Source organism: Streptomyces sp. NPDC046349 (assembly GCF_055587885.1).
This window is the reverse complement of record NZ_JBVJFK010000017.1, coordinates 109,390-167,060: the sequence shown is the minus strand read 5'-3', so window position 1 is coordinate 167,060 and position 57,671 is coordinate 109,390. Positions and strand designations below refer to the sequence as shown.

At 72.7% G+C, this 57,671-nt stretch carries 45 protein-coding genes and 1 riboswitch (2 of these 46 only partly in view); of the genes, 24 read left to right on the top strand and 21 right to left on the bottom strand.

Going from position 1 to position 57,671, the window contains the following annotated elements; all coding sequences use genetic code 11:
* Window positions 1-1,698, bottom strand: the 5' portion of a protein-coding gene (metE, locus tag ACZ6JS_RS32810) for a 5-methyltetrahydropteroyltriglutamate--homocysteine S-methyltransferase (protein WP_469303421.1). Its footprint begins 645 nt before the window's first position; the window shows 1,698 of its 2,343 coding nt (coding positions 1-1,698); the start codon lies at window positions 1,696-1,698; its stop codon lies off the left edge, out of view.
* A 183-nt stretch (window positions 1,699-1,881) separates the two neighbouring features.
* Window positions 1,882-2,107, bottom strand: a riboswitch (cobalamin riboswitch).
* Window positions 2,108-2,426: 319 nt separating this feature from the next.
* Entirely contained in the window at window positions 2,427-4,085 is a 1,659-nt protein-coding gene (locus ACZ6JS_RS32805) for an FAD-dependent oxidoreductase (RefSeq protein ID WP_469303420.1), read from the bottom strand.
* Between the two features lie 147 nt (window positions 4,086-4,232).
* Between ACZ6JS_RS32805 and ACZ6JS_RS32800 the strand changes: the two genes are divergently transcribed.
* Window positions 4,233-5,423, top strand: a complete 1,191-nt coding sequence (locus ACZ6JS_RS32800) for a SchA/CurD-like domain-containing protein (protein ID WP_469303418.1) — start codon at window positions 4,233-4,235, stop codon at window positions 5,421-5,423.
* Between the two features lie 13 nt (window positions 5,424-5,436).
* A complete protein-coding gene (locus tag ACZ6JS_RS32795; RefSeq protein WP_469303417.1) occupies window positions 5,437-5,694 on the top strand; it encodes an acyl carrier protein in 258 nt (85 codons plus the stop codon).
* Window positions 5,695-5,793: 99 nt separating this feature from the next.
* On the opposite strand, the gene ACZ6JS_RS32790 is transcribed toward ACZ6JS_RS32795, so the two are convergent.
* The gene (locus ACZ6JS_RS32790; protein WP_469303415.1) at window positions 5,794-6,882 is read right to left on the bottom strand and encodes a methyltransferase; all 1,089 of its coding nucleotides are present in this window, start codon (window positions 6,880-6,882) and stop codon (window positions 5,794-5,796) included.
* Between the two features lie 35 nt (window positions 6,883-6,917).
* The gene (locus ACZ6JS_RS32785; RefSeq protein ID WP_469303453.1) at window positions 6,918-7,961 is read right to left on the bottom strand and encodes a right-handed parallel beta-helix repeat-containing protein; all 1,044 of its coding nucleotides are present in this window, start codon (window positions 7,959-7,961) and stop codon (window positions 6,918-6,920) included.
* 325 nt (window positions 7,962-8,286) lie between these two features.
* Here ACZ6JS_RS32785 and ACZ6JS_RS32780 point away from each other — a divergent pair, with 325 nt between their 5' ends.
* The 4 genes from ACZ6JS_RS32780 (at window position 8,287) to ACZ6JS_RS32765 (ending at window position 14,971) form a co-directional block, all read left to right on the top strand.
* Complete coding sequence (locus ACZ6JS_RS32780; RefSeq protein ID WP_469303414.1) at window positions 8,287-8,649, top strand: hypothetical protein; 363 nt, start codon at window positions 8,287-8,289, stop codon at window positions 8,647-8,649.
* Window positions 8,650-8,796: 147 nt separating this feature from the next.
* Window positions 8,797-12,741: an nSTAND1 domain-containing NTPase gene (locus ACZ6JS_RS32775; RefSeq protein ID WP_469303412.1), complete on the top strand. Its 3,945-nt coding sequence runs from the start codon at window positions 8,797-8,799 to the stop codon at window positions 12,739-12,741.
* A 221-nt stretch (window positions 12,742-12,962) separates the two neighbouring features.
* Window positions 12,963-13,514, top strand: a complete 552-nt coding sequence (locus tag ACZ6JS_RS32770; protein WP_469303411.1) for a streptavidin — start codon at window positions 12,963-12,965, stop codon at window positions 13,512-13,514.
* Between the two features lie 218 nt (window positions 13,515-13,732).
* Window positions 13,733-14,971, top strand: coding sequence for a cytochrome P450 (locus ACZ6JS_RS32765; protein WP_469303409.1), 1,239 nt, complete (start codon window positions 13,733-13,735; stop codon window positions 14,969-14,971).
* A 245-nt stretch (window positions 14,972-15,216) separates the two neighbouring features.
* Here the strand turns inward: ACZ6JS_RS32765 and ACZ6JS_RS32760 are convergent, their stop codons facing one another.
* The 4 genes from ACZ6JS_RS32760 to ACZ6JS_RS32745 form a co-directional block, all read right to left on the bottom strand.
* Window positions 15,217-16,380 carry an 8-amino-7-oxononanoate synthase gene (locus tag ACZ6JS_RS32760; RefSeq protein ID WP_469303407.1) on the bottom strand — a complete coding sequence of 388 codons (1,164 nt, stop codon included), beginning with the start codon at window positions 16,378-16,380 and terminating at the stop codon, window positions 15,217-15,219.
* 16 nt (window positions 16,381-16,396) lie between these two features.
* The gene (locus ACZ6JS_RS32755; RefSeq protein ID WP_469303405.1) at window positions 16,397-17,578 is read right to left on the bottom strand and encodes a beta-ketoacyl-[acyl-carrier-protein] synthase family protein; all 1,182 of its coding nucleotides are present in this window, start codon (window positions 17,576-17,578) and stop codon (window positions 16,397-16,399) included.
* A complete protein-coding gene (locus tag ACZ6JS_RS32750) occupies window positions 17,578-17,820 on the bottom strand; it encodes an acyl carrier protein (RefSeq protein ID WP_469303403.1) in 243 nt (80 codons plus the stop codon). Before ACZ6JS_RS32750 ends, ACZ6JS_RS32755 begins: the two co-directional genes overlap by 1 nt.
* 102 nt (window positions 17,821-17,922) lie before the next feature.
* Window positions 17,923-19,149 carry an MFS transporter gene (locus tag ACZ6JS_RS32745; RefSeq protein ID WP_469303401.1) on the bottom strand — a complete coding sequence of 409 codons (1,227 nt, stop codon included), beginning with the start codon at window positions 19,147-19,149 and terminating at the stop codon, window positions 17,923-17,925.
* Window positions 19,150-19,843: 694 nt separating this feature from the next.
* Here ACZ6JS_RS32745 and ACZ6JS_RS32740 point away from each other — a divergent pair.
* From ACZ6JS_RS32740 to ACZ6JS_RS32670, 15 genes are read left to right on the top strand one after another with little or no spacing between them, the layout of a single operon-like run.
* Window positions 19,844-20,062 (top strand): hypothetical protein, encoded by a 219-nt coding sequence (locus tag ACZ6JS_RS32740; protein WP_469303399.1) that lies wholly within the window; start codon window positions 19,844-19,846, stop codon window positions 20,060-20,062.
* Between the two features lie 23 nt (window positions 20,063-20,085).
* Window positions 20,086-22,140, top strand: coding sequence for an aminodeoxychorismate synthase component I (gene pabB / locus ACZ6JS_RS32735; protein ID WP_469303397.1), 2,055 nt, complete (start codon window positions 20,086-20,088; stop codon window positions 22,138-22,140).
* Entirely contained in the window at window positions 22,137-22,625 is a 489-nt protein-coding gene (locus tag ACZ6JS_RS32730) for a GNAT family N-acetyltransferase (RefSeq protein WP_469303396.1), read from the top strand. The genes pabB and ACZ6JS_RS32730 overlap by 4 nt, the downstream gene beginning before the upstream one ends.
* The gene (locus ACZ6JS_RS32725; protein WP_469303394.1) at window positions 22,622-23,560 is read left to right on the top strand and encodes an arginase family protein; all 939 of its coding nucleotides are present in this window, start codon (window positions 22,622-22,624) and stop codon (window positions 23,558-23,560) included. The genes ACZ6JS_RS32730 and ACZ6JS_RS32725 overlap by 4 nt, the downstream gene beginning before the upstream one ends.
* Entirely contained in the window at window positions 23,557-23,883 is a 327-nt protein-coding gene (locus tag ACZ6JS_RS32720; protein ID WP_469303393.1) for a chorismate mutase, read from the top strand. The genes ACZ6JS_RS32725 and ACZ6JS_RS32720 overlap by 4 nt, the downstream gene beginning before the upstream one ends.
* Window positions 23,880-24,467 (top strand): hypothetical protein, encoded by a 588-nt coding sequence (locus ACZ6JS_RS32715; protein ID WP_469303391.1) that lies wholly within the window; start codon window positions 23,880-23,882, stop codon window positions 24,465-24,467. The genes ACZ6JS_RS32720 and ACZ6JS_RS32715 overlap by 4 nt, the downstream gene beginning before the upstream one ends.
* A complete protein-coding gene (locus tag ACZ6JS_RS32710; protein ID WP_469303389.1) occupies window positions 24,464-25,624 on the top strand; it encodes a LeuA family protein in 1,161 nt (386 codons plus the stop codon). Before ACZ6JS_RS32715 ends, ACZ6JS_RS32710 begins: the two co-directional genes overlap by 4 nt.
* Window positions 25,621-26,397, top strand: coding sequence for a class I SAM-dependent methyltransferase (locus tag ACZ6JS_RS32705; protein WP_469303387.1), 777 nt, complete (start codon window positions 25,621-25,623; stop codon window positions 26,395-26,397). Before ACZ6JS_RS32710 ends, ACZ6JS_RS32705 begins: the two co-directional genes overlap by 4 nt.
* Window positions 26,387-27,634: a GNAT family N-acetyltransferase gene (locus ACZ6JS_RS32700; protein ID WP_469303385.1), complete on the top strand. Its 1,248-nt coding sequence runs from the start codon at window positions 26,387-26,389 to the stop codon at window positions 27,632-27,634. The genes ACZ6JS_RS32705 and ACZ6JS_RS32700 overlap by 11 nt, the downstream gene beginning before the upstream one ends.
* On the top strand, window positions 27,631-29,688 hold the full coding sequence (locus tag ACZ6JS_RS32695) for a LeuD/DmdB family oxidoreductase small subunit (RefSeq protein WP_469303383.1): 2,058 nt from the start codon (window positions 27,631-27,633) through the stop codon (window positions 29,686-29,688). Before ACZ6JS_RS32700 ends, ACZ6JS_RS32695 begins: the two co-directional genes overlap by 4 nt.
* Entirely contained in the window at window positions 29,685-30,761 is a 1,077-nt protein-coding gene (locus tag ACZ6JS_RS32690; RefSeq protein ID WP_469303381.1) for an isocitrate/isopropylmalate dehydrogenase family protein, read from the top strand. The genes ACZ6JS_RS32695 and ACZ6JS_RS32690 overlap by 4 nt, the downstream gene beginning before the upstream one ends.
* Window positions 30,758-31,666 carry an aminotransferase class IV gene (locus tag ACZ6JS_RS32685; RefSeq protein WP_469303378.1) on the top strand — a complete coding sequence of 303 codons (909 nt, stop codon included), beginning with the start codon at window positions 30,758-30,760 and terminating at the stop codon, window positions 31,664-31,666. The genes ACZ6JS_RS32690 and ACZ6JS_RS32685 overlap by 4 nt, the downstream gene beginning before the upstream one ends.
* Window positions 31,663-33,024 (top strand): hypothetical protein, encoded by a 1,362-nt coding sequence (locus ACZ6JS_RS32680; protein ID WP_469303376.1) that lies wholly within the window; start codon window positions 31,663-31,665, stop codon window positions 33,022-33,024. The genes ACZ6JS_RS32685 and ACZ6JS_RS32680 overlap by 4 nt, the downstream gene beginning before the upstream one ends.
* Entirely contained in the window at window positions 33,021-34,295 is a 1,275-nt protein-coding gene (locus tag ACZ6JS_RS32675; RefSeq protein ID WP_469303374.1) for an MFS transporter, read from the top strand. Before ACZ6JS_RS32680 ends, ACZ6JS_RS32675 begins: the two co-directional genes overlap by 4 nt.
* Complete coding sequence (locus tag ACZ6JS_RS32670) at window positions 34,292-35,542, top strand: 3-deoxy-7-phosphoheptulonate synthase (protein ID WP_469303372.1); 1,251 nt, start codon at window positions 34,292-34,294, stop codon at window positions 35,540-35,542. Before ACZ6JS_RS32675 ends, ACZ6JS_RS32670 begins: the two co-directional genes overlap by 4 nt.
* Before the next feature lie 15 nt (window positions 35,543-35,557).
* Here the strand turns inward: ACZ6JS_RS32670 and ACZ6JS_RS32665 are convergent, their stop codons facing one another.
* Window positions 35,558-36,259 (bottom strand): 4'-phosphopantetheinyl transferase family protein, encoded by a 702-nt coding sequence (locus tag ACZ6JS_RS32665; RefSeq protein WP_469303370.1) that lies wholly within the window; start codon window positions 36,257-36,259, stop codon window positions 35,558-35,560.
* A 131-nt stretch (window positions 36,260-36,390) separates the two neighbouring features.
* On the opposite strand from ACZ6JS_RS32665, the gene ACZ6JS_RS32660 reads away from it, so the two are divergent.
* Entirely contained in the window at window positions 36,391-37,749 is a 1,359-nt protein-coding gene (locus tag ACZ6JS_RS32660; protein ID WP_469303368.1) for a cytochrome P450, read from the top strand.
* Between the two features lie 54 nt (window positions 37,750-37,803).
* On the opposite strand, the gene ACZ6JS_RS32655 is transcribed toward ACZ6JS_RS32660, so the two are convergent.
* From ACZ6JS_RS32655 to ACZ6JS_RS32600, 12 genes are all read right to left on the bottom strand, one after another.
* Entirely contained in the window at window positions 37,804-39,513 is a 1,710-nt protein-coding gene (locus ACZ6JS_RS32655) for an AMP-binding protein (protein WP_469303366.1), read from the bottom strand.
* Window positions 39,510-44,222 (bottom strand): amino acid adenylation domain-containing protein, encoded by a 4,713-nt coding sequence (locus ACZ6JS_RS32650; protein ID WP_469303364.1) that lies wholly within the window; start codon window positions 44,220-44,222, stop codon window positions 39,510-39,512. The genes ACZ6JS_RS32655 and ACZ6JS_RS32650 overlap by 4 nt, the downstream gene beginning before the upstream one ends.
* A 25-nt stretch (window positions 44,223-44,247) precedes the next feature.
* Window positions 44,248-45,090 carry an SDR family NAD(P)-dependent oxidoreductase gene (locus ACZ6JS_RS32645; RefSeq protein WP_469303363.1) on the bottom strand — a complete coding sequence of 281 codons (843 nt, stop codon included), beginning with the start codon at window positions 45,088-45,090 and terminating at the stop codon, window positions 44,248-44,250.
* A gap of 32 nt (window positions 45,091-45,122) precedes the next feature.
* On the bottom strand, window positions 45,123-46,274 hold the full coding sequence (locus ACZ6JS_RS32640) for an MFS transporter (protein ID WP_469303361.1): 1,152 nt from the start codon (window positions 46,272-46,274) through the stop codon (window positions 45,123-45,125).
* Window positions 46,275-46,500: 226 nt separating this feature from the next.
* Entirely contained in the window at window positions 46,501-47,076 is a 576-nt protein-coding gene (locus tag ACZ6JS_RS32635) for a streptavidin (protein ID WP_469303359.1), read from the bottom strand.
* A gap of 209 nt (window positions 47,077-47,285) precedes the next feature.
* Window positions 47,286-48,851 (bottom strand): hypothetical protein, encoded by a 1,566-nt coding sequence (locus ACZ6JS_RS32630; protein WP_469303357.1) that lies wholly within the window; start codon window positions 48,849-48,851, stop codon window positions 47,286-47,288.
* Window positions 48,852-48,981: 130 nt separating this feature from the next.
* A complete protein-coding gene (locus tag ACZ6JS_RS32625; RefSeq protein WP_469303355.1) occupies window positions 48,982-49,176 on the bottom strand; it encodes a hypothetical protein in 195 nt (64 codons plus the stop codon).
* Between the two features lie 44 nt (window positions 49,177-49,220).
* A complete protein-coding gene (locus ACZ6JS_RS32620; protein WP_469303353.1) occupies window positions 49,221-49,934 on the bottom strand; it encodes an ABC transporter ATP-binding protein in 714 nt (237 codons plus the stop codon).
* Window positions 49,927-50,817, bottom strand: coding sequence for an oligopeptide/dipeptide ABC transporter ATP-binding protein (locus ACZ6JS_RS32615; protein WP_469303451.1), 891 nt, complete (start codon window positions 50,815-50,817; stop codon window positions 49,927-49,929). Before ACZ6JS_RS32615 ends, ACZ6JS_RS32620 begins: the two co-directional genes overlap by 8 nt.
* Before the next feature lie 104 nt (window positions 50,818-50,921).
* A complete protein-coding gene (locus ACZ6JS_RS32610; protein WP_469303352.1) occupies window positions 50,922-51,788 on the bottom strand; it encodes an ABC transporter permease in 867 nt (288 codons plus the stop codon).
* Window positions 51,781-52,737, bottom strand: a complete 957-nt coding sequence (locus tag ACZ6JS_RS32605) for an ABC transporter permease (protein WP_469303449.1) — start codon at window positions 52,735-52,737, stop codon at window positions 51,781-51,783. Before ACZ6JS_RS32605 ends, ACZ6JS_RS32610 begins: the two co-directional genes overlap by 8 nt.
* Window positions 52,738-52,792: 55 nt before the next feature.
* Window positions 52,793-54,391 (bottom strand): ABC transporter substrate-binding protein, encoded by a 1,599-nt coding sequence (locus tag ACZ6JS_RS32600; RefSeq protein WP_469303350.1) that lies wholly within the window; start codon window positions 54,389-54,391, stop codon window positions 52,793-52,795.
* A gap of 180 nt (window positions 54,392-54,571) precedes the next feature.
* Here ACZ6JS_RS32600 and ACZ6JS_RS32595 point away from each other — a divergent pair, with 180 nt between their 5' ends.
* Both ACZ6JS_RS32595 and ACZ6JS_RS32590 read left to right on the top strand, forming a co-directional pair.
* Window positions 54,572-55,510 (top strand): fibronectin type III domain-containing protein, encoded by a 939-nt coding sequence (locus tag ACZ6JS_RS32595; RefSeq protein ID WP_469303348.1) that lies wholly within the window; start codon window positions 54,572-54,574, stop codon window positions 55,508-55,510.
* 63 nt (window positions 55,511-55,573) lie between these two features.
* Window positions 55,574-57,671, top strand: partial view of an ATP-binding protein gene (locus ACZ6JS_RS32590; RefSeq protein WP_469303347.1) — the 5' portion only. Its footprint extends 2 nt past the window's final position; 2,098 of the gene's 2,100 nt are visible here — the first part of the coding sequence; the start codon lies at window positions 55,574-55,576; only part of the stop codon is in view: it crosses the right edge, with 1 base visible at window position 57,671.

The following is a 57,671-nucleotide window of genomic DNA, read 5'->3' as shown; positions in this document are numbered from 1 at the left end:
GACCGGCTTCGTCGTCTGCGTCTGCGCGTACGCGGTCCAGCGGACGGTCATCGGTTCGGGGCGGGAGACGTCGCCGGCGAGGACGGGCGGGCGGACGTAGCGGGTGCCGTAGGACTGGACCCAGCCGTGCTGCGTGGCGAGGTAGCCGGTGAGCTGCTCGGCGAAGTACTGGACCATGTCGTTGCGTTCGGGCTCGCCGTGCACCAGCACGTCGATGCCCGCCTTCTCCTGGAAGGCCAGCACCTTCCGGATCTCCGCCCTGATGCGGTCCTCGTAGCCGGCGGTGTCGGTGCGGCCGGCCCGCAGGTCGGCGCGGGCCGTGCGCAGTTCGGCCGTCTGCGGGAACGATCCGATGGTCGTCGTGGGCAGCAGCGGCAGGTCGAGGCGGGCACGCTGGGCGGTCGCCCGCTCCTCGTAGGGCCGGCAGCGGCGGCCGTCGGCGTCGGTGACGGCCGCGGTCCGGGCGCGGACGGCGGGGTCGCGGGTGACGCAGGAGTCGGCACGGGAGGCCAGGTCGGCCCGGTTGGCGGCGAGTTCGGCCGCGATGGCGTCCGTGCCGCGGGCGAGGCCGCGGGCGAGCGTGGCGATCTCGGCGGTCTTCTGGCGGGCGAAGGCGAGCCATCGCCGGACCTGCGGGTCGATGTCCCGCTCGGCGGAGGCGTCCAGCGGCACGTGGAGCAGCGAGCAGGAGGCGGCCACGTCGACACTGTCGGCAAGGCCGAGGAGGGTGCCGAGCGTGGCGAGGGACTTCTCGAGGTCGTTGATCCAGATGTTGCGCCCGTTGACGACGCCGGCGACCAGGCGCCTGCCGGGCAGGCCGCCGACGGCGGCGAGGTCGTCGAGGTTCGCGGCGGCCGCGCCGGTGAAGTCCAGGGCGAGCCCGTCCACGGGGGCCTTGGCCAGCACGGCCAGGGCTTCGCCGAGCCGGTCGAAGTACGAGGCCACGAGCAGCTTCGGCCGGTCGGCCGCGGCGCCGAGCTCGCGGTACGCGCGGGCGGCGGCGCTCAGCTCGGCCGGGGTGCGGTCCTGCACCAGGGCGGGCTCGTCCAGCTGCACCCACTCGGCCCCGGCCGCACGCAGGTCGGCGAGGACGCGTGCGTACACCGGGAGCAGCCGGTCGAGGAGGGCGAGGGGGTCGAAGCCGGCCGCCACGCCGGGGGCGGGCTTGGCCAACAGCAGGTACGTCACCGGTCCGAGCAGCACCGGGCGGGCGGTGTGGCCGAGCAGGCGGGCCTCCTCGAACTGGGCGACCGGCTGGGAGGAGTCGGCGACGAAGACGGTGTCCGGGCCCAGTTCCGGCACCAGGTAGTGGTAGTTGGTGTCGAACCACTTGGTCATCTCGAGGGGGGCCACCTCCTGGGTGCCGCGCGCCATGGCGAAGTAGCCGTCCAGGGCGTCCGCGTCGACGGCGGCGCGGTGGCGTGCGGGGACGGCGCCGACCATGACGCTGGTGTCCAGCACGTGGTCGTAGTACGAGAAGTCGCCGGTGGGCACCTCGGTGATGCCGGCGTCGGCCAGCTGCTGCCAGGTGGTCCGGCGCAGGTCGTGGGCCGTCTCCCGGAGGGCGTCGGCGCCGACCCGGCCCTTCCAGTAGCCCTCGACGGCCTTCTTCAGTTCCCGGTTCTGCCCCTGACGGGGGTAGCCGTACACGGTGGCCGCACCGGCCCGTACGGCGGTGGCGGGAGTCTTGCTGGTCACGGAACTCTCCTTCGCGAGCTGTCTCCTGTGGACCCGGTGAGGGTCGGGAGCGCGAAGGGATGACGCATCGGACGGACCTCGACCGGTTGCGGGAGTGCGTACCTGTGCGTACGCGCCCGCGGTAGCCCGCCTGATCTGTCGCCGACCCGCCCACGAGGTCACCGGGATTTCCGCGCACGACGGGTCGCACGCGGGCAACGGGCAGGTCTTCGGACTCGCGGGCACGCCTGCCGGTCTCCCGGCGGGCACCTACTGGCCGTCGCTTCCCAGGACCTCGTCGCGGTCCCAGTGCGTATGACGGCGGTCGTTCCCGCTCACCGCTGCGGGGCAGTCCCGGATTCCCACCGGGTTCCCTCTTACGACGCGTCCCGCCTGGCGGACGGGGCGAACCAGCTGCCCGGCCAGAGTAGATGCCCTTCGCCGGCAACGGGCGGAGTTGTCCGACATCCGGATGGCGGCGTGCAACACCCGGGAGCGCTTGCCGGTCGGAGCGCTGCCCTTCCCCCTCGTACGCGGATCATCGGGTACTCGCCCGTCCACGGGCGCGTTGGGGACCCCACAGCAGGTGGTGTGGCGGATCGCCGACTGCCAAGTCGGCAAGCCGGCGGACCTGGACGGCTTTCGGCGACGACGGTCCCGTGAGCTGATCCGGGCCGTATGGAAAAGGGGCGCCGTCCCGTGGATTTCCACGGGACGGCGCCCTCCTGCGTCTCCGGGCGGGCCGGGCGTCAGTAGCGGTCCAGCACCGTGGTGAGGACCCGGTAGAGGACCGATTCCGGGTCCGCCACCGCCTCCACCGACCGCCAGGCCACGAAGCCGTCCGGGCGGACCAGGACCGCTCCTCCCGGGGTGGTGCCGTGTGCCTCGGCCCAGTCGCCGCCGTCCTCCGGGATCAGGTCGGCCTCCGGGCCGGTGCCGATCGCGTAGGCGTCCAGGCGGACGTTCATCCGCTTGGCGACCGATCCCGCCGCACCGCTCCACGGCGTGCCCTCGGAGCTGAGCAGGACGAACGACCGCTCGTAGAGGTCGACGGTGGACCTGCGCCGCCCCGCCACCGGGTCGCGCAGCCACAGGTGAGGGGCGCGCGAGCCCGGGTCTCCGCACAGCCGCATCCGCTCGGGCACGACCGGCAGGTCCGGGTCGGCTCCCACCACCGCGCCCTGGGCGTACCGGTACCCCATGGCCACGGCGAGGACCCCGTTCTGCCGGCCGCCGGCGCGCGCCGGCGCCTCGGGGACGGACTCGGGCTCCGGTTCGTAACCCGGGTGGCTGTGCTCGGCCGAACGGGCCGAGGCCCGCTCGCTCGTCGCCCGCGCCACCGGGAGCCGCTCGGCCTCGTACGTCTCCAGCAGCCCGGGACCTGCGGCGCCGTCCAGCACCGCGGCGATCTTCCAGGCGAGGTTGTGCGCGTCCTGGATGCCCGTGTTGGAGCCGAAGGCTCCGGTGGGCGACATCTCGTGGGCGGAGTCGCCGGCGAGGAAGACCCGGCCGGCCGCGTACCGCTGGGCGACGCGCTCGGCTGCGTGCCACGGCGCCTTCCCGGTGATCTCGACGTCCAGGTCGGGCGCGCCGACGGCCCGCCGGATGTGCTCGACGCAGCGTTCGTCGGTGAAGTCCTCGAGGGTCTCGCCCCGGTCGGGGTGCCACGGGGCGTGGAAGACCCACCGCTCGCGGTTGTCGACGGGCAGCAGGGCCCCGTCGGCGTCGGGCTTGGTCAGGTAGCACACGATGAAACGCCGCTCGCCGATCACGTCCGCGAGCATGTGGGACCGGAAGGTGATGCTCACGTTGTGGAACAGGTCCCCGGGACCGCTCTGGCCGATACGGAGCTGTTCGCGCACGGGGCTGCGCGGCCCGTCGGCGGCGACGAGGTAGTCGGCGCGCACCGTGCTGTGCTCCCCGGTCTCGCGGTTCACGACGATCGCGGTGACCCCGCTCCCGTCCTGCTCGAAGGAGAGCAGTTCGGTGGAGAACCGCAGGTCCGCCCCGAGCGTGGGGGTCACGGACATGAGGACCGGCTCGATGTCGTTCTGGCTGCACAGGCACCAGGTCGAGGGGCTGAACCGCGCCAGCGCGCCACCCGGGTCGATCTGTTCGAAGAGCCACTCCTGGTCGTCACCGGTCAGCGAGCCGCCCTGGAGGATGCCGTGGTTGTCCGCCAGGACCGAGGCGGCCTCGCGGATCCGGTCCTCGACCTCGGCGACCCGGAACAGCTCCATCGTGCGTACGTTGATACCGCGTCCACGCGGGTGCAGCGAGGTTCCCGCGTGCTTCTCGACCAGCATGTGCGTGATGCCATGACGGCCGAGGAACAGCGAGGTGCACAGGCCCACCAGCGAGCCGCCCACGATGAGGACCGGGACGCGGTGGTCGACGTTTTCCTTCATGGATCTTCCATGCCCTGTACGGGGCGGGTTCCCTCGCTCGTTCACCCGCTTGGTTCTCTCCTCTCGCGCCGACGGGGCTACCGGACCACGATCGGTTCGGGTGGCGCCGCCCCGTGGCGACCGTGTGGTCTCGAAGGAGTGTGAACGATGACAACCTTGTCGGAACGGATATCCCAGTCCGCCTTCGACGACTCGCGACTTCGGGTCGTGCTGCTGCTGGATCTGTACGACGGTGCGCAGAACCAGTTCCTGGAGGTCTACGAGGACCTCCACAAGCAGGTCTCCTCCGTTCCCGGGCACATCCGGGACGAGCTGTGCCAGTCGATCGAGAATCCGTCGCAATGGCTGATCACCAGTGAATGGGAGAGCGCACCGCGGTTCTTGGCCTGGGTCAACAGCGAGGAGCACGTCGCGTCGGTCCAGCCGTTGCACGGCTGCGTACGGGACACCCGCTCGCTGAGGTTCAGCGTGCTGCGGGAGACCGGCCAGGACCACGGCCCCGCCGTCGCGGGATTCTCCTCCGGCGCGTCCGCCGGCCCCGGCTTCGCTTCCCCTTCCGCGGAAGCCCCGGACCGGTCCAGGGGCCGGGGCCGCCTCCAGGTCGCCCCGCGGCGCGGCGACGGCGTCGTCCGCCACGCCCTGACCTTCACCGTCAAGCCGGGCAGCGAGGCCGTCGTGGCGGAGCTGCTGAGCGGGTACGCGTCCCCGCAGGCGCAGGTCGACGAGCACACCCGGCTGCGCCGCACTTCGCTCTTCATGCACGGCAACCGGGTCGTGCGGGCCGTCGAGGTCGAGGGCGACCTGCTCGCGGCGCTGCGACACGTGGCCCTGCAGCCCGAGGTCAGGGCGCTGGAGGAGGCCATCAACCCGTACCTGGAGCAGGACCGCGATCTCAGCGACCCCGGCTCGGCCCGGACCTTCTTCACCCGTGCGGCGCTCCCCGCGGTGCACCACGTGGCGGCCGGCGGCGGCGAGAGCCGGGAACTCGGACGGCACGCGCTGTTCTACCCCGCCAAGAAGGGCTGCGGGATGGAGCTGGCCCGGCTGCTCGCCGCACAGGACGAGGCGGCCGTGGACGACGCGGCGAGTCCCATCGAGGCGAGCACCGTCTTCCAGCGCGACGACATCGTCGTGCGGCTCCTCGACCTGCGCGGGCCGCACGACGCCCGGCCGGCTCTGACGCTCGGCGTCGAGGGCGGCCACCGGGCGGCGGTGCTCGCGCGGCTGCTCGACAGCGCCAAGGACGGCGTCCCCACCACCCACCAGGAGATCTCACGCTTCCTCGAGCGCTCTGAGATGCGCCTGATCACCGACCGGCGTTCGCCGGACCGAGCCTGAGGAGAAGCCCGCCATGACCGAGCGACTGACCGTGGAAGAGCTGGCCGCGCTGATGAAGAAGGGGGCGGGCATCGCCGTGGACCCCGCCGTGATGGCGAGCCGGCCGGACTCGCAGTTCGACGAGTGGGGGCTCGACTCCCTGGGACTGCTGGGCATCGTCGGCGAGCTGGAGAACCGGCACGGCCGGTCCCTCCCCGCCGGTGCGGACCAGTGCAAGTCCCCGCGCGAGTTCCTCGACCTCGTCAACAACGCCCTGACGGCAGGGACCTGACGCGTACGGGCGTACGGGCGCCGCCGCCCGTACGCACGACGACGCCCCGGGACCGGCCGACCGCCGGTCCCGGGGCGTCGTGGCGTGTGCCGGCCGGGATCACCCGGGCACGGTGCACTCGAAGGCGTGCAGGTACGCGTTGACGGGCCGGATGTCGCCGAGCACCAGTCCGGCGTCGGCCAGCCGGGTGCTGAGGCTCTCCTTGGTGTGCTTGGCACCGCCGACGTTGAGCAGCAGCATCAGGTCCATGGCCGTGGTGAACCGCATCGACGGCGTGTCGTCGACCAGGTTCTCGATGGCGACGACCCTGGCTCCGGGGCGGGCGGTGGCGACGACGTTGCGCAAGCACCTGCGGGTGCTCCCGTCGTCCCATTCGAGGATGTTCTTGATGATGTAGAGGTCGGCCTCGACCGGGACGGCCTCACGGCAGTCGCCGGGGACGATACGGGTGCGGTCGGCGAGGGGACCGCCGTCCAGCAGGCGGGGATCGGCCTTGGCGACCACACCGGGCAGGTCGAGCAGGTGCCCCCGTACGGTCGGGTGCTTCTCGAGGAGGCTGGCCAGCACGTGCCCCTGGCCGCCGCCGATGTCCGCGACCACCGAGACGCCGGTGAGGTCGAGGAGGGCCGCGACGTCCAGCGCCGACTGCACGCTGGAGGTGGTCATGGCGCGGTTGAAGACGTGCGCCGACTCGTGCGCGTCCTCGTGCAGGTAGTCGAAGAACCCCTTGCCGAAGAGGTCGTGGAAGATGCCCGCGCCGTCACCGGTGCGCACGGCGTCGTCGAGCCGCGGCCACGCCTGCCAGGTCCAGGGTTCGGTGCACCACAGGGAGATGTAGCGCAGGCTGTGCGGGTCGTCCTCCCGCAGCAGCCGCGACATCTCGGTGTGGACGAAGCTTCCGTCCTCGGTCTCGGCGAAGATCCCGTAGCAGGACAGGGCCCGGAGCAGGCGTTGCAGGGGCTTCGGCTCCACGTGCACCGCGGCGGCGAGCTCGGCGGGAGTGGCGGGCGACTCCCCGAGGGCGTCGGCGACCTTCAGGCGTGCCGCGGCCCGTACGGCGGCGGCGACGGCCGCCCCGAAGGCGAGCTCGCGCAGGCGCATGGCGGGCGGGGGCGTGTGCGGGGGGCCGGCGTTCGGGGCGGGAACGGGCACCGGGGCGGGGGCGGGGGTGGAACTCACCGTGGTCATACGGCCTCGATTCTCCTGATGAGGGGGAACACGGGTCAGCACATGCCGGTGGGCACGGAGGTGTCGCACCGGTTGTTGAGGAACCGGTTGCCCGACCCGGCTCCCTGGTTGGCCAGGTCGGCCGGCAGGTTGTCCCGCACCACGTTGTTCTCGATGACGTTGTCGGTGTTCGTCGCGCCCACGAAGCTCTTGAACAGCAGGATGCCGCCCGACAGGGGGGAGGATCCGACGTTGCCGCGGATGGAGTTCGAACGCACGATCGTCTCTTCGGCGCCGGTGAGAACGACGCCGACGCCCTGGATGTCGGGGAGGCGGCTGTTGCCCTTGCAGAACTTGTTGTTCTCGTGGATGCGGTTGCCGCGGATGGTCAGGTCCCCGGCGCCGGGCTCGCCCTCGTCGCCGACGACGAACACGCCGCCGCAGTTGCCGGTGAGGTTGTTGCCGCTGACGGTGAGGTTGCGCACGCGCCTGACGGTGACGCCGATCCGGTTGCCGGTCAGCCTGTTGCCCCGGATCACGGCGCCCCGGGTGTCGGTGGCGCCGCCCTCGCGTGCGACCGTGTTGGCGATGAAGATGCCGGACTCGGCGTTGTCGCGGGCGATGTTGTCGCGGAAGAACCCGCGGGTGGAGCGTTCCTGGGCGATGCCCCAGGTGCTGTTGTTCTCCGAGATCACGCGCTCGACGCTCAGCCGGTCGGTGTACGAGGCCCAGATGCCGTTCCGCTTGAAGCCGGAGACGGTGAGCGCACGGATCTCGACGCCGGTGACGGGCTGTTCCTCGGTCCCCATGACGCAGATGCCGGTGTCGGCCTGGGAGCAGGCGGGGGCTGCGCGTCCGGACGCCTTGGGGGTGGCGGGCAGGGTCTTCGCGGCGGGCGGCCTGATCACCGTCCGCTCGCCCCAGCCGCGCAGCGTCAGCCTCTTCGTGATCAGCACGTTCTCGTAGTAGGTGCCGGGCATCACGGTGATGATGTCGCCCGGCTGCGCGGAATCCACCGCGTCCTGGATCGAGTCGCCCGGGTGCACTCGGTGTCCGGCCGCGGAGGCGGGTGGCGCGAACACGCCGAATCCAGCGGCCATGACGACGGCGATGCACGTGAGGGACTTGAGTTGTCGGTTCGTCACAATGCAGAAGTTATGGGCGATTGGGGCATATCGCCACACTGGGTGAGCGTATCGATGCATGCCGTGGGCAAACGGCCGCATTTTGACGTCCGGAGAGTGGATCGTCATACCGGTGGCCGGGGGCCGTCGGGCGCTGTTGCCCTCCGATCGGCAACGGCTCAGGTCATGGCCGGTTTCCCGGTCGCCCTCGAAACGGGCAACGGGCAACGGGTCGCCCCCGCCGCCCCGGCGGCGCAAGTCTGGTGGCGTCAGCACGAGGAGCCATCCGCAAGGGGAAACCATGCGCAAGCTGTTCCGCGGCGCCGCCGCTCTCGCCACCTCCGTCGTCGCCGTGGTCGCGCTCAGCGCCTCGGTGGAGGCAAAGCCGGTCGACGTCTGGGCGGGCTGCCCGGACGGGGCGGTCTGCATCTACCCTCAGAACCAGAACCCGGCCGTCAGGCCGACCCACGTCTTCCACAGGTACGGGTCCCACAACCTCACCGACCAGTTCGGGAACCACTGGGTGCTCAACAATCAGTACGGCGGTGCGACCGCAAACCTGTGCACCGGCTCCAACGGCGCGGGCTGCGGCCGCCCCATCGCCGCCAAGACCGGTGTCTACGCCGACCTCACGCCGATCAACTCGATCCGCCTCAACCCGTAGCACGTCCGCGGAAAGGTCGTCCGGGGCCGCCGCACGCGACGGCTCCGGAGGTTCCTGTTCTCGTCATACCGGCTGGAGGACCCAGTTCTCCGGCCGCCCCTGGCGGTAGTCTGGGCAGCACCACCTCGCTGCCTGGGCGCGCACGCCATGGGGGATGTTTTGGGGGATCCGGACCGCCGGCGGAAGACCGACCACTTGCGGGAGTCCGACGACACCGCACGGCCTTTCCCTGCCCAGCTGAGACGTCTGCGGTTGCAACGCGGGCTGTCGCTCGCGGACCTCGCGCGCGAGACGCACTACAGCAAGGGCTACCTCAGCAAGATCGAGACGGGCTCGAAGCGCGTCACCGTCGACGTCGCGCGGCGCTGCGACGACGTACTGCGGGCAGGGGGTGAACTGCTGCGGATGGCCCGGGAGACGGAGGCCCCCGAGGGAGATGCCGCCGCCGGCGAGGCCGCCGGCCCCGCCGGGTCGCGGACGGACGGCGAATGCCCCTACCGCGGCCTGCCCGCCTTCACCGCGCGCGACGCCCGGTGGTTCTTCGGCCGGGAGCGGGCCACCGCCGAGTTGGCCGAACGGGTCTTCGAACGGACGGGCGCGGGGCCGGTGATGGTCGTCGCCCCGTCGGGCGCCGGGAAGTCCTCCCTGCTGAACGCCGGCCTCGTACCGGCCCTGGGCGGCGGCGGATTCCCCATGCCCGGCGCCGACAGCTGGCCCGTGGTCAGGTGCACGCCCACCGCGCACCCGCTGGACGAACTGCTCGGCCGCGCGGCGAAGGTGCTCGGGGGCGATCTCGGCGTCACCTCGGGAGAGTTGCGGGAGCGCCCACACCGACTGCTCGAAGCGGTCCACCGGCTGTCGGAGCCACGCGGGGCGGCCGCCCGGGACCTGCGGCCGCCGCCCCTGCGCCCGGTGCTGATCGTCGACCAGTTCGAGGAGCTGTTCACCCTCTGCACCGACGAGGACGAGCGGCGCGCGTTCGTACGGGTGCTCTGCGCGCTCGCCGTCCCGGGTCCGGCGCCCACCCCGCATGATCCGGCCGTCGTGGTGCTCGGCGTACGGGCCGACTTCACCGGGAACTGCCTGGACCTGCCGGAGCTGGCCGCGGTCTTCACCGGCGGACTGTTCGTCCTGCCGCCGATGTCACCGGAGGAACTGCGGGAGTCGATCACCCGCCCGGCCCGGCTCGCCGGTCTCGCCCTCGAACCCGGGCTGGTCCCCCTGCTGCTGCGCGACGTGGGCCTGCGCGACGACACCTCCGCAGAGACGACACCGTCCGGCGCGCTGCCCCTGGTCTCCCACGCGCTGATGGCCACCTGGCGGCAGCGCGAGGGCGCCACCCTGACCGTCGCGGGGTACGAACGCACCGGCGGCATCCAGGGCGCAGTCGCCCGGACCGCCGAGGAGGTGTTCGCCCGCCTCTATCCCGCCGAACAGAACACGCTCCGGCGCATCCTGGTGCGGCTCGTGCACGTCGCCGAGGGTACGGGTGCCACGCGGCACCGGATGAGCCGGACGGCCCTCATGGAGCAACTGGCCGACGCCGGGCCCGCCGCGGCCGCGCTCGACACCTTCGTACGGGCTCGTCTGATCACCATGGACAGCGACACCGTGGAGATCACGCACGAGGCCCTGCTGCACGCCTGGCCGCGACTGCGCGGCTGGATCAGCGCCGACCGTGCGGGGCTGCTGATCCACCAGCAGCTCGCCCACGCCGCGGCCGAGTGGGAGCGCGAGGGCCGCGATCCGTCGGCGCTCCACCGGGGGAGCCGGCTGGACACCGCCCGCGCCTGGGCGGACGAACTCGACGGCAGGAGCCGCCTCAGCCCCCGGGAGGCGGCCTTCCTCCGGGAGAGCCAGGCGGCACAGGACGGGCGGGAGCGGCAGGCCGCCCGCCAGGCGCGGTTGCGCCAGCGCATGCTGGCCACACTGGTCGTCCTGCTGGTCCTGGCCGTGGGCGCCGGCGGACTGGCGTACCAGCAGCGCGCGGGAGCGCTCGGCCAGGAGCGGATCGCCCGTTCACGGGCGCTCGCCCTGCAGTCGGCGGCGCTGGCCGCGGGCCAGCCGGAGGCTTCGATGCTGCTCGCCGGGGACGCTTACCGGACCGCGGGGACGAGCGAGGCGCGCGGGGCGCTGCTGAGCACGCAGTCCCAGCCGTTCGTCGCCCGGCTGGGCGGGCACGGCGGGCCGGTCAACGCGGTGGCCTTCGGGCCGGACAACGGCATCCTGGCGACGGGCAGTTCCGACGGGACCGTGACCCTGCGGCGGGTGTCCGACCGGCGTACGACCGCGAGCTTCACGCTGCCCGGTCGGGTCCGCTCGGTCGCCGTGAGTCCCGACGGCCGGACCCTCGCGGCGGCCTCCACGGACGGGCCCGCGCGGCTGTGGGACACCGCCGACGGCCGGACGAAGGCGGTGCTCCCGGCGAGCACGGCGGGCTCCCGGGCCGTGGCCTTCGCACCGGACGGGAGGAGCGTGGCGACCGGCTGCCCGGACGGGACGGTGCGGTTGTGGGAGACCGGCGGGGAGTCGCGGGAGGTCGCGTCGCTGGCGGGGCACGCCGGACGGGTCAACGCCCTGTCCTTCGCCGCGGACGGGCGGACGCTCGTCTCGGCCGGCGCCGACCGGACCGTACGGCTGTGGGATCCGGTGGAGGCGCGTGCGCTGGCCGTCCTGTCCGGGCACACCGACGAGGTGCTGGGGGCTGCGTTCGCCCCCGACGGCCGTACGGTCGCCACGGGCGGCGTGGACCGGACCGTACGGCTGTGGGACGTGGCCGGGCGCCGGACGACGGCCACGCTGACCGGGCACAGCGACGACGTCAACGGTGTCGCCTTCACACCGGACGGCACGACGGTGGTCAGCGCGGGCGGCGACGGGGCCACCCGGATGTGGGACGTGGCCGGCGGCCGGCTGACGGCGACGCTGGCCGGGCACACCGACTACGTGCTCGGGGTGGCCGTGGACAGCCGGGGCGCGATGCTGGCCACCGCCGGGTTCGACCAGTCGGTGGTGCTGTGGGACCTGCGGGGCGCGGTGCTGGCCTCGCGGCCTTTCACGGAGATCTGGCACGCCGCGTACAGCCCGGACGGAAAACTGCTGGCCACGGCGGAGGCGGATCACACGGTCCGGCTGTGGGACGTGGCGGGGCGCCGGGTCGCGGCCACCTTCGAGGGGCACAGCGAGACGGTGTTCGCGGTGGACTTCGCCCCGGACGGGCGGACACTGGCCTCGGCCGGCTCCGACGGGACTGTCCGGTTGTGGGACCTCGCGGCGGGGACCCCGTCGGCCACGCTGGCCGGCCAGGGCGGGACCGTGTTCGCGGTGGACTTCGCCCCGGACGGGCGGACACTGGCCTCGGCCGGCTCCGACGGCACGGTCCTGCTGTGGGACGTCGCCTCGCGCCGCCGGCTCGCCACGCTCGACGGGCACACCGACTTCGCCAACGACGTGGCGTTCAGCCCCGACGGACGCACCCTGGCCAGCGCCGGTGACGACCTGACGGTCCGCCTGTGGGACGTGGCCGGCCGCCGCCCGCTCGCCGCCCTCACCGGCCATACGGGCGCGGTTCGCGGCGTGGCCTTCAGTCCCGACGGGCGCACGCTCGCCACCAGCGGCAACGACGGGACCGTACGGCTGTGGGACGCGCAGCGCCACCGCTTCGAGGCGGCCCTGTCCGGCCACACCGGGTCGGCGCGGGGCATCGCCTTCTCCCCCGACGGGCGCACGCTGGCGAGCAGCGGCAACGACCGCACAGTGCGGCTGTGGGACGTGGCCGGCCGGCGCACGCTGGCGGCGCTTTCCGGACACACGAACGCGGTGTGGGGCGTCGCTTTCGCCCCTGACGGCGGGACGGTGGCGAGCAGCAGCACGGACGGCACCGTGCGGCTGTGGGACCTGGACGTGAGGGCGCGACTGGCGGCGATCGACCGGCTGCGGTCAGGGCGGGTCGGCAGCCGGTCCGGGGGCTTCCGCCCTGGCCGAAGGGCGGCTTCTTTCAGCCGAATTCGACGACGCGGCCATCAGAACTCGGCCACAGTTTGGCTGAAACTCCTTTGCAGAAAACGTTGCTGGAAACCAGCCGATCGATAGTACGATTTACACCGAACATGTGCCCTTGGCAACCATCGACGGGACCTCGACCATCCACATCCGCCGCCAAAGGCGCATGCCGCATTGCCGTTTGTCCACCGGCACCGCCGGGTGCACGGCCGAGGTCACAAACCTTGACGGGCGGACGCGGGCATCGTGCACACCATGCGCGCCGCCCGTCCTCCGCCGGCAACAACTAGGGGAGATTTTTCGTGTCGCACATGCGCAAGATCGTCGTTGCAGCCATTGCCGTTTCGCTGACCACCGCCGGAATTACGGCCAGCGCCTCCGCGGACCCGTCGCAGGAATCGAAGGCCCAGGTCGCCGTCGCCGAGGCCGGCATCACCGGCACCTGGTACAACCAGCTCGGTTCGACCTTCATCGTGACCGCGAACGCCGACGGCAGCCTCACCGGAACCTACGAGTCGGCCGTCGGCAACGCCGAGAGCCGCTACGTCCTGACCGGCCGCTACGACAGCACCCCGGCCACCGACGGCAGCGGCACCGCCCTCGGCTGGACGGTGGCGTGGAAGAATAGCTACCGCAACGCCCACTCCGCCACCACGTGGAGCGGCCAGTACGTCGGCGGCTCCCAGGCCCGCATCAACACCCAGTGGCTGCTGACCTCCGGCACCACCGAGGCCAACGCCTGGAAGTCCACGCTGGTCGGCCATGACACCTTCACCAAGGTGAAGCCGTCCGCCGCCGCCATCGACGCCGCCAAGAAGGCCGGCGTCAACAGCGGCAACCCGCTCGACGCCGTCCAGCAGTAACGGCGTCCGGGCCCCCAGGGTGCCGAGACGCCGGACCGAACGCGTGGGGGCGGTCCGGAGGAGTCCTCTCCGGACCGCCCGCCGTCCGCGGACCCGCCCGGGCGGATTCCGCGCGAGACGCGTCTCACACGGTTTCCTCCCCGGCCGGTATTCCGGCGTATTCACGCCGGCTTGATACCGTCGACCGGGGGGAAGGTGGAATTGACGTGATGGTGGCAATGCCCGTTGACACTTTGGATCTGTTCGACCAGGGGTACGCGCTGGACCCGTATCCGGCGATGGCGGCGCTCAGAGAGCACGAGCCCGTGAAGTTCGACGAGAACACGGGGCTTTGGCTGATCAGCCGGTACGAGGACGTACGCGCCATTCTGCTCGATCCCGAGAATTTCCTTCCGGACAATGCGATCGACGCCGTGGGGCGATTCTCCGTGCCGACCCTGCGCGTCCTCGCACGCGTCAAGTTCGATCTCCCGCAAACGCTTGCAAACAACGGTTCCGACAGCCATGCCGGCTATCGGCGCATGATGACCAAAATCTTCAACGCCCAGGCCGTGGCCGCGTCCGTGCCGATGGTCGAGAAGGTCGTGGCCGAGGCCCTCGACGACGTCGGGCAGCGACTCGCCGCCGACGGGGTGTGCGATCTGGCGACGACCGTCGCCCGGGACGTTCCCTTCCGGGTGATGCTGCGTCTGCTCGGCCTGGAATCGGCCATCGACGTGGACATCGACACCCTGGCCCGCTGGAGCGACGCCTCCCTGGAGCTGTTCTGGGGACGGCCCGGCGGCGAACGCGAAGTGGCACTGGCCCGCGAGGCCGCCGCGTTCTACGCCTGGCTCACCGGCCTGGTGTCGAAGCCCGCGCCCGAGGCGGCCACGCTGCTCGGCGCCCTGGACGCGCACCGGCTGCCCGACGGGGAGCCGCTGGGGGTCCCCCAGAAGGCCGCCGTGGTCTACTTCATGATCATCGCCGGTCAGATGACGACGACCCAGATGCTGAGCACCATGTACCGCAGGGCGCTCCAGGAGCCGGGCCTGTGGGAGCGGTTCGCCGCCGAACCCGCGACCGTGGAGCCCTGGACCGAGGAGGTGCTGCGGAGGGACCCGCCCATCACCACCTGGCGCCGGGTCACCGGCCGGCCGATGACGCTGTCCGGTGTGGATCTCCCGGCCGGGGCGCCGCTGCTGCTGATGCTGTCGTCCACCGGTTCGGACAGCGCCGTCTTCGAGAACCCCGAGCAGATCTGTCCGCACCGGGCCAACGCGCGCAAGCACCTGTCCTTCGGCATCGGACGCCACCGCTGCTCCGGGGCCGAACTGGCCAGGACGGAGGCCGACGTGGTGATGCGGATGACGGCCGCCCGCTTTCCGGACCTGCGGTTCTGCGCCGAGTCCTCGCCGCGGATGCTGGCGCTGCTGTCGTTCCGCGCCCCGCTCCAGGTCCTGGTGCGGCGGGGCTGACCGACCCCGCCGCCCCACCCGGGACCGCCGTGCCGCCGCGGCGGTGGGCCCCTGCCCGGTCGCGTGCCCTACCCGGACCGAGGCGGGTCCCGTGACCCACCGGGCGCGCGGGCGGGTTGTCCCGCCGGGGTCCGGGGCCGAACCTCGCGGCACAGGGCCCGGGCGGCGATGAGCGTGCCGCGCCTAGGCACGTCGTACAGCTCCACCGCCGCCCGGTCTCCTCGCCGACGGCCGAGGCGGCTGTCTCACCAGGGGTTGTGCTTGACCACCACCTCGATCGCCCGGTCGATCTCCGCCTCGGTCAGGTCGGCCCGGGACGTGAGCCGGATGCGGGAGAACCGGTCGGGCACCGACGGCGGGCGGAAGCAGGCCACCTTGACGCCGTCGGCCAGGCAGTCCTCGGCCCACTGCGCGGTCCGGGCCGCGGAGGGTCCGCGGACCGAGACCACCGCCGCCTGCGCCTCGGTCACCGGCAGGCCGGCGGCCGTGAGTCGTTCGGCGAGCGCCACCGCCACCGCGCGGGTACGGGCCGGCCGGTCGGGCTCGGCGCGCAGCACCCGGAGCGCCGCCAGGGCCCCGGCGGCGGAGGCCGGGGCGAGCCCGGTGTCGAAGAGGAAGCTGCGGGCGGTGTTCATGACGTGGTCGACGACCCGGCGGGGGCCGATCACCGCCCCGCCCTGGGCGCCCAGGGACTTCGACAGGGTGATGGTGGTGACCACGTCGGGGCTGCCGGCCAGGCCGGCGGCGGTGACGGCGCCCTCACCCCGCTCCCCGACGACGCCGAAGCCGTGCGCGTCGTCGACGAGCAGGCCGGCGCCGTGGCGGCGGCAGGCGTCGAGGACGGCGCGGAGGTCGACGAGGTCGCCGTCGACCGAGAACACCGACTCGGTCACCGCCACCGCGCGCTGCTGTTCCCGTTCGGCGAGCACCCGCTCCAGGGCCTGCGGGTCGGCGTGTCCGGTGTCGACGACGTCGGCGCCCGAGAGCCGGTATCCGTCGATGAGGGAGGCGTGGTTGAACGCGTCGGAGGCGATCAGGGTGCCCGGGCGGGCCAGCACGGTCACCGCACCCAGGTTGGCCAGGTAGCCGGAGGAGAAGACCAGTGCGGCCTCCGCCCCGGTGAACTCAGCCAGTTCCCGCTCCAGTTCGACGTGCACCTCGGTCGTTCCGGTGGCCAGCCGGGAGCCGGTGGACCCCGCGCCCCAGGTCCGGGAGGCGTCGGCCGCGGCCCGGACCACGTCGGGGTGGCGGGTGAGGCCGAGGTAGTCGTTCCCGCCGAAGTCGATCACGTTCGGCCGGGGGCCCCGGACCTGGACCCGCCGGGTGAGGCCCGCACGGTCCCGGCGCCGGGTGCTGTCGTCGATCCATGCGAAGACGTCGTGGGGATCGCCGTGTCGCTGTGTTTCCATCGCTTCGCTCCGAACGCTATCCGACAGGGCCGAGGACGAGGACGCCGTTGTGGCCGCCGAAGCCGAACGACTGCGTGATTGACGGTCCGGGCTCCCACTTCCTGCCCTCGCCGGTCACCACGTCCACGGCGAGCGCCGGGTCGGGCGTGGTCAGCCCGATGGTCGGCGGTATCAGTCCGTGGCGCATGGACAGCAGGACCGCGACCGCCTCGAGGGCGCCGCCCGCGCCGAAGGCGTGTCCGGTGGCCCCCTTGGTGGAGGTGACCGGCGGACAGTCCTCGAAGACGGACAGAATGGCGTTCGTCTCCGCCTCGTCGTTGCGCTGGGTGCCCGTGCCGTGCGCGTTGATCTGCCGGACGTCCCCGGGGCGCACCCCGGCGTCCTGGAGCGCCAGGCGGATGCAGCGGGCCGCGTCGGCGCCGGTGGGCGCGGGCATGGTGATGTCGTGCGCGTCGGCCGTGCTGCCGGAGCCGAGCACCTCGCCGTGGACGGTGGCGCCACGCGCCACCGCCGTGTCCCATTCCTCCAGTACCAGCACCGCGGCGCCCTCGGCGATGGCGAAGCCGTCGCGTTCGGCGTCGAAGGGCCGGGTGCGGCCGGACGGTGACAGGGCCCGCATGTTGGTGAACCCGGCCACGATGGTCGGTGTGACGGCCGCCTCGGTGCCGCCGGCGAGCACCCGGTCGCAGGTGCCGTCGGCGATCATCCGCGCGGCGTGCCCGATGGCGTGGGTGGCCGCGGCGCAGGCGGTCTCCAGGCTCTCGCACGGGCCCCGCCAGCCGCGGCGCATGGCGACGGTCGCGGCGGCGGCGTTGGCCATCATCATCGGAACGAGGAAGGGGGAGACCCGCCTGCCGCCGCGCTCGTGGTGGATGACGCTCTGCCGTTCGAAAGTGCTGACTCCGGCGAGGGCAGTGGCGACGACGACGCCGCTGCGTTCGGCGTCCACCTCCGCCAGGCCGGCGTCGCGGTGGGCCATGTCGGCCGCAGCGACGGCGAACTGGGTGAACCGGTCGGTGTGCCGGGCTTCCCGGACGTCCATCCACGGTGACGGGTCCCAGTCCGTCAGCTCCCGGTGGCCGTCCGGCGGCGTCCGGAAGAGGCCTTCCCAGAAGGCCTCCGGCCCGGTGCCGCAGGCGCTCACGACACCGATACCGGTGACCGCGACGCGGCGAGCGCCGTCTGTTGCGCCGTTCATCAGGCGACCAGCGACAGGATCAGCCGGTGCAGGTCGCCGACGGTCCGGATGTCCTCCACGGACTCGTCGGGCACCGAGATGCCGAACTCCTCCTCGACCGCCATGACCAGTTCGACCTGGATGAGACTGCTGGCGCCGAGGTCGTCGGCCAGGTCCGCGTCCTGCGTCACGGACTCGGGCTTGACCTGCAGGACATCGACGGTGCAGGTGGTGAGCCGGTCGAATACGTCGTCGTTAGCCACGGGTGGCCAACCTCCCCCAGAATCAGATGGATTGTGTGTGTTCGATGCTTCTCCGGCATCCGGTCGCCGTGTCGGCGCCGGAGGTCCGGACGTCGGTCGGGGTCACCCTTCGGGCACGGGCTCGCGCAGCACGCCGGCGGGCTTGCCCGACCGGCCCCCGGGACCTGCGCAGACCCTCGGCAGGACGACGAGGGCCAGGGCGATCAGCTCCAGGCCCGCCCCCGTCCACGCCAGGGCGGCAGGCGAGAGCCGGTCGAGGACCGCGCCGCCGACCGCACCACCGAGGGCGACGCCGAGGTACGACGCGGAGCTGTTGACGGAGATGGCCACGCTCGGGGCCGTCGGCGCCAGGTCCAGGACCCGGTGGATGGCGGTGGGCGGTTCGGCCCAGTAGACCGTGCCCCAGGCGACCGTCACGGCGAGGAAGACCGCCACGACCACCGCCGATCCGGAGGCGAAGAAGCTCGCCAGCACGGCCAGGAGGACCATGGTCAGCGCGACGCCCGACACCGAGGCGGTGAAGGTGCGCTCCGCTCCGATGCGGTCGCCCAGCCGGCCGCCGACCGCGTTGCCGACCGCCCCCGCCACGCCGAACACCAGCAGGACGATGCTCACGCTGGCGTCGTCCAGGCCCGTGGTGGCGCGGGTGAAGGCGGCCAGGTAGGTGAAGACGGTGAAACAGCCCGCGACCGCGAACAGGTTGGCCAGGACGGCCAGCAGCACCGGACGCTGCGCACCGATCCGCAGCCGGTCCCCCATGCTGATCGGTGGCGGCTGGGGCACCGCGGGCAACATCGTGGACAGCCCGATGAGGACGGGCAGGGCGAGCACCACGACGAGCACCAGCGTGAGGCGCCAGCTGCCGAGCTGTCCCACCAGGGTCCCGCCGGGCACACCCAGCGCCGTGGCGACCGTGAGGCCGCCGATGATCATGGAGACCGCCCTTCCCCGGTACCGCTCCCCCGCCAGCGCCGTCGCGGTGGCGGCGGCGGTGTTCATGTAGAGGGCGGCGCTGATCCCCGCGAGGATGCGGGCCGCCATCAGCACCCCGTACGTCGGGGCGACGGCACCCAGCAGGTTCGCGAGCAGGAAGGCCGACATGGAACCGCGCAGCATGACGCGCCGGGACAGTCCGGCGGTCAGGGTCATCAGGACCGGCGCGCTGATCGCGTAGCTCAGCGCGAAGGCCGTGACGAGCTGTCCGGCCATCGGCTCGGACACGTCCAGATCACCGGCGATGCGGGGAAGAATCCCGCTGATGACGAAGCCGTCCGTGCCGACGGCAAAGGAGCCGATTGCGAGAAGCGCCAGAATCACCTTGTGGGGCATGACGCCTCCCGGGGACCCTGCGCGGAATCACGCATGTCAGGATCGTGAATTTCCCAGCTCCCCTTTCAGGTCGAGCCGGTCTTGTGAACCGGCTTTACGAACGGGGTTGTTCCGATCAACGTACCAGCAAGCATGTACCGAAAAAAACGGCTCGGGCGTGAGGGTGATCACTCGCGCCATTGGCCGAAATCATTCGCCTTTCCCGCCCACTCGACATGGAAGGAAAGGCGATTTCCGGTCAACCCCCCACTCCCCATCCTGCATGTGGCTCGAATCTATCGGGCCGGTCGATATGGTCGGATCGCTTGTCAATACCTGATTACGACGAAGCGCCCGCACGTGGTCGGACCGTAGGGGGGATTCCGTCTGGCCGCCGTGATCGTGGACCCGGTGGTGCGGGGGACGGGCCAGATGCGCTTCCACTCCCCGGTCACCTGGAGCTGCTGCGCGAGGGGGTATGGCTGCGCCCCTACCGCGACATGGTCCACTCCATGCCCCCGTACGTCGTCGGCGACACCGACCTGGCCAGGATCACGGGGCGGTGTCCCGGCGGCCGCGAAGGCGGGCTGATGGTCCCTCAATATTCGCTTGCGGGACCGGCGTCGAGGTGTGACAACTGACTCGAGTCACACCTGCGGGGGTTACCGCAGGGCGCAGTGGGTTGAGTCACACAAGGATGCGTATTCGGCCCGGCATGACTAGCATCGAACGCTGGAACGGCCTTCCCGGAGCGCTGACGGCCATCGACCAACGGCCATTTCTGCACATCCGGGAAGATCCGAACGGTGACAGACGCAACGGGGGCTTGAAACATGTCACTTTCATCCGCATCGCCATGCCCGGCTGCTGCCTGAGCGTGCCGTCGTGCGCCCGGTTCGGCGCATTCGATTCATCGATGAATCATCACCGATAAGAAAGTCGGTCAGCCGGTCCACCGTGCCCGAAAGGCCGGTTCCGGTCGTCAAGGAGTTCGACCACATCGTGATAGACCTGCGGATCCTTCTCGTCGACAACTACGACTCCTACACGTGGAACCTCTTCCAGCTGATCTGGAAGGTGGCCGGTGTGCCGCCCGTCGTCGTGCGCAACGACGAGGCGACGGCGGACGAACTGCTCGGACGGGACTTCACCCACGTCGTGATCTCCCCGGGCCCGGGCACCGCCGCCCGGGACGAGGACTTCGGGCTGTGCAGGGCCCTGCTGGAGCAGGCGTCCGTGCCCGTCCTGGGGGTGTGCCTGGGCCACCAGGGCCTGGCCCTCGCCTTCGGCGGCGACGTGCGCCACGCGCCGGAGACCGTGCACGGGCAGACCAGCGCGATCACCCATACCGGGACCGGTGTCTTCGCCGGCATCCCGCAGGGCTTCCGGGCCGTGCGCTACCACTCCCTCACCGTCACCGAACCGCTGCCGGACCACCTCGTCGCGACCGCCTGGTCCGAGGGCGGCGTCCTGATGGGGCTGCAACACCGCGAACGTCCCCTGCACGGCGTGCAGTTCCACCCCGAGTCGGTGGACAGCGAGTACGGCGAGGAGATCATCGCGAACTTCCTGGGCATCACGCCCTCGCTCCGCTGGAGCGAACTGGGTGCGGACCTCGACGCCGAGGGCCTGTTCCTGCGCGCCTTCGCCGACAGCCCGTACAGCTTCTGGCTCGACAGCTCGCGCACCGCCTACGGCATGGGCCGCTACAGCTACCTCGGCTCCTGCGCCGGGGAGGGACTGGAGGTCCTGCGGGCGTATGCGGGAGCGGGCGTCGTGGAACTCGAGACGGACGAGGCCGTGGAGCGCCGTCCCGGAACCGTCTTCGAGCACCTGCGGGCCTCTCTCGCCACCTCACCCGTGCCGGCCGGCGCGTCCCCGGTGCCCTTCGCCGGCGGCTACCTGGGCTACCTCGGCTACGGCGTCAAGGGAAGCGTCGGCATCGGCCGGGCCGGCAGCGGCGAGCGGCCGGACGCCGAACTGCTCCGCGTCGACCGCTACGTGGCCTACGACCACGAGGCCGACCGGCGCTACCTGGTCACGGTGGGCCTGTCCGCCGAGCAGCACGAGTCCTGGTGCGAGCACGTGCGGACCCTGGCACGCCGCCCGCTGCTGCCCCGGCCCCGGCGCGAGACCGCCCCGGCCGTGCTGGAGCCGGGCGTCGACCGGGAGACGTACCTGCGCCACTTCGACACCGTGCAGCAGTGGCTTCGCGACGGGGATTCGTACGAGGCCTGCTACACGTACCAGATCAGCGGCACCAGCGACGCCGATCCGCTGGAGACCTACCTGCGGCTGCGGGCCACGAACCCGGCCCCCTACGCCGCCTACGTCCGGCTCGGCGAGCGCGCGCTGCTGAGCTCCTCGCCGGAGCGGTTCGTCACCGTCGCGGGCAACGGCGAGGTGGAGGCCAAGCCGATCAAGGGCACAGCCCCCCGGGACGCCGACCCGGCGGCCGACGAGGCCGCGCGCACCGCGCTGGAGACGGACCGCAAGATCCGCAGTGAGAACCTGATGATCGCGGACCTGCTGCGCAACGACCTCGGCCAGGTGTGCGACACCGGCACGGTCCACGTGCCGAAGCTGATGGCCGCGGAGTCCTACGCCACCGTGCACCAGCTCGTCACCACGGTGCGCGGGAAGCTGCGCGCCGACCGCGGCGCGGTCGACTGCGTGCAGGCGCTCTTCCCCGGCGGGTCGATGACCGGCGCGCCGAAGAAGCGGACGGTGGAGCTGCTTGACGACCTGGAACCGGAGGAGCGCGGGATCTACTCGGGCAGCCTCGGCTGGTTCGGATTCGACGGGGCGGCGGACCAGTCGATCGTGATCCGCACCATCGTCTGGGAGGGCAACCGCGTACGCATCGGCGTGGGCGGCGCGCTGATCGTCCTCTCCGACGGCGAGGAGGAGTTCCAGGAGACGCGGTTGAAGGCCCGCGCGCTGCTGCGGGTCCTCGGCGTCGACGAGTTACAGGAAGCCGCATCGGGAACGGCTGCGAGGTGCCGGGGATGAGCACGAGGCAATTCGGGACGGGATTCGAGACGGGTCCGGCGAAGCCCGGCGAGGCCGGGGCGGTGGCCGACGCCGTCACCGCCCTGCTGCGGGAGCTGCGCCAGGACCCCTCGCACACGATCCCGGGGCTCGGCGCCGCGGTGGCCGACGCCATCGCCGGCCGGGACGGCTCGGGGGTGCTGGTCGCACGGGACGGGCAGGGGCGCGTGGCCGGCGTACTAGGGTACACCACCCAGACCGCCCTGCGGCTCGCAGCGCCGTACCGGCACGTGCAGGAGCTGTGGGTGGAGCCGGAGCTGCGGTCGAAGGGAGTCGCCGCCCTGCTGCTGGCGGAGCTGGACGCCCTGTGCGCCTCCGACGGGATCCGGCGGGTCGAGGTCTGCCTGCCGGCCGAGCAGTTCCCCTCGTACCCGCGGACGCTGGCCTTCTACGAGCGCTCCGGCTTCCGTGCCATCGGCCCTCGTGTGATCAAGGATCTGTCATGACCCTGCATGTGGTGGTGCCGGAGGACTCCGCGGCCCTTCCGTTCACGGTCGAGCCGGGCGGTGCCAAGGTCGCCAGCAAGGAGACCCCGGAGCGGATCCACCGGATCCTGGAAGGGCTGCTCGAGGGCGGGGCGGTCCTCGCCCCGCCCGATGCGGCCGGCAGGGGCCGGGCCGAGCGCCTCGCCGAGGCCGTCCACGGCAGGGAGCTGCTGGAGCACCTGCGCCACGGGGTCCCCGAGGGCGCGGAATCCGTCCTCGACGACGCCTTCGCCGCCCCCGGCCTGGCGCAGGAGACGCCCGTCACCCGCGGGGTCTGGCCCGCGGCGCTGGGCGCCGCGGCGGCCGCGGTCCGGGCGGCCGGACTGACGGCCCGGCACGGGGCGAGCAGCTACGCGCTGGTGCGGCCCCCGGGCCACCACGCGGGTCCCGGCTGGTACGGCGGGTACTGCTTCCTGAACAACGCCGTCATCGCCGCCCGGACGCTCCAGGAGGAGGGGGCGTCCCGGGTCGGCATCCTCGACGTCGACTACCACCTGGGCAACGGCACGCTCGCCTGCGTCCGGGGAGATACCACGCTGCCGTTCGCCTCGGTGCACTCCGGCCACCCGAAGGACTTCCCGTACGCCTTCGAGCCGGGGCCCGGGCTCTTCGCGGCGGCCTCCGACCCGGGTTCGGAGGCCTTCCTGGCACTCGTCCGGGACGCCGTGTCCCACCTGCGCGGCCACGACGTCGAGGCCCTGGTGGTCTCGGTCGGCTACGACGTGCTCGCGGGCGACCCGCACGGCTCCTGGAGCCTGGCGCCGGAGGTCTTCGGTCCCGTCGCCGCGCTCGTGACGGAACAGCGGCTGCCCACCGTCTTCGTCCAGGAGGGCGGATACGGACTCCCCTCCCTGCGCGGCGCGGCCCGCGCCCTGGCATTGGAGGCCTCGCGATGAACGCGAACGCCACCCCCGAAGAGGTCCTGCGGCCGTTCCGCGAGCGGCTGGAGACACTGGACCAGCAGCTCGCGGAGCTCGTGGCGGCCCGGCTGGCGATCTGCTGCGAAGTGGCGGAGGCCAAGCGGGCCAACGGCATCCCGATGATGCAGCCGCACCGGGTCACCGCGGTCCGCGAGGCCTACGCGGCCCGGGGCCGACGGCTGTCCCTGTCACCGGACTTCATGCGCTCCCTGGCCACCCTGCTCATCGACGAGGCCTGCCGCCTGGAGGACGAGATCATCGACGCTCCCGCGGCGACCGGTGCGGAGGCACTGCGATGACCCTGACCTTCACCACGCTCGGCCCCGAGGGCAGCTGCCACGAGAACGCCGTGCAGCACTACTTCGGGTTCCAGGGGATCGAGGCCGACGCCGAGATCGACCTCACCCTCGACCTGCACGAGGGACTGGAGCGGGTGCGCCGCGGCGAGTCCGACTACCTCGTGCAGTGCAGTGCGCATCCCGAGGTGCACCTGCTCACCGAGCGGTACTTCAGCGAGGTCCACGTGGTGGACACCTTCGTCTACCCGACGAAGGAACTGGTGCTGCTCAGCCGGGCCGACGTGGAGCGGCCCCGGTCCCTCGGGCTGGTCCCGGCGACCGCCGGCTACGTCGACGTGTCGCAGTGGGAGGAGGTCGTGCCCGTGGCCTCCAAGCCCGTGGTCGGCGCCGAACTGCTGGCCGGCGTGTACGAGTCCGGGCTGACGCACCTGGAGTACCTGGAGCAGTCGCAGGGGGCGCTGCGCCTGGACCGCTACATCGGCTCGGTGACCACCACCTGGGTGGTCTACGGGCGCCGCCCCCGGTTCTCCGGTGAAGTCATCGGCACCAAGTGCCGCGCATACCTGTTGGGAGAGGGCGCATGAGCCAGGCCGCATCGCCGGCGCGCAGGATCCGCGTCTGTGACACCACGCTCCGCGACGGTGAACAGACCTGCGGAGTGGCCTTCCGGGTCGAGGAGAAGGTGAAGATCGCCCGCCTCCTCGACGAGATGGGCGTCGACGTCATCGACGCGGGCTTCCCGGCCTCCTCGCAGGCCGACCAGGACGCCGTGCGCGGCATGGCCGAACTGGGGCTGAACGCCCGCGTGGTGGCGTTCTGCCGCCCCAACCGGACCGAGATCGACCTGGCCAGGGCGTGCGGGGCGGACTCCGTCTACACCTTCGTGCCCACCTCCGACGTGCACATGCGGGTCAAGTTCGGCGGCACGGACAGCGCGGTGCGCGACCGGCTGAAGCGGCAGATGGCCGACGGCATCGCCTACGCCAAGAGCCTCGGCATGTACGTCGGCTGCGGGTCCGAAGACGCCACCCGGACCTCCTACGACTACCTGGAGGAGGTCCTCGTCCTCGCCCAGGAGAGCGGGGCGGACCTGGTCGGGGTCGCCGACACCGTCGGCTCCACGACTCCCGACGCCTTCCGCACGCTCATCCAGCGGCTGCGCTCGCAGATCCACGTGACGCTCTCCCTGCACTGCCACAACGACTTCGGCCTGGCCACGGCCAACACCGTCGCCGGCATCCTCGGCGGCGCGGACGAGGTCCAGTGCACGGTCAACGGGCTGGGCGAACGGGCCGGAAACGCCTCCCTGGAGGAGGTCGTGGTGGCCCTCACCCAGCTGTACGGCTTCGGGACGGCCGTCGACCTGTCCCGGCTGAAGCCCATGTCGGACCTGATCGCGGGCCTGTCCGGCATCGACGTCAGCCCGATGAAGCCGATCGTCGGCGGGAACGCCTTCTCGCACGAGTCCGGCCTGCACGTGTCCTCGGTCATGAAGGACTCCACCGCCTACGAGCCGCTGCGGCCCGAACTGGTGGGCCACGCCCGGCGGATCGTCATGGGCAAGCACTCCGGGAAGGGGATCATCGCCCACGTCCTGGACAAGCACGGGCTCGCTCACGACGACGAGGTCCTCGGCGCGGTCCTGCGCGAGGTCAAGGCGGCCTCCGTGCTGACGAAGTCGAGCGTCACCGAGGCCCAGGTGATCGGGATCTACCACGAGCGAACGGCCATGACGGTATGAGCGACGCGCACGACGGCGGCGCCTGGTTCGCGGACCAGGCGTTCTGGCGGGACTTCTACCCCCACCTGTTCTCGGCGGAGCGCGCCGCGCAGGCCGGGCGGATCGTGGAGCGGTCCCCGCTGTTCCGCTTCCCGTCCGGCGCCCGCGTCCTCGACCTGTGCTGCGGGCCGGGCCTGTTCACGGTGCCCCTCGCCCGAGCCGGCCACGCGGTCACGGGCGTGGACCTGAGCGGGCCGCTGCTGGAGCGGGCCCGGACGAGGAGCCGGGAGGCGGGTGTCGGCGTGCGGCTCGTGGAGGCGGACATGCTCGCCTTCGCCGAGCCGGAGGCGTTCGACGCCGTGGTCAACATGTTCACCTCGTTCGGGTACCTGGACCGGCACGAGGACAACGTCCAGGTACTGCGCAACGCGCACACCAGCCTGGCGCCGGGCGGGACGCTGCTCGTCGACGTCGTCGGCAAGGAGGTCCTGGCGCGGCGCGACGAACGGGTCTCGCTCTCCGAGCTGGACGGGAAGGTGCTGGTGCAGCGGGACACGGTGCTGGACGACTGGAGGCGGCTGCGCAGCGACTGGTACTCCATCGAGGGCACGCGCGCGGCCACCGCTTCGATGACCGTCCACCTCTACAGCGCCGCCGAGCTGGGGGACATGCTGCGCGGTGCGGGCTTCACCGAGGTCCGCTTCCACGGGGACTACGAGGGCGGACCGTACGACCACCGGGCCGAGCGCCTGATCGCGGTCGCCACGAAGGGCGGGGACGTCCGTGGCCACTGAGGTCGTCGTGATGCGGTCGGCGTCCGCCGTCGGCCGTGAGGAGTGGGACGCGCTCGTCCCGCCGGCCCAGGTGTACCTCTCCCACGCCTGGCTGTGCGCGGTCGAGGAGTGCTTCGGCCTCGAGCTGGTCCTCTTCCTGCTGCGGGACGGGGGGCGCACGGTGGCCGGGGTACAGGGCCTGCTGGTCCGTGACCCGGACGCGTTCCCGTACCACGACCCGACGGGAGCCCTGTTCGGCGACTACGAGGTGGACCACCTCCGGCAGGCGCTGGAGCGGGACCGGTCGCCGCGGGAGTCGGCCGAGATGGGCGCCCTGCTCGGCGCGGTCGTGCGCGCCGAGGCCGGGCACACCCGGGCGGCCGGCTATCCGGCGCTGGTGGTGACCAGCCCGTACGGGTACGCGAGCGACGTCCTGACCCTGCCCGGGACCGACCGGGGGGCCGCGATCGGCGAACTCCTCGTCGCCGTGGACGCGTTCTGCCGGGCCGAGCAGATCCCCTCGCAGTCCTTCCTGTGGGAGTCCGGCGGGGACGCCGAACTGCACCGGGCGCTCACCGCACACGGCTACCTGGGGTTCCTCTCCGACCTGGAGCACGACCTGGACACCGGGTCCTGGGCCTCCCTCGAGGAGTACCTGCAGACCCTGGAGCGCAAGCGCCGTACGGTCGTGCGGGCCGAGATCCGCAAGTTCGACGAGGCCGGGCTGCGCGTGGAGCGGCTCGCGGCCCCGGACACGGCGGTGATCGCCCGCTGCGCCGAACTGTCCGAGGGACAGCAGAAGAAGTACGGGCTGCCCGTCGACCGCGGCGCGATGCAGCGGCTGTTCACCGCGCTGTCGGCCGCCCCGGCGCTGGGCCCCGCGCTGTACGTGGTGCGGCGGCGGGAGGCGGAGGGGCCGGACGTCTCGGGCTTCCTGCTGTGCCTTGAGGCCGGGGGCGTCCTGCACCCCAAGTTCCTCGGCTTCGACGCCACGGCCGTGGAATCCGGCTACGCCTACTTCAACCTCGCTTTCTACCACCAGATCGAACGGGCGGTGGGCGGCGGCGTGCGCCGCATCTCGTACGGCATGGGCTCGGCGGACGCGAAGCGGCTGCGCGGCTGCCGCCCGGCCCCGGTGCGCGGCTGGATCCGGTTCTCCTCGCCGGCGGCGCACCGGCGGATCGAGCCGTACGTCGCCGTCTTCGACTGCCTCAAGAAACAGCTTCTCGGCAACCAGGATGGACGCGTTCTGCGATGACTCTCGTACGACAGCTCTTCGAGCACAAACTCGGCCGTCCCGTCAGCACCGGCGAGGTCGTGGACCTGCCGTTCGACCTGTGCTGGGGCAGCGAGATGACCGTCAAGTGGGCCCTGGACATCCTGCGCGACTCGGGCTTCGACGACGAGTACGTCGCGGCGGGCCTCGCCGCGCAGCGGGAGAAGACGGCCTTCGTCTTCGACCACGTCGTCCCCACCCACACTGCCTCGATGGCCTCGATCCTGGTCGAGCTGAGGCGTTTCGCGCGCGAGCACGGGATCAAGGTGTTCGACGTCGGCTACGACGGCGGCATCCAGCACAAGATCCTCATCGAGCAGGGGCTGATCCGCCCCGGCGACGTCGCGGTCGGCGCCGACTCGCACAGCTGCACCGCGGGCGCGATCGGCTCGCTGGCCACCGGCATCGGCTCCACGGACCTGGCGATGGCCCTGGTCCGGGGCAGTTGCTGGATGCGGGTGCCCGAAGCGGCCCTGGTCCGCTTCCGCGGAAGCCTGCGCCCGCAGGTGCAGGGCAAGGACGTGGCGCTGTACCTGTGCGGCCTGATCGGCGTGCACGGCGCGGTCTACCGCAGCCTGGAGTTCGGCGGCCCCGGCCTCGCCTCCCTGGCGATCACCGACCGGCTGTCGCTGAGCAACATGGCCGTCGAGATGGGCGCCAAGTACGGCCTGTTCCCCACGGACCGGGTGCTCGCCGACTACCTCGGCGCCGACGTGGACTACCCGGAGTTCACCGTCGACGAGCACGACGCCGGCTACGTCGACGTGATCGACGTCGACCTGGGCCTGATCGAGCCGACCGTCGCGCTGCCGTTCTCCCCGGACAACGCCGTGGGCACGCACCAGCTCCAGCACCTGCTGCGCAACTGGGCCGAGTACGAGGGCCGCGAGGACCTGATGACGGGCGTGGCCCCGCTGGCCCGCAGGGCCAACGGGAACGGCGAGATACCCGTCGACCAGGTCTTCATCGGCTCCTGCACCAACGGCCACCTGGAGGACCTGCGGGTCGTCGCGGACGTCCTGCGGGGCAGGCGCGTCCACGAAGGCGTGCGCACCATCGTCATCCCGGCCTCCCAGAAGGCCTACCGGGCGGCGATGAAGGAGGGCCTGATCGACGTGCTGATCGAGGCCGGCTGCTACGTGGAGTCCGCGAGCTGCGGTCCCTGCATCGGCATCAAGTCCGGTGTGCTGGGCAAGGGCGAGGTGGCGGTCTTCACCTCCAACCGGAACTTCCGCGGCCGGTGCGGCGACGTCGACGCCAGCGTCGTCCTGGCCAGCCCCGCCATCGCCGCACGGGCCGCGCTGACCGGCGTACTCGCCCCGATCGGCGACCGCAGCGACTACTACGCCGACGAGGCCGCGGTGCGCCGCGGCATCGACGAGCTGTTCGCGCTCCACTCGGCGCGCGAGGGCCGCGCCGCGCTCCCCGGCACCGGGGACGGGCCGCCCGCGGCGGCGGCGCCGGAGACGGCCGGGGGCGGCGGAGGCGGAGGCGCAAACGCAGACGCAGAGCGTGGGAGCCTCGCCTGGGTCTTCGGCGACCACGTCAACACCGACGTGATCCTGCCTGGCGTGTTCTGCCAGATCCCCGACCCGGCCGAGTACAAGAAGCACATCATGGCCCACGCGGGCAACCAGCCGTTCCTCGACCACTACGCGGGGACCGGGCACGACCTGACCGGCTCGGTGATCGTCGGCGGAATGAACTTCGGCTGCGGCTCCTCCCGCGAGAACGCCCCGATGGGCATCAAGGCCTCCGGTGCGCCCTTCGTCGTCGCGCACAGCTTCGCCCGGATCTTCTTCCGCAACGCGCTCAACATCGGCCTGAGGCTGGTGGAGGTCGGGGACTTCGCCCACGGGATCCGGGAGGGCGACCGGCTGGTCGTCGACGACGAACGCGGCGAGCTCGTCAACGTGACCCGGGGGACCTCCGCCCCCATCACCCCGCCCTCCGCCTTCGAGCGGGAGCTGCTCACCGCGGGCGGCCTCGTCGCCTACGCGGGCGCGCGGGTACGGGCGCAGGCGTCGGCCGCATGAACACCCTCGCGGTCATCCCCGGAGACGGCATCGGCCCGGAGGTCATGGCCGAGGTGCTGAAGGTGCATGCGGTGGTCGAGGACGTCTTCGGCACCGGCCTGCAGACCGAGGTGCTGCCCTGGAACGCCGACTGGTTCCTGGAGCACGGGGACGTCGAGATCGACATCCTGGCGCTGCGCCGCGACCACGCGGCGGTGCTGCTCGGTGCGCTCGGCGACCCCCGGATCCCGGACAACCGGCACGCGATCCGGATCATCGGCGGGCTGCGCCAGCAGCTCGAACTGGGCGTCAACCTGCGCCCGGTACGGCTGCGCACCCTCGCGCACTGCCCCCTCAAGCACGTGACCGCCGTCGAGGACGTGGACCTGGTCGTCGTGCGGGAGAATACCGAGGACGTGTACGTGGGCGTCGGCGGCGCGGTCCGCGCCGGCAGCCCCGGACACGTGGCGATGGAGGTCGGCGTCCACAGCCGCTGGGCGGTGGACCGGGTGGTCACGGCCGCCTTCGAGCTGGCCCGCTCCCGCCGCCGCAGGCTCACCCTGGTGGACAAGAGCAACGCGATGCCGAGCGCCGGTCCGCTGTGGCAGGGCCGGTTCCGCGCGATCGCCGCGTCCTACCCGGACGTGGAGTGCGACCACCTGTACGTCGACGCCGCGGCCATGGAGCTGATCCGCAACCCGGCCCGCTTCGACGTGATCGTGGCCGGCAACCTCTTCGGGGACATCCTCAGCGACGAGGCCTCCATGCTCGCCGGCGGGCTCGGGGTGGCGCCCTCCGCGTCCTACGACCCCGAGGACGGTTCGTTCGCGGGCGTGTTCGAGGCGGTGCATGGCAGCGCGCCGAACCTCGTGGGCACGGGGCGCGCCAACCCCCTCGCAGCCGTGCTGAGTTACTCGCTGATGCTGGACCGGCTGGGGCTGCCCGAGGCGCACGCCGCCGTGGAGCGCGCCGTCGACGAGGTGCTGTGCGGGGACGTGCTGACACCCGACCTGGGCGGCACGGCGCGCACCGGCGACGTGGGCGACCTGATGTGCCGGGCGGTCGCCCGGTACGACAAGGACGGAGAAGGATGAACGAACCAGCCGAGCTCATGTGGTGGCAGGGCGGCGTCGTGCCCGCCGGGGACACCGCGCTGACCCTCGCCAACCACAGCCTCCACTACGGGCTCTGCGTCTTCGAGGGCCTCTCCGCCTTCCCCTCCGGGCGGGAAGGCCACCACGTCTTCCGCCTCGAGGAGCACATGACCCGGTTCGCCGAGTCGTGCCGCCTGGTGGGGCTGTCGCTCGCCCAGTCCCCCGCCGAACTGGCCGCCGCCTGCCACGAGACGCTGACCGCCAACGGCCTGCGCCGGGCCTACCTGCGCCCCGTCGCCTTCCTCGGCGACGGGGTGCTCGGCCTGGCGGCGCCCGGCAGCGAGGCCCAGGTGGCGGTGCTGGCCTTCGACGTCTCGTCCTTCGACTCGGTGATCCGCGCGCAGCAGCCGCGGCTGACACTGTCGTCGGTCGCCCGGCTCAGCCCGCACGCGTTCCCGACCAAGGCGAAGGTGTCCGCAGGCTACCTGGGTTCCCGGATCGCCTGGATGGACGCGCAGCGGCGCGGCTACGACGACGCCCTGCTGCTGGACGACACCGGTTTCGTCGCCGAGTGCACCGTGCAGAACGTCTTCGGTGTGCGCGGCCGCACGCTGCTGGTTCCCGACTCCCCCGCCGCGCTCGACGGGATCACCGTGGCCTCCGTGATCGAGATCGCGGGCGGCCTCGGGTACGAGGTGGACCGCGCTCCGCTGACCGCGGCGGCCCTGTCGGCCTGCGACGCCCTGTGCGTGGCCGGCACCGCCGGCGGGGTGCGCCCCGTCCGGTGCCTGGACGACACCGTGTTCGACACGGGCAACGCCGTGGTCGCCGAGATCGTGCGCGACTACGGTCTGGCCGAACTGGGCCTGCTGCCCGGCCGTGAGCGGTGGGCGGCCCGCCCGTGAGCGACGTACGCGTGGCCGACCTGTACGACACCCTCCCCGCGCAGGTGCGCGGCCGGATCGACGCGCTGGGGCGGGAGCACTGGCGGCGCGGACACGCCGGTGTGCCGCGCCCCGCGGACTCCTGGTGCCCCACCCGGCCGCTGATGCTGGACGCCGACGCGTACGCGCTGGTCGGAGCGGTCGCGGACCGGGCGGCGGGCCTGGTGCTCGACGCCTGTCTGCGCCGGGTGTCGACGGCCGGGGAACTGCTCGACGCGCTCTCCATGGCCCGGACGCAGTTCCCGCTGCTGGACCCGGCCGAGCCGCTCACCGACCGGCTGCTGACCTCGATACGCGCCGACGTGATGGTCGAGCGCGGCGTCCCCAGGGTCGTCGAACTCAACATCGACGGGGCGATCGGCGGAGCCATCGAGGCCGACCTCGTCGCCGGGCAGTTCCAGGAGGTCTACTCGGGCCCGGCGCCGGCCGGGCAGGGCCCGTCGGGAGGGCTGCTGCGCACGCCGCCGTCCGCGGTCGACGCGTTCTTCACCGAGCTGGTCTCCTTCCTCGGCCTGACCGAGGGCGACTGCCTCGTCGTGCCCGTGTTCCGCGAGGACGGCCTCGACCACCTGGCGGACCTCGACGACTTCGTCGCCTTCCTCGCCCCCATGGCGGAACGGGGCAAGGCGCACGGCGTCACCGTGATCGGCTACCCGCTGGACGGGCTGACCCTCGACGACCGGCATCGGCTGCGGGCCGGCGAGCACGTCGCGGACGGCGTGTTCCGGCTCTTCCTGCCGGTCGAGCAGGCTGGTCCGGGCCTCGACGCCCTGGGCGGGGCCCTGCGGGCGGGCACCGCCCGCATGTACACCCCCGAGGCGACCAGCCCGGTCAGCGACAAGCGGGTGCTGGCCTGGATCTGGGAGGACCTCGATCTGCTCGATCCGGCCGACCGGGACTTCGTACGGCGCCACGTTCCGTACACCGTGATCGCCGGGGCCGGGGCCCTGGGCGAGGACCGGACCTCGCTGGTGCTCAAGCCCGGCGACGGCTACGGCGGTGCCGGGGTGACCCTGGGCCGCTCGGTGGAGCAGGAGGAGTGGCGGGAACGGCTCGTGGCGGCCGCCGGATCGGGGGACCACGTCCTCCAGCAGGTGGTGGACTCCGATCTCGTCACCCTCGAGTTCGCCCACGGCCCCACCGGGGAGATCCGCAGCGCCGCCGTCCCCTGTGTCCTGGGGCCGATGATGTACGGCCGCCGGCTCTCGGGGATCTACGTCCGGCACGGAAGTCCCCAGCGGGGCGACCTCATCAACACGCACCAGGGCGCTGCCTCCAACAGCGTGCTGATCATGGCGAGTCCGACGGTCGGACGATGAGCGCCGACGGGACGACCCGCGCCCCCACCCTGCTGGACCCGCTGCGTCAGCGGAACTTCCGATGTCTGGCGGGCGGCCGCATGGCCACGTACTTCGCCAACGCCATGGCGCCGATCGTGCTCTCGTTCGCCGTGCTCGACCTGACCGGTTCGCTGATCGACCTCGGGATCGTGGTCGGGGCCCGGTCGGTGGCCAACGTGGCGCTGCTGCTGTTCGGCGGGGTGATCGCCGACCGGCTGCCGCGCAGGCTGGTGCTGCAGGGCTCGAGCGTGGCGGCCGGACTGGCCCAGGCCGTGATCGCGGCGAGCGTGCTGTTCGGCTTCGCCTCGATCCCGGTGCTGGTCGTCATCAGCGTGGTCAACGGCATGGTGTCGGCGGTGTCCCTGCCCGCCGCGGCCTCCCTCGTCCCGCAGACCGTCCCGCACCGGATGATCCGGCCGGCGAACGCGGTGGTGCGGATGGCCGTCAACGCCGGCATGGTTCTCGGCGCCTCCACCGGCGGCATCGTCGTGGGCCTCGCGGGGCCCGGCTGGGGCATCGCCGTCAACGCCGCGGTGTTCCTCATGGCGGGCCTGTGTTTCGCGGGCCTGCGCACGGCGAGGACGCCCGCGGCGGCGGCCGGGACGGTCCGGCCGCTGGCCGAACTGCGGGCCGGCTGGTCGGAGTTCACCTCCCGCACCTGGGTGTGGGTGGTCGTGCTGCAATTCCTCGTCATCAACGCGGTGGTCGCCGGCGGGCTCCAGGTCCTCGGGCCGACCATCGCCGACCAGTCCTTCGGGCGGACGACCTGGGGGCTGCTGCTCGCCGCACAGACGGCGGGCGCGTTCGCGGGCGGCTTCATCGCGGCCCGCACCCAGCCGCGCCACGCCCTGCGGATCGGCGCGGCCGTGGGCGCGTTCGAGGCGGTGCCGCTCCTCGCCCTCGGGACGACCTCGCACGTCGCCCTGCTGGTGGTCGCGATGTTCATCAACGGTGTGGCCCTGGAACAACTGGCCGTCGCCTGGGACGTCTCCCTGCAGGAGAACATTCCGCAGGAGAGGCTGGCCCGGGTCTACTCCTACGACGCGCTCGGCTCGTTCGTGGCCATCCCCGTCGGGGAGGTGGCCGCGGGTCCGATCGCACTGCGCGCCGGTATCGACACCACCCTCGTCGCCGGCGCCGTCCTGATCGTCGTGGCCACCGGCTTCGCCCTGTCCAGCTCCAGCGTGCGCCGCCTGACCGTGAAGCCGGCCGCGCCGCCGCACCTGCCGGCCGGGGAGGTGCCCGCATGACACCGACCAGCGCAATCAGGGGGACCGCCATGCCGGACGGCATATCTCTTCTCGACAAGCCGGGCTGGTACGGAGGGGAACCGTACCCGCCCGACGCCCTGGACCACATCGCCGCGCTGCCCGCCCCGCAGCAGCCCGACTGGGCCGCACACGAGGACCTCCCCGCGGCCGTCCGGGAACTGCGCTCCGCGCCGGGGCTCGTCGGCCCCGGCGACGTCGACCGGTTCGGTCTGCTCGTCGCGGAGGCGGCACAGGGCGACGTGAACATCCTGCAGGCCGGCGACTGCGCCGAGGACCCGGCGGACGCCACGCCCGACGCCGTGCGGGCCAAGGTCCGTATGCTCGACGCCCTCGCCACGGCGTTCTCCGAGGTCACCGGCAGGCCGACGGTACGTGTCGGCCGTATGGGCGGACAGTACGCCAAGCCCCGGTCCAGGCCCACGGAGCGTCACCGCGGCCGGGAACTCCCGGTGTTCCGGGGCCACGTGGTCAACGATCCCGAGCCGGACGCGGCCGCCCGCCGCCACGATCCGCGCAGGCTGACGGACTGCTACCGGGCGGCCCTCTCGGTGCACGCGGCTCTGCGGCCGGACACCGGGTGGACCCGCGCCTCGACCTGGACCAGCCACGAGGCCCTCGTCCTGGACTACGAACTGCCGCTGGTGCGCGGGGACGGATCGGGACGGGCCCTGCTCTCCTCGACGCACTGGCCCTGGATCGGCGAGCGCACCCGCTCTCCCAGGGGCGCCCACGCACGGCTGCTCGCCACCGTGGACAACCCGGTCGCCTGCAAGATCGGGCCGGCGGTGACCTGCGCGGAGCTGCTGGAGCTGTGCGGGTTGCTGGACCCGCGGCGCAGGCCCGGCCGGCTCACCCTCATCACCCGTCACGGGGCCGCCGTGGTCGGGCGCACCCTTCCCCCGCTCGTGGAGTGCGTGCGCCGGGCGGGGCATCCCGTGGTCTGGATGTGCGACCCGATGCACGGCAACACCGTCACCACTCCCGCCGGCCGCAAGACCCGTCTCGTCGAGGAGATCGTCCGCGAGGTCCGCGGCTTCCGGCGGGCCGTGGCCTCCGCAGGCGGCACGGCGGGCGGACTCCACCTGGAGGCCACCCCGGACGACGTGGTGGAATGCGTGGCCGACGCCGGCGGCATCGCCGGGCTGGAGGGCCGCGCCAGGCCCCTGTGCGACCCCCGGCTGAACCTGGAACAGGCCCTCACGGCCGTGTCCGCCCGGCGCGCCTGAGCCCTGTCGATCCGGTCAATCCGTCCGCGGGACGGCGGGGGCCGGCCGGTTCCCGGCCGGGCCGGCCGGCACGACGACCGCGGCCAGGAGCAGTTCCGGGCCGGCCGTCCAGCGTCCGTCGTAGACGAGGGGCGCGGGCGGCCCCTCCCCCGCCCCTTCCACGATCTCGGCGCGGAAGGTCCCGCCCGCCGGATCGAAGGTGACCGAGGCGTCCCGGAAGCCCAGCCGGCGCCTCGTCATCGGGAACCACGCCTTGTAGACGGCCTCCTTCGCGCAGAACAGCAGCCGGTCCCAGTGCACTCGGGGGAAGTCCGCGGCGAGCGCGGCCAGCCGCTCGCGCTCCTCGGGGCGGGTGACGGCGCCCAACGTCTCCCCGGGCAGCGCCGCGTGGAGTTCGGCGTCGATGCCCAGGGCCCGCACGTGGACGGTGCGCGCCACGGCCGCCGCCCGGTATCCGGCGCTGTGCGTCATGCTGCCGACCACCCCGTGCGGCCACACCGGTGCCCCGCGCTCCCCCGGCAGGACCGGGACGGGCGGTACGCCGATGTCCGCGAGGGCCCTCCGGGCACAGTGCCGCACCGTCGTGAACTCCCGTCGGCGCCCTTCGTGGCGGGCCGGCCCGAGCGCTTCCAATTCCTCGGGAAGAAGAGTGGATTCGGGTACGTCGGCAAAGCTCTCGGCGCATGCGACGACGGTCGGCAGGATCAGTTCGAGCACTTCAGGACCCTAGCGACCGGAACCGTTCTTCCGCCATTTCTGCGGGTCGTCCCGGCTGCTAGCGTGAGTCGGGACCGGCAATTGCATTCGAACGAAACACACGAGTTCGTTCACCGAGGGGGATTTCCGCAATGACCAGCGGTATCGATGATCTGCCGACGGCCTTATCGGCACCCGTCACCGGTTCGACGAAACGACCGCCCGGCCCCCGGCTGCCCGCGGTGGTCCAGACCCTGCTGTTCGCCCAGTACCGGCACCGGCTGTTCCCGTACCTCAGGCGCCGGCACGGGGACGTCTTCACGCTCCGGCTCACCGCCCCGACCCGCCATCTGGTGATCCTCACCAGGCAGGAGGACATCAAGACGGTGTTCGGGGGTCCGGTGGAGGTCCTGCACGCGGGCGAGGGCAACGCGATCATGGGACCGGCCCTGGGCGAACACTCGGTGCTCCTCACCGACGAGGCCGAGCACCGCAGGTCCCGCCGGCTCCTGATGCCGGCCTTCACGGGCGCTGCGCTGGCCGGCTACCGGGAGATGGTCGGCGAGCTGACCCGGGCGGAGGTGGAGAGCTGGCCCGAGGGGACCGTGTTCGGTTCCCACGAGCGGATGCAGGCCCTGACCCTGGAGGTGATCCTCCAGGTGGTGTTCGGGGTGACCGACGAGGCGCGGCTGAAGCGGATGCGCCCGCTCGTGCGCGGCATCGCGGACATCGGCCCGGTCACCCTGCTCGGGCTGCCCTACCCGCTCCTCGCACGCTTCGGGCCGTGGCGCCGCCACATCGGGCTCCAGCGGGGGCTGGACAAGCTGCTGTACGCGGAGATCGGCATGCGGCGCCGGGCCGCGGACCTGCACCACCGCACCGACGTGCTGTCGCGCCTGCTGCAGGCCGCGGAGAACGAGGAGTCGGGCGGCGGGTTCAACGACGCGGAGCTGCGCGACCAGCTGATCACCCTTCTCCTCGCCGGGCACGAGACCACGGCCACGGGCCTGGCCTGGGCCCTGCACGAGCTGGTCCGCCAACCGGAGCAGCTGCGCCGGGCGCAGCGCGCGGCGGACGAGGGCGACGACGCGTACCTCACGGCCGTGGCCAAGGAGGCGCTGCGGCTCAAGCCGGTGGTCTACGAGGTGGCCCGGCAGCTCACGAAGCCGCTCACCGTCGGCGGCTACCGCCTGCCGGCCGGCGCCACGGTCATGCCCGCCATCGGCATGGTGCAGTCGGACCCGGCCCACCACCACCAGCCGGACCGGTTCCGTCCCGAGCGCTTCCTCGACGGCCAGCCGCCGGCGCACACCTGGATTCCGTTCGGCGGCGGTGCCCGCCGCTGCATCGGCGCCGGCTTCGCGCTGCTGGAGGCGACCGTGGCGCTGCGCGAGGTGCTCCAGCGGTTCGAGATCCGGCCCGACCGGCCCGCTCCGGAGCAGCAGAAGGCCCACCACGTGACGCTGGTCCCCTCCCGGGGTGCGCGCCTCGTGGTGAGCCGCCGCCGCTGAGCCGGCGCGGACACCCGCGGCCGCCCCGCGCCCCCGGGGCGGCCGCGGTCCGCGTCAGCGCGCGACTTCCGCCAGGGCCTCCATGCGGCCCGTCAGGTACCGCTCCCGGCACCGGCTCCGCTGGACCTTTCCGGAGGAGGTACGCGGGATCGCGCCCTTGGCCAGGGCCACGACCTTGTCGGGCGCGTGGCCGAGGTGCTCGCGCAGCCGCTTCATCACCCGGGCGGCCACCTGCTCGTGGTCCGCCACGCCCTTGGCGGACTCGAAGGCCACGATCATGCGCTCGGTGCCCGGTACGGCGAAGGCCGCGCACACCGGCCGTACGCCGTCCACCTTGGCGGTCACGTGCTCGTAGTCCTCGGGGTACAGGTTGCGGCCCGAGACGATGATCATGTCCTTGATCCGGCCGCATACGACCACGCCACCGTCCTCGGTCAGGTAGCCGAGGTCGCCGGTGTGCAGCCGGCCGTCACGCAGGACGGCCGCGGTCGCCTCCGGGTCCTGCCAGTAACCCTGCATCAGGGAGGGGCTGCTCACGCAGATCTCGCCGACCTCCCGCTCGCCCCGCAGCTTGCCGTCCGCGTCCCTGATCTCGACGCGGACGCCGGGGACCGGCGGCCCGCAGACCGCCAGCACACGGGCGTCCGGGGCGTCGGCGGGCACCGGGCGGGCGACGCCGCCCGCCTGCAGGCCGTCGCGGGAGACGTGGTCCCAGACCAGCGGCCGGGTCGCCTGCCCCATGGCGACGGCGAGCGTCGCCTCGGCCATCCCGTACATCGGGGTCATCGCCTGCGGCCTGAGCCCGTAGGCGGATCCGGCCTCGACGAACTGCTGCAGCGTGCCGGCGCGGATCGGCTCGGCGCCGTCCCCGCAGACTTCCAGGTGCGACAGGTCGAGGTCGCGCGGGCGCAGCCGCATGCCCTGGGCGGCGAGGCCGTAGGCGAAGTTGGGGGCCACCGTGCTGGTGGCCCTGAACCGCGACAGTGCGTCCACCCAGGAGTCGGGGCGGGCCAGGAAGTCCTCCGGCGGCTGGAGGACGAGCTTGATCCGGTAGGCCATGCCGGAGAGCACCGAGATCAGGCCCATGTCGTGGTAGAGCGGCAGCCAGCTCACGTGCACGCTGCGGTCCCGCACCAGCTCCAGCCGCTCGCAGCACACGGCGGCATTGGTGAGCATCTGCCGGTGGGTGAGCGCGACCGCGCGGGGCAGCCCGGTGGTGCCCGAGGTGAACTGGAGGTAGGCGAGGTCGTCGGGATGGGTCTCGACCGGCCCGCTGATCCCCTCGCGCTCCGCCGCCAGGTCACCGCAGGTCAGTACGGGTCGCCCGCCCGTGATCCGGCCGGTCACGAAGTCGCCGAAGGCGTCGGCCACCACCACGCAGCGCGCGTCGACGTGGTCGAGCCGGCGGTTGACCTCGGCGACGAACTCCAAAAGGTCCGACAGCCGGTGCGGCAGAGGCAGTATCACGGGCACGGCGCCCGCCCGCCAGGCGCCGAACAGGCTCAGCAGGAAGCCCGGCGAGGTCGAGGAGACGATCGCCACGCGGTCGCCCTTGCCCACGCCCGCCCTGACCAGCCCGCCGGCCACCCGCCGCGCTCCGGCGGCGAGCAGTGCGTAGGGCAGCGGGGTCCGGTCGAGCTGCCGGTTGACGAGGGTGATGCCGCGCGGGGTGGCGGCGGCGAGTTCCAGTACCTCCGGCACGGTCACCGCGCCGAACATGTCCTCGGGACGCGGGTGGTCCATGGCCGTGTCTTCCCCGTTCATCCGGCGCTCCGCGCCAGGGTGTGCAGTTCGTCGGTGAAGCGGTCGGCCAGGGCCCGGACCGTCGCCTCCGTGTGCAGGTTGGCGCTGTAGGTCCACACCAGGCGCAGGGTGCCGTCCGCGGTCATCGCCATCAGGTCGAGGGTGCGGGTGCGGTGTCCGAGGTCGCTGCGGTGGTGTCCGAAGGAGTCCACGACCGGGCGGGCGTCACCGGTGAAGTACTCGCTGACGTCGCCCCAGTAGTTGAAGCCGATCTCCGGGACGGGGACCTGGGCCATCCGGGCCCGTACGGCGGGGTCCGGGTGCAGATGCCGCAGGAGGCCGTATCCGACGCCCTGGTGGGGCATCTCCCGGATCTGGTCGCGCACGTCGGCGAGCCCGCCCGGGCGCAGGACCAGCGGTGCCAGCGTGGAGAAGCGGGCGACCGTACGGGAGACGTCCAGGGGGCCGAAGGCGGTCTGCCGGCCGTGCCCCTCGATCTCGACGACTAGTTGCGGCTGCCCGGTCCAGGCCGTGACGGCCCGGGCCAGCGCGGTGAGCAGCACCTCGCGGATCTCGACCCCCACCCGCCGCGGCAGCTCGGTCACCACGGCGGCGGCGAGCCCGCCGCTCACCTCGGTGAAGTACCGGACGGCGGAGGCCTGCGAGTTGGGGCCGAGGCGGTGGTCGACGGGCAGCGGCGGCGGCGCGAGGTCGGTGAGCCGGCTCCAGTAGGGCAGTTCCGCCTCGACCTGCTCGCTCGCGGCGTGCGCGCGCAGTTGCTCTGCGGCCTGCGGCAGCGGGGCCGTCTTGGGCGGCAGCACCGGTTCGTCACCCCGCTCGATCGCGAAGTAGGCGGTGCGCAGGTCCTCGTGGAACACGCGGGAGGAGTAGTAGTCCATGACGAGCCAGTGGGCGCTGACCAGCAGCCTGGGCCTGCGGTGCGGGCCCAGGTCGAACTGGGTGAGCCGGACGGTCGTGCCGTCGGCCAGGTCGAGGGCGCCGTTGCGGAGCGCGGCGTGCCGGGCGATCTCCGCCTCGACGTCGGAGTCGGGGACGTCGCCGAGATCGACCTCCGTGACCCGGGAGGCGTCCGGCGTGCGCGCGCCGGGCAGTTCGGCGTACGGGCCGTGCTCGTCCGCGAGGAAGCGGGCGCGCAGTCCGTCGTGGTGGGCGAGCACGGTGGCCAGGGCCCGGTGCAGGGTCCGGGTTTCCATGCGCCGGTCGAGCTCGAAGACGGGCCACATGCCGTTCCAGTGGTCGGCGGCGGCGAAGTCCTGTTCGAAGAACCAGAGCTGGCTGGGCGACAGGCCGGCCCGCCCGGTGATCTCCGACTGGTCCGCAAGGGCCGTCGGCCGGTCGGTGGCGCACGCGGCCTGTTCGGCGATGGTGGGGCGGGCGAAGAAGTCGGCGAGCGTGAGGTGCAGTCCCTGTTCGGCCGCCTTGGCCACGGCGCGTACGCCGAGGAGGGAGTCGCCGCCGAGGGCGTAGAAGTTGTCGTGCCGGCCGATCCGCTCCACGGGCAGTACGCGGGCCCAGGCGCGGGCCAGCGCCTTCTCGGCGGGGGTCGCGGGCGGCTCGTTCCCCGGGGCGACGGCTTGCGGCACCGGCAGGGCGCGCCGGTCGAGCTTTCCGTTGGCGCCCGTCGGCAGCCGGTCCAGGGTCATGACGACGGCGGGGACCATGTACGCGGGCAGCTTGGCGGCGAGGTGGGTGCGCAGCTCGTCCTCGGCGAGATCGGCCCCGCTCTCGGGGACGGCGTAGGCGATCAGCCGCTTGCCGTTCTGGGCGACGACGACGGCGCTGCGGACGCCGGGGTGTCCGCCGAGTACGGCCTCGATCTCGCCGAGCTCGATGCGGTGGCCGCCGATCTTGACCTGGAAGTCGTCCCTGCCGAGGAGTTCGAGGGTGCCGTCGGGCAGGTAGCGGCCCAGGTCGCCGGTGCGGTACAGGCGTTCACCGGTGACCGGGTGGTCGAGGAACTGGGCCGCGGTGCGCTCGGCGTCGCCCCAGTACCCGCGCGCGACGCCCACGCCCCCGATGTGGAGGTAGCCGGTGACGTGGTCGGGCTTGTCGGTGAGGTCGGCGTCCAGGACGTGGAAGGTCTGGTTGCGCAGCGGTGTGCCGTACGGGATGCTCCGCCACTCGGGGTCGATGCCCTCGATCGGATGCCAGATCGACCAGATCGACGCCTCTGTGGCGCCGCCCAGGCTGATCAGTTCGGGGCCTCCGCAGGCAACGGCCCGGACCCGCCCGGGCAGGCTCAGCGGGATCCAGTCCCCGCTCAGCAGTGCCGTCCGCACCGATCGCGGGAAGGCGGCGCCCTGCTGCTCGCAGTGTTCCACCAGCAGTTCGAGCAGCGGCGGGACGCTGTTCCACAACGTCACGCGGTGCTGGTCCGCCAGGGCGGCCCAGCGGCCGGGGTCGCGGGACTCGCCGGGCGCGGGCAGGACCAGCGCCCCGCCGGCTCCGAGCACTCCGAAGACGTCGTACACGGAGAGGTCGAAGCTGAGCGAGGACAGTCCGAGGACCCGGTCCTCCCGGCCCACGGCGAAGCGGGTGCTGATGTCGTCGACCGTGTTCACCGCGGCGCGGTGGCTGATCATCACGCCCTTGGGGCGGCCTGTCGATCCGGAGGTGAAGATGACGTAGGCGAGGTCGTCGGGGCCGGTGGCCGCGGCCGGGACCGGTCCGTCCGGCACGTCCCGCGCCGGCTCCCGGTCCACGGTCAGGCCGGTGACGCCTGCGGGGACGTGGGCGCCGGGCTGGGTGACCGCGACCGTCACGCCGCCCTCCTCCAGCAGCCGGGCCACGCGTTCGCGTGGCAGGCCGGCGTCCACGGGCAGGTAGGCCGCTCCGGCGCGGAGCACGCCCAGCACGGCGGGGACCTGCTCCCACCCCTTGTGCATGAGGACGGCGACCAGGGTGTTGGGCGCCGCGCCCAGTGCGCGCAGCCGGTGGGCGATCCCGTCGGCGCGGCGGTCGAGTTCGCCGAAGGTGAGGGTGGCGTCGGCGCTGATCACGGCCGGCGCGTCGGGGTGTGCGGCGGCCTGCCGGCCGATCGCGGCGTGCAGGAGTTCGCCGGGCTGCGGTCCCGCTGTGTCGTTCACGGCGCGGCGGACGGCGAGCTGCCGCTCCGGCAGGGCGACCGGTGCGGGCTCGTCCTGTTCCGCGATGCGCTCGACCAGGTCGACGTAGGCGGTGAACATGTCGTCGAGGACGCCCTCGGGGAAGACCTCCTCGACGGCGTCCCAGCTGATCAGCAGGTCGCTGCCGCGGGCCACGACCTGGTTGTCCAGGTAGACCTGCGGAGTCTGCGAGACGGCGTACCCGGTCTCGAAGGCCAGGCCTTCGAGGGCGCCGAGGCTGTCCTGCTCGTGCAGCAGGCTGGTGAAGACGACGGGCATGCGCGCCTGTGTGCCGTCCCCGCGTCGGGCCAACTCGCGCTGCACCTCGACACCGCTGAAGCGGGCGTGGGCCAGGTCCCGGCGCAGCTGCTCCTGGATCCGGTGCGCGGTCGTGGCCAGGTCCGGGGCGCCGGCGAGGTCGCATTCGAGGAGGACCGTGCTGGTGAAGTCGCCGATCATCCGGTCGATGTCGGCGTGCCAGCGCGGCCGGTCGGCGAGGGTCAGGTTGAGGGTGAACCGGGACGAGCGGCTCCAGGTGCGCAGCACCTGCGCGTAGGCGGCGCACAGCAGCACGGAGGGGGTGACGCCCCGGGCGTTCGCGCGGTCCCGGATCTGCCGGAAGACGCGGCCGGACAGGCGGCGTTCGCGGCGTGTGAAGGCGGGGGCCTGGGTGTGGGCGACGGACCGGACGGGCAGTTCGGGAGCCTGCGGCAGCGTGTCGACGCGGTCCAGCCAGTACGCGCGGGCCCGCTCGTGGCCGGGCTGCGTGCGGTACGCGGCGAGGCCGTCGACGTAGTCGCGGAAGGCGGCCGCGGGGGCCGGGGCGAGGGAGTCCGGGTCGAGGATCAGGCGGATCCACTCGGCCAGCAGGATCTGGATGCTGCCCGCGTCGGCGAAGAGCAGGTCGATGCCGATGTGGAGGCGGAGCCGGGCTGCGTCGAGCCGGTGGGTGCGTATCTCGTACAGGGGCCAGGTGTGCGGGTCGAAGACCTGGGCGGCCATCTCCTCGCGGGTCTCTTCGAGGCGACATCGTCCGTCCGCCTCAGGGAGTCCGCTCAGGTCGCGATGGCGGAAGCGGTAGTACGGAACCTCGTGCGCCACCTGCTGGCGGCCGTCGGGCAGCAGCGTGGCGCGCAGCATGCCGTGGCGGCCGATCAGGGTGTTGAACGCCTCCTCGACGCGTTCGTGGTCGGCGGCGAACAAATCGACCTCGACGTAGAAGTGGGCAGAGCGCCCGCCGAGGTCGAAGCCCCGGCTGCCCAGCCAGTAGGCCTGCTGGACGTCGGTGAGTGCGAAGGGCTCGTGGGCGCGCTCCGGTGCCGGAACCAGCTGCGGGGCCTGACCTCCGTCCGTACCGTGGTTGAGCAGTGCCGCGGCGAGCGTTTCGAGCGTGCAGTGGCCGAAGAGGATCTCCAGCGGAAGGTCGGTCGCACAGGCGGTGTCGATCGCGGACTTGAACCGTACGGCGTCCAGCGAGTCGAGGATCAGGGGCTCCTGCGGATCGACCGGGCGGTCGTAGTCGGCGTTGATCCCGGCCAGCAGGTCCCGGAGGCGGTGGAGGCCCTCGTCCCGGTCGGGAGCGGGCACAGCGGAAAGATCGGACATCGGTTCCCCCGTATCAACCGGCGGGTCAGGCCGGTTCAGAGTGTCGTTGCGAACGTGTCTGCGCGTCGGCGACCCCGCGCAGGTACTTGTAGATGCCGCCGTTGCGGGCGATCCAGGCGGTGAGCCGCGGGGAGAGGGCGCTGACCACGTCGGCGACCCTCTCCATGACGGGAGCCACGGTGATCTCCACCTTGTCCTCCCGGATGCACTTCAGCACCGCGCGGGCGACCTCGTCGGGCCCGACCCTGCCGAGCAGCGGCGGGCGCCGCCCCGCCTGCCAGCCGGCGGAGATGCCGACGTCGGCGATCAGCGTCGGGTACACCGCCGACACCCCCACGCCGGTCCCCCGCAGTTCCTCGCGCAGGGACCAGGTGAAGCCGACGAGGCCGTGTTTGGCCGAGGAGTTGATCGTGGCGTAGGGGTAGGCCGTGCGGCCGCCCACGGAGCCGATGTTCACCACGTGCCCGCGCCCGGCTTCGAGCATGTCCGGCAGCACCAGCCTGGTCATGGCCTCGGCACCGAACAGGTTCACCAGCAGGACCCGCCGGATGTTCTCGACCGCGGCGTCCTGGAAGCGGGTGATGTGCTCGATCCCGGCGTTGTTGACCAGGATCCCGGCCGGTCCCAGTTCACGGCGGACCGTTTCCACGATCCTCCGCTGTGCGTCTTCGTCGGAGACGTCGCCGGGCACCACCAGCGGCTGGGGGCCGATCCGCCCCAGCTTCTCCGCGGTGGCCCGCAGATCGTCCTCGGATCGGGCGACGAGTGCCATTCGGACTCCCGCCCGGGCGAGTTCCGCAGCGATGTGCGGGCCGACACCGCGCGACGCCCCGGTGACGATTCCCACTGCATTCTTCAGTTCGCGCACGGGCGTGGTCCTTTGCCGAGAGGGACGGATTTTCAGCGCGACGGCTGCAGGGCAGCGCGCCTGCCGGAGAAGACCTGGATCAGGGCCGCCACCGAGCACAGCAACGCCCCGGTGAGCGCCACCGCGGCGATGCCGGCGTGGTCGAGCACCGCGCCCCCGACGACCCCGGACAGGCCGATGCCCAGGTACAGGGCGGACGCGTTGAGTGCGAGCAGGAGGCCGCCGGCGTCCGGGGAGAGTTCGAGCAGCCGGCGCTGGACCGGCGGGTTGAAGCCCCAGCTCGACACCCCCCACACGAACAGCAGCACCGCGGCGACCGCGGTGGTGTGCACCGCGGAGAGCGCGGCCAGGGCGACCACACTGCCGGACACGGCCACCAGCAGCGGCGTCCGGTGGCCGAACCGGTCGGCCGCGAGGCCGCCGGCTACGTTGCCGATGGCACCGCCGATCCCGTAGCCGAAGAGCAGCAGGCTCAGCCCCGTGCCGTGCGCGCCGACGGTCTCGGCCAGCACCGGAGCCGCGTACGTGTACACGGTGAACACCCCGAGGCTGGCCGCGAGGGTGATCCCGAGGACGGTGACGACCCGGCTGTCGGAGGCGACCGCGACCCGTTGGCGCAGCGTCACCCGTACGGGCGCGGCGACCTGGGGCACGGCCACGGCGACGGCTGCGGCGGAGAGGGCGCAGAAGCCCGCGACGAGCCAGAAGACGCCCCGGTGTCCGAGGGGGCCGACGAGCAGCGTCCCGGCCGGCACACCGACGATGGTCGCGGTCACCAGCCCGCCGAAGACCCAGGCCGCCGCACGCGCCCGGCGCTCCGGGCCGCTCAGCTCGGCGGCGACGGCGGTGGCGGCCGGCGTGAACACCGCCGCGCCCGCGGCGGTGACGATCCGGGCGGCCGTCAGGACGGTGAAATTGGGAGCCAGCGCGGCGAGCGCGTTGCCCGCCGCGGCCACCAGCAGGGCGGCGATGATCAGTGGTCGGCGGCGCCACCCGCCCAGGGCCACGGCCAGCAGCGGCGAGCCGATCGCGTAGGCCACGGCGAAGCACGTGGTCAGCAGTCCCGCGGTGGACACCGAGACGGACAGCTCCTCGCTCAGCTGGGGCAGCACACCGGTGACGACGTAACCGCTCGTCCCCACTGCGAACGCTCCGAGCGCGAGCGTGAAGATCTTGCGTAACACGAAATGAACCCCCCTGCCCCCGGCTGGTCGGTGCCGAACGTGATCACGGCACGTGTCGCGAAGGCCGCGCGAACCGGAGTCGCAACCACACTCCCACAACAGAAGTTGCAGGCCAACAGAGGTTTTTCGCCATGATCACCTTGCCGGACGGGGGCGTGCGCGACCCGCCCGCCGCGGGAATTCCCTCACTGCGGGCGGATCACGTCCTCGGCGGCGGGGGCCGGGTTCACTCCCCGTCGGAAGCCGGTGGATTCGCAGTTGTCACGCCCAGCAGGCGCGCCTTGTCCATGTCGGCGGCGGAGGGCTTGACCCGGGTGAACTCGTCGTGGCCGAGGAAGGTCGACTTCCACCGGTCGGCGGGAGCCGTGCCGTAGCTCAGCAGCCACTGGGTCACGATGCGCTCCTGGTCGCCGCCGACGTACTGGCCGCTCCAGGTGGCGACGGAGTGGGCGTTGCGGTGGGCGTTGCGGTAGGCGACGGTCCATCCGACAGCGGTCCCCGTGCCGTCGGCGGGCGCGCTGTCGTAGCGCCCGGTCATGACGTACCGGTTCTCGGCGTTGCCGACCGCGGACTCGTAGGTTCCGACGAAGCCGCCGTCCGCGGCCCGCGTCACGACCATGGTCGAGCCGAGCTGGTTGTACCAGGTGCCCAGGATGCCGGGGCGGGCCTTCGTCCCGGCGCCGGTGTCCGCGGTTTCCGCGGACACGGTCCCCCGGGTGTCCGCCGAAGCACTCGCGGACACGGTGGCGAAGGTCAGGGACATCGCACACAGTGCGACTAGGGATTGGCGTACACGCGTCACGAGATGATTCCCCCTACGAGGGCCCGCGGGGCCCGTCGGTCGACCGTGGCGGTGGAAGGTCACGGGCGCTTCCGGAGAAAATCGTAGGGTTGTGACCGGCGGTAGGCCGGGTTCGTCCCCGTGAATTGTCGTACTTCGTACGGAGAATCGGCGCGATGTGTTCGCCCGCCGGCCTCCGGGCGATTCCGGAGGCCGGCGGTCCGTCGAGGTCAGCGGTCGCGGACGGCGACGATGCCGTTGAAGACTCCGACGTACGCGGTGCCGTCGGGGCCGAGGGTGATCGGCGCCCAGTTGTTGTCGTAGAGCGGGCCGGTGCCGGTCAGCTGCCGCCAGCGCCGCTCACCGGTGCGGAAGTCCACGGCCGTGAGGTACCAGCCGTCGATCCCCCAGGCGTTGGGCTCCTTCTCGTAGAAGTAGAGCAGTCCGTTCGCGGTGGAGAGCTTCGGCACCACGGACGGCGCGCGCACGGCGCTCTCCCACACCGTGTCGCAGCCGCTGCCGTCGGCGCGGACGTCGATGCGGGCCACCCCGCCCACGACGGACCTGCCCAGCAGCAGGCTGGTGGGGTTCTCGTAGCCGTAGTTGTTCTCGACGACGATGCTGTTGCCCCAGGTGATCAGGGAGTTGTCGGTGGTCGAGGCGCCGGAGCCGAAGACGGGCACCTTGCAGACCAGCCGCCGGTCCGCGGCGACGTCCGCGCCCCGCCGGTAGACGAGGACGTTCATCCGGTCGTCGGCGTTGTCGGTGATGGCGACGTAGCCGTTGCCGAAGAGGTCGGGTGTGGTGCCCGAACCCTGGTTGACGGAGCCGGGCTTGGTCCCGGTCCCGCGGTCGTAGGTCTGGCGCCACTGCACCTCGGGGGTGCCGTCGGCGGCGGCCCGGAAGCTGTACAGCGCGTGGTCGGAGACGATGGAGACACCGTCCTGGGCGACCGAGAAGGAGTTCTGGATCTCCTCGCCCTCCAGCCGCACCGAGCGGATCTGCGAGGTCGCCGGGTCCACGGTGCCGACCCGGCCCTGGCGGGTCACCCACCAGATGCGGCCCTCCCAGTCGGGCATCACGGAGGTGACGGGGTCGCAGGTGCCGCTGGGCCGCAGATTGGTCCAGGTCACGCAGTCCTGCGGGACGTGGCCGGTGAGGTCCCAGTCGTCGTCGACGGTGAACTTCCAACTGCCGTCAGGGTTCTGTGAATGCGCGAGGCGCAACACGTGCCGGCGTGAGTCGGCGAGGACGGCGCGGTCCTGGTCGTCCAGGTAGAAGTAGGCGCCGCCCGAGGTGTCCTTGAAGATCTTCGCGAAGTCGAGCGAGGTGATCGCCTCGACGGTCGAGGAGCGCTGCGGGAGCCGGTGCTCCGCGAGTGTGGCGAGCGTACGCGGCTCCAGGAGCTTGACCTTGAAGCCCGAGAAGGTGCCGCACACCGTGACGAGGCGGCCGCCCGAGTCGAAGGCGGCCGTGGCACATTCGCCGCCGAGGGCCGCGATCTTCTCGCTGGTCACCTTGAGGTTCTTGCCGAGCGGCCCCGACCAGGGCGAGGTGGCGCTGCCGGCCGCGTCGGAGTGCATGCCGCTGCGGCCGTTGGGCGCGAGGTACGGGTGCTGCGGCGGGGCCTCGCCCGGTAGCGGCGCGGCGGTCGCGGGGGCTCCCTCGTAGGGGGTGATCAGCCGGTGGCCCGGCGCCTTGGGTATCTCCTCGGCGTGGGCCGGGTGGCCGCCGTGGAGCACCGTGAAGGCGGCCACGACGGGAACCACGGCACAGTTCAGCGCCCTTCGGAACATCCTGGCTTCCTCCGTCTCGCAACCGTTCTGTTGACTTTGCGTCAGATATCACGCCGTGGCCAGACGCTGGATCGCGGTGCCGGAGGAGTCCATGCGTGCGCCGGATGATTCACGACGGCGCAACAGCCGGTCAGGGATTGAGGCTGGAGACCGCGTTCGCGGTCGCCGTCAGGCCGTCGTGAATGGTCGCCGCCATGCTGCTGCTCGCGAGGTGGAAGCCGAGGAGTACGCAGACGAGGGCGTGCGAGAACTTCAGCCCGCCGCTGCGCAGGAAAATCCACGCGAGGATGAGGAGAAGGACGACCACGGAGAGGGAAAGCACCATCGAAACCTCCTGAGTCACCGTCATGGTGGCGCAGGGCGGGGTGCTCACGGGCGAAGGACGTGTCCGCCGTACGGGTGTTGACGGTCCGTGACGGGCGGTCGGTCCTTGACGATCTCGTTCCAATGGGCGGTGCGCCCGCACCAGCGCTCCAGCAGCACCGGGTCGTGGCCCACCGCGAGCAGTCCGGCCCCTGTCTCGGCGCGGTAGTCCTCCACGACCGCGACCAGGGCGGCCGTGGTGGAGGCGTCCAGCATCGCGGTCATCTCGTCGCAGACCAGCCAGCGCGGCCGCAGCACCAAGGCCCGCGCCAGACAGGCCCGTTGCAGCTGTCCGTCGCTGACCTCGTGCGGCAGGCGGGCGAGCAGGTCCGCGCCGAGCCCCACCCGCTGCGCCAACTCGGCCACCCGCGCCGCCGCTTCGCTGCGCCGACCGGTCGCGCGGAGGGGTTCCGCGACGAGGTCGCGCAGCCGCAGGCGCGGGTCGGCGGCCAGGCGCGGCTGCTGGAAGACGACGCCGACCGCGGTGCGCAGGGCGCGCGGGGCCCGGTGGGAGAAGCCGGTCACGGCGTGGCCGTCGAGGGTGACGGTACCCCGGTCGGGCCGGTGCAGCAGGGCGGCGACGCGGGCCAGGGTGGACTTGCCGCAGCCGCTCGGCCCGAGCAGGCCGAGGGACTCCCCCGGGCGCAGGCTCAGGTGCGCGCCGCGGAACGCGGGGGCGCGGCGGTCGTAGCCGGCGGTGATGTCCTTGAGCTCAAGCATGGTGGCAGGCCACCCCTTCGGTGAGCGCGGGCCGCCGGGTACCGCAGAGCTGGTCGGCGGCCGCGCAGCGGGCGGCGAAGGCGCAGCCGGGCGGGAGCGCGCCGAGCTCCGGCGGTGCCCCCGGAATGGGGGTGAAGGCGCGGTCGGGGAGGGCGTCGAGGAGGCCCCGGGCATAGGGGTGGCGAGGCCCGGGACGGCCGAAGAAGGCGTCGGCGGGGGCGGTCTCGACGATCCGGCCCGCGTACATGACGGCGACGGTGTCGGCGATGCGCTCGGCCGCGGCCAGGTCGTGCGTGATCAGCAGCAGCGCCCGGCCGTCGGCGCGGGTGTGGGCGCGCAGCTCGTCGACGGTGCGCAGGACGAGGTCGCGGTCGAGGCCGGTGGTCGGCTCGTCGGCCAGGAGCAGCGGGGCGCCGCCCACGAGGGCGAGGGCGGTGGCCGCGCGCTGGGCGAGGCCGCCGGAGAGCTCGTGGGGGTGGCGGTCGAGGTGCGAGGCGGGGAAGGCGGCGCGCCCGGCTGCCGCCTCCGCCGCCGCGCGCAGGGCGGGCGGCCGGGTTCCGGTCAGCTCCCGGACCGTCTCCTCCAGCTGGGAGCGGATGGTGCGCACCGGGGTGAGGTGGGCGGCGGGGCTCTGCGGGACCAGTCCGACACGCCGGCCGCGCACGGTGCGGGCGAGGGTGCGCTCGTCGGCGGCGAGCAGGTCGAGGCCGTCGGCCAGCCGGGCCGATCCGGCGGTCTCGGCGTTGCCCGGGAGCAGTCCGAGGAGGGCGGAGGCGAGCACGGACTTGCCGCAGCCGCTCTCCCCGACGAGGGCGAGGCTCTCGCCGGGGGCCAGGGCGAAGGTGGCGCCGGTGACGGCCTCCACGTACCGGCCCGCGGGCATGCGGAAGCGGACGGAGAGGCCTTCGACGCGCAGGACGGGCTCGGCAGCGCCGGGTCGGGGGCCGTCGGCTCCGGGGGCGGGCGCGCAGACGCGGGGCGAGGGGGTCACAGGGTCAGCTCCGAGCGGCGGCGCGGGTTCAGGCGGTCGCGCCAGGCGCCCGCGAGGCCGGCGACCGCCAGGGTCGGGACGATCAGGAGGAGGCCGGGGAAGAGGGTGGGCCACCAGTCCCCGGCGAGCAGCGAGCCGCGCGCGCTCTGCACGAGGTTGCCCAGGCTCGCCTGGTGTGCCGGGAGTCCCAGGCCCAGGAAGGACAGGGCGGACTCGTGCCACATCGCGTGCGGGATCATCAGCACGGCGGCGAGGCCGGCCTGCGGCAGGATGCCGGGCACCAGGTGCCGTACGGCGATCCGCCACCGTGAGGCCCCGCCGGAGACGGCCGCGTCCACGTAGGGCCGGCCGCGCAGCGACAGGACCTCGGCGCGGACGATCCGGGCCGTCGAGAGCCAGTGGGTGACCGCGACCGAGGCCACGACGGGCCACACTCCCGGCCGGAACACCGCCACGACGAAGATGCCCAGCAGCAGGTGCGGGATGGAGGAGAGGATGTCCACCACCCGCATCGCGACCCGGTCGGCCCAGCCGCCGAGCGCGCCCGCGGCGGCGCCCACCGCCGTGCCGATCACGGTGGCGGCCAGGGCTGCCACCAGGCCGACGAGCAGGGAGATCCGCAGCCCGTGGACACACCGCAGCAGCAGGTCGCGTCCGACGTCGTCGGTGCCGAAGGGGTGGGCCCACGAGGGGGGTTGCAATTTCGCCGCCAGGTCGACCGCCTGCTGGTCCAGCTGCGCCAGCGGGGGCACGACCAGGACGGCCACCACGATCACCGTCATGACGGCGGCGGAGGCGCGGACCCGCAGGGTGCGCGTGGAGCGCAGGGCGCGGCCGTGCGGGCGCCAGACCTGCTCAGCCATCGAAGCCCACCCTCGGGTCGGCCAGCCCGTACAGCAGGTCGGACAGCAGGTTCCCGGCGAGCACGGCGGCGGTGGCCAGCACCGTCAGTGCCGCCAGTAGCGGGAAGTCGACCGAGGTGGCCGCCTGCACGGTCGCCGCGGCGATGCCCGGCCAGCTGAAGACGGTCTCCACCAGCAGGGCGCCCGTGATGAGTTCGGGCACCCGGGATCCGATCAGCGTCAGCATCGGAAGCATGCCGGAGCGCAGGGCGTGGCCGAGCAGGACCCTGCGCTCGGCCAGGCCGCGCGCGCGGGCGCCGCGTACGGGGTCCTCCGCGAGGGCGTCGGCCACGCCCTGGCGGACGTACAGGAAGAACCAGGGCAGCTGGGAGGCGCCCAGCACCAGGGCGGGCAGCACGAGGTGGGAGGCGACCTGCGCGAAGGTGACCGTGTCGCTGCCGACGTCGGTGAGGCCGCCCGAGGGCAGCACGCCGAGCCGCACGGAGAAGAACCAGATGGCGAGCAGCGCCAGCCAGAAGGCCGGGGCGGCCTCCAGGGTGTAGGCGAGCGCGGACACGGTGCGGTCCAGCGGGCCGCCCGTCCGGCGTGCGGCGAGCACCCCGAGCGCGGTGCCCGCGAGGACCGCCGCGGTGAAGGCGCAGCCGGCGAGCAGCGCCGACCAGCCCACCCGCTCCGCGATGACGTCGGCGACGGGCTGGCGCATGACGGCGGAGGTGCCGAGGTCGCCGGTCAGCGCCGAGGTCAGCCAGTCCCACCAGCGTGCGACCAGGGGCCGGTCGACGCCGAGGTTGGCCCGCAGCTGGTCGAGTTCGGCCTGCGAGGCGGTGAGTCCGGCGGTGCCGGCATAGGCCTTGACCGGGTCGAAGGGTGACAGCGCGGCGAGGGCGAAGACGCCGAAGGTGACGGCGAGCAGGACGGGGGCGGCGGACAGGGTCCGCCGCCCGGCCATGCGCGCCGCAGGCCTCCAGGGGAGGCGGACGGAGCGGGTGGTCACTGCGCGCGGCTCACTTCTGCTTGGGCTTCCAGGTCTCGACGTTCCACCAGGGGCCGGCGCCGAGGCCGTGGTCGTGCGGCTCAACCTGCGTGCCGAGTCCGTCCCACTTGTCGTCCACGACGTAGAGGTGGTCGATGTGGGTGAGGAAGACGTAGCCGGGGTTCTCGGCGAGCCGGCGCTGCACGGTGTCGTACGCGGCCCTGCGCACGGCCGGGTCGGCGCTGCGGCGCCCTTCGGCGAGGGCCGCGTCCACGGCGGGATCGTCGTACCGGGCCATGTTGTTGAAGCCGTCGCCGCCGAGCGAGGAGGTCAGCAGCAGGTACTGGTCGAAGTCGGGGTCGGCGGGTGAGCCGCCGCCCGCGAGGACGGCCTCGGTCTTCATCCGGGGTTCGATGACCTCCCAGGTGCCGGCCTCCGTCTTGACCTCGATGCCGGCCTTCCTGGCGTCGGAGGCGAAGGCGAGGGCGTGGTCCTGGCGGATCTTGTCGCCGGAGGTGTACCAGAGCGGGAAGGAGGCGCGGACCCCGTCCTTGCTGCGGATCCCGTCCTCGCCCGCCTTCCAGCCGGCCTCGTCGAGGATCTTGCGTGCCCGGTCGAGGTCGTGGCGGCGCTCGGTGCCGGCGGTGAACCACGGGCTGTCGGTCGGCACCGGGCCGTAGGCGGGCTTGCCCGCGCCCTCGAGCAGCTTGTCCACCATGGCCGTCCGGTCCACGGCGATGTCCAGTGCCCGGCGGACGGCGAGGTCGCCGGTGACCTGGTGGTGCGTCGGGAGGGTCACGTTGCGGTAGTCGAAGGTCCTGGCGGCATGGGTGCGCCGGGCGGTGTCCTTCGCGAAGCCCGCGGCCAGGTTGGGCGGCAGGATGGCGCCGTCCAGCTCGCCGGAGCGCAGCCGGGTGGCGCGTACGTCGTCGTCCTTGATCACGGCCATGGTGAACTTCTTGACGGCGGGCTCGCCGCCCCAGTAGCCGGGATTGGCCTTGAAGCTGAGCTTCTCGCCCTTGGACCAGCCGACGAGCACGTAGGGGCCGGTGCCGACGGGCCGTGTGGTGAAGTCGCCGCTGTTGACGTCCTGCTTGCCGGCGATGTGCTCCGGGGCGATGGGCAGCACGGTCCGCTCGGCGAAGGGCGCGTAGGGGTACTTCAGGGTGAAGACGACGGTGTCCTCGCCCTTCGCCTCGACGGCCTCGATCGCGTCCAGCTCGGTCTTGGAGGCGTTGTTCGTCCCTGCGGCGAGGATCGTCCGGTAGGTGAAGACGACGTCCTTGGCGGAGAAGGGCGCGCCGTCGCTGAACTTCACACCCCGGCGCAGTGCGAAGGAGTAGGTGCGCCCGTCCGCGGAGACCTCCGGGAGGGCCTCGGCCAGGGCGGGCTTCAGCTTCATGTCCGCGTCGTGTGTGAGCAGACCGTCGAAGATCTTGGAGTTGCCGTCCTTGCCGTAGCCGAGCAGCGGGCTGAGGCTGTCCGGCTCGGTGGCTATGCCGACCACGACCGAGTCCGCGGCGGCCGCGCCGCCGGCCCCGCTTCCGGGGGTGGAGCAGGCCGCCACGCCCGTGATGAGTGCGGCGGCCAGTGCCGCCCTGGCCGCTCCCCGTACTGTCCGGGCCGTCATGCTCTGCACATCCCTGTTCGCGTACATCCGTTGTTGCAAAGAGCTGGCAATAATGCCAGAGGTGATCAGAAGTCGACGAATCGGGTCACATCACCGGTCGGCGGCGCACAGGTCTTGTCGCCCCAGCGCCTCCCGTGCCATATATGTCTAGACCTTTACGGAAGCCGAGGAAGGCACCCCGTGCGACGCAGCGCCCCCACGCTCGCCCTCTTCCTGACCCTCACCGCCTGCACCGCGCCCGACACCGCGCCGCCGTCCGCCCCCACCGGACTCACCGCCCAGGCCGCCAGCGCCACCTCCGTGCACGTCATGTGGAACCCGGCCGCGGCCCGGGACGGGGTGACGCGCTACCAGGTGTTCGAGGGCGAACGCCCGGTACGGGAACTCCCGGCCGAGAGGACCATGGTGGACATCACCGGCCTCGCCCCGCAGACCGCCTACTCCTTCACCGTGCGGGCACGGGACTCCGCCGGGAACGTCTCCGGGGCCGCTCCGGCCGCACGCGTGACCACCCCCGCGGCCAGGACGGAGGACCGGACGGCGCCCTCCGCCCCCGCCACCACCACCGGCAGCGCGACCGGACCCCGCTCCGCCCGGGTGTCGTGGACCCCCTCGACGGACGACACGGGCGTCACGGCGTACGACGTCCACCAGGGCGGCGTACGCATCCACACCGCCGGTCCCGGCGACAGCACGACAACCCTGACCGGACTCCGGCCCGACACCGTCTACACCTTCACGGTCCGGGCCCGCGACGGCGCCGACAACTCCTCCCCCGACGGCCCGGCCGTGGACGTGAGCACGCCGCCCGTCTCCGGTGACGGGCCGGGCACCGCCCCCGCCGATCTCACGGCGACCGCCTCACCGGGCGCCGTCACCCTCGCCTGGACCGCCCCCGACACCGGCCGGCCGACCGCCGAGTACGAGCTGTACATCAACGGACGGCCCACGACCGTCATCCAGTTCGGTGCGGGCGCGGTGCCCGCCGGCCGGGTGGAACACCGCCTCACGGTGGCCGAACCCACCGGCACCGAGTGGGCCGTGAAGGTGCGGGCCAGGCTCCCCGACGGCAACTGGGGGGCCTTCTCGGCGGAACGGCGGATCGTGCTCGTCGCGTGATCCGGGGTACCGGATCCGGCCTTAACGGCACGGTGGGATAAGAAGATCACGCACAATACTCCCGTGTTCGGTGAGTACTCGGTCAATGACAATCAGCCAGAATCCGCGGACGGCGTCCCCGAGCCGGGGGCCGGGACACCACCGGGAAACCTGCCGCCGGAGCCCGCGAGCTTCATCGGCAGGCAGCGCGAACTGCGCCTCCTCGGCCGGCTGTTGCGCGAGCGGCGACTGATCACCTTGACCGGGGTGGGAGGCGTCGGCAAGTCCCGGCTCGCCCTGCGGGCGGCGGCCGACGCACGCCAGGCCCGGCGCGACGGCGTCTGGTGGGTCGAGCTGTCACCGCTGCGCGATCCCGCCCTGCTGACCGCGACCGTCGCGCACGCCGTCGGCCTCGCCGACCACTCCGCGCGCCCGCTCGACGAGGAGCTGTGCGCGTGGATGGCGGACAGGGAGCTGCTGCTCGTCCTGGACACCTGCGAGCACCTGGTCCCCGGATGCCGGCACCTGGCGGGCGAACTCCTGCAGTCCGCACCCGGGTTGACCATCCTGATCACCTCCCGGGAACCCCTGCGCAGCGCGATCGAGGAGGTCGTGGAGGTCCGCCCGCTGCCCTGCGAGGGTCCCGACAACGACGCCCTGGCCCTCTTCCGCGCCCGCGCCCTCGCCGCGACCCCGCGCGCCGCGGCCGTCTTCGCCGACGCGGAGCGGACCGCGGTGGCCGCCGAGGTGTGCCGGCGCCTGGACGGGATCCCGCTCGCCCTGGAACTCGCCGGCGCCCGGCTGAGGTTGTGGACGGTCGAGCAGATGGCGGAACGGATCGGCGAGCGCTTCGAGATGCTCTCGGACGTCCGCGTCCCGCGGCCGCTCCGGCACCAGACGATGCGGACCACGATCGGCTGGAGCCACGAGCTGTGCGAGCCGCTGGAACGGCTGCTGTGGGCCCGGCTCTCGGTGTTCACCGGCGACTTCGACATCGCAGCCGCACGCGCGGTGTGCGCGGGCGGACCGCTGCCCGCCGCCCGGGTGGAGCGCGTGCTGTCCGGTCTCGCCGCCAAGTCCGTGGTCCTGCGAAGCGAGGAACGCGGTGCCGGCGCCCGCTACCGGCTGCTGGACACGATCCGCGAGTACGGGCACGACTGGCTGGGCGAGCTCGGCGAGACGCACCTGGTCACCGATCGGCACGCCCACTGGTACGCGGCGCTCTCGCAGGCCGCCGACCGGGGCTGGATGGGTCCGGGGCAGGTGGACTGGTACCGCAGGATCACCGCCGAGCACGCGCAGCTGCGCACCGCTCTGGAACACCTGCTCACCGCCGACCCCGCGGCTGCGCTGGAGATGGCCGGCGCCCTGTGGTTCTACTGGTTCGCGTGCGGGCACGTGCACGAGGGCCGGGCCTTCCTGGAACGGGCGCTGCGGATCGCCCCGCGCACGGGGGTCGCCTACAACCAGGCCCTGTGGTCCCTCGGGCTCACGATGGTGCTCCAGGGCGACATGGACGAAGCCCGGCGCGTCGGCGAGCAGTGTGCACGGGACGCCGCCCATCTCGCCGACCCGGAACGGGAGCTGCGCGCCGCCTACCTGCACGCCGCGTCGGTCCTGATGCCGGGCGACCCGGTACGGGCCCTGGAGCTGGCCGGACCGCGGGCGCGGGCAGCCCACGGCGGGCGTACCACCGGACCCGGCTGGCTGCTGTGCAAGCTGTCCACCAGCTACTCGCTGTGCGCCCTGGGGCGCTTCGAGGACGCTACCGAGGAGGCGCGGTCGCTGCGGGAGGCGTGCGCGGAGCTGGGCGAGCGCTGGATGCGGGCGTACGCGGACTACGTCCTGGCGGTGGCCGCGCTGGGCATGGGCGACCACGGGGAGGCCGCACGCCACGTCCGGGCCATGCTCTCCGGGAAGCGGCTCCTCGGCGACCGGCTGGGCATCGCGCTGGGCCTGGACCTGCTGGCCGCGGCCGTGGCGGGGCTGGGCGACGGAGAACTCGCGGCCCGCCTGCTGGGCACCGGACACGCGTGGTGGCGGACCGTGGGCCGGCCGCAGATGGGTTCGCCCTCGCTGACGGCCGTACGGAACCAGGGCGAACGGCAGGCGCGGGCGGCGATCGGGGACGCGGCCTTCGAGGCGGCGTTCCACGGCGGAGCGGCGGCGGCGCCCACGGGCT

Excerpts from the sequence above, each read along its gene's own strand:
- ACZ6JS_RS32795 (WP_469303417.1), top strand. The coding sequence starts at position 5,437 with ATGACCGAGCGACTGACCGTGGAAGAGCTGGCCGCGCTGATGAAGAAG.
- ACZ6JS_RS32660 (WP_469303368.1), top strand. The coding sequence starts at position 36,391 with ATGACCAGCGGTATCGATGATCTGCCGACGGCCTTATCGGCACCCGTC.
- ACZ6JS_RS32610 (WP_469303352.1), bottom strand. The coding sequence starts at position 51,788 with ATGGCTGAGCAGGTCTGGCGCCCGCACGGCCGCGCCCTGCGCTCCACG.
- ACZ6JS_RS32720 (WP_469303393.1), top strand. The coding sequence starts at position 23,557 with ATGAACGCGAACGCCACCCCCGAAGAGGTCCTGCGGCCGTTCCGCGAG.
- ACZ6JS_RS32620 (WP_469303353.1), bottom strand. The coding sequence starts at position 49,934 with ATGCTTGAGCTCAAGGACATCACCGCCGGCTACGACCGCCGCGCCCCC.
- ACZ6JS_RS32670 (WP_469303372.1), top strand. The coding sequence starts at position 34,292 with ATGACACCGACCAGCGCAATCAGGGGGACCGCCATGCCGGACGGCATA.
- ACZ6JS_RS32780 (WP_469303414.1), top strand. The coding sequence starts at position 8,287 with ATGCGCAAGCTGTTCCGCGGCGCCGCCGCTCTCGCCACCTCCGTCGTC.
- ACZ6JS_RS32775 (WP_469303412.1), top strand. The coding sequence starts at position 8,797 with ATGGGGGATGTTTTGGGGGATCCGGACCGCCGGCGGAAGACCGACCAC.
- ACZ6JS_RS32725 (WP_469303394.1), top strand. The coding sequence starts at position 22,622 with ATGACCCTGCATGTGGTGGTGCCGGAGGACTCCGCGGCCCTTCCGTTC.
- ACZ6JS_RS32790 (WP_469303415.1), bottom strand. The coding sequence starts at position 6,882 with ATGACCACGGTGAGTTCCACCCCCGCCCCCGCCCCGGTGCCCGTTCCC.
- ACZ6JS_RS32765 (WP_469303409.1), top strand. The coding sequence starts at position 13,733 with ATGCCCGTTGACACTTTGGATCTGTTCGACCAGGGGTACGCGCTGGAC.
- ACZ6JS_RS32655 (WP_469303366.1), bottom strand. The coding sequence starts at position 39,513 with ATGAACGGGGAAGACACGGCCATGGACCACCCGCGTCCCGAGGACATG.
- ACZ6JS_RS32650 (WP_469303364.1), bottom strand. The coding sequence starts at position 44,222 with ATGTCCGATCTTTCCGCTGTGCCCGCTCCCGACCGGGACGAGGGCCTC.
- ACZ6JS_RS32760 (WP_469303407.1), bottom strand. The coding sequence starts at position 16,380 with ATGGAAACACAGCGACACGGCGATCCCCACGACGTCTTCGCATGGATC.
- ACZ6JS_RS32800 (WP_469303418.1), top strand. The coding sequence starts at position 4,233 with ATGACAACCTTGTCGGAACGGATATCCCAGTCCGCCTTCGACGACTCG.
- ACZ6JS_RS32675 (WP_469303374.1), top strand. The coding sequence starts at position 33,021 with ATGAGCGCCGACGGGACGACCCGCGCCCCCACCCTGCTGGACCCGCTG.
- ACZ6JS_RS32630 (WP_469303357.1), bottom strand. The coding sequence starts at position 48,851 with ATGTTCCGAAGGGCGCTGAACTGTGCCGTGGTTCCCGTCGTGGCCGCC.
- ACZ6JS_RS32755 (WP_469303405.1), bottom strand. The coding sequence starts at position 17,578 with ATGAACGGCGCAACAGACGGCGCTCGCCGCGTCGCGGTCACCGGTATC.
- ACZ6JS_RS32710 (WP_469303389.1), top strand. The coding sequence starts at position 24,464 with ATGAGCCAGGCCGCATCGCCGGCGCGCAGGATCCGCGTCTGTGACACC.
- ACZ6JS_RS32695 (WP_469303383.1), top strand. The coding sequence starts at position 27,631 with ATGACTCTCGTACGACAGCTCTTCGAGCACAAACTCGGCCGTCCCGTC.
- ACZ6JS_RS32715 (WP_469303391.1), top strand. The coding sequence starts at position 23,880 with ATGACCCTGACCTTCACCACGCTCGGCCCCGAGGGCAGCTGCCACGAG.
- ACZ6JS_RS32770 (WP_469303411.1), top strand. The coding sequence starts at position 12,963 with ATGCGCAAGATCGTCGTTGCAGCCATTGCCGTTTCGCTGACCACCGCC.
- ACZ6JS_RS32605 (WP_469303449.1), bottom strand. The coding sequence starts at position 52,737 with ATGGCCGGGCGGCGGACCCTGTCCGCCGCCCCCGTCCTGCTCGCCGTC.
- ACZ6JS_RS32615 (WP_469303451.1), bottom strand. The coding sequence starts at position 50,817 with ATGCCCGCGGGCCGGTACGTGGAGGCCGTCACCGGCGCCACCTTCGCC.
- ACZ6JS_RS32600 (WP_469303350.1), bottom strand. The coding sequence starts at position 54,391 with ATGACGGCCCGGACAGTACGGGGAGCGGCCAGGGCGGCACTGGCCGCC.
- ACZ6JS_RS32705 (WP_469303387.1), top strand. The coding sequence starts at position 25,621 with ATGAGCGACGCGCACGACGGCGGCGCCTGGTTCGCGGACCAGGCGTTC.
- ACZ6JS_RS32740 (WP_469303399.1), top strand. The coding sequence starts at position 19,844 with ATGACTAGCATCGAACGCTGGAACGGCCTTCCCGGAGCGCTGACGGCC.
- ACZ6JS_RS32805 (WP_469303420.1), bottom strand. The coding sequence starts at position 4,085 with ATGAAGGAAAACGTCGACCACCGCGTCCCGGTCCTCATCGTGGGCGGC.
- ACZ6JS_RS32625 (WP_469303355.1), bottom strand. The coding sequence starts at position 49,176 with ATGGTGCTTTCCCTCTCCGTGGTCGTCCTTCTCCTCATCCTCGCGTGG.
- ACZ6JS_RS32730 (WP_469303396.1), top strand. The coding sequence starts at position 22,137 with ATGAGCACGAGGCAATTCGGGACGGGATTCGAGACGGGTCCGGCGAAG.
- ACZ6JS_RS32745 (WP_469303401.1), bottom strand. The coding sequence starts at position 19,149 with ATGCCCCACAAGGTGATTCTGGCGCTTCTCGCAATCGGCTCCTTTGCC.
- ACZ6JS_RS32690 (WP_469303381.1), top strand. The coding sequence starts at position 29,685 with ATGAACACCCTCGCGGTCATCCCCGGAGACGGCATCGGCCCGGAGGTC.
- ACZ6JS_RS32785 (WP_469303453.1), bottom strand. The coding sequence starts at position 7,961 with ATGGCCGCTGGATTCGGCGTGTTCGCGCCACCCGCCTCCGCGGCCGGA.
- ACZ6JS_RS32685 (WP_469303378.1), top strand. The coding sequence starts at position 30,758 with ATGAACGAACCAGCCGAGCTCATGTGGTGGCAGGGCGGCGTCGTGCCC.